Genomic DNA, 55834 nt, shown 5'->3' on the forward strand with positions numbered 1-55834 from the left:
CCGAACAGATCGGGTCGCCGCTCTTTCGTCAGCGTCTCCGACTGCGCGCGGCGCCAGGCGGCGATCTTCTTGTGATTGCCGGAGATCAGCACTTCGGGAATCTCCCGGCCCTCGAATTCCTGCGGTCGCGTATAGTGCGGATGTTCGAGCAGGCCGTTTTCGAAACTCTCTTCTTCCCCGGAGACCGCATTGCCCATCACCCCGGGCAACAGCCGCACAACAGCGTCGAGCAGCACCAGCGCCGCCGGCTCGCCGCCGGACAGGATGAAATCGCCGATCGAGACTTCCTCCAGTCCCCGTGCATCGATCACCCGCTGGTCGACGCCTTCGAAACGGCCGCACAGGATGACCGCGCCCGGCCCGGCGGCGAGTTCGCGCACGCGAGCCTGCGTCAGTGGTTTGCCGCGAGGGCTCATCAGCAGCCTTGGACGCTCATCGCCCGGCGGCGAAGCATGGTCGATTGCCTTCGCCAGGACATCGGCACGCATCACCATGCCGGCGCCGCCGCCGGCCGGCGTGTCGTCGACGGTGCGGTGCTTGTCGGCGGCGAAGTCGCGGATCTGAATCGCCTCCAGCGACCATGTGCCCGCCTCCAGTGCCCGTCCGGCCAGCGACAGGCCAAGCGGGCCCGGAAACATCTCGGGATAGAGTGTCAGCACCGACGCGGCAAAACTCACCGGTTGCCCCCGGCGTCGCGCGGTCCGCGCGGCCGGCCCTTCGGGTCGAAATCCTCCTCGCGCGGCGCGTCCGCGTCCTCGTCCTCGACCAGTCCAGCCGCCACCGGATCGACGCGGACAAAGCCCTCGGCGATCGACACGGCAGGCACGGCGGCCTGCGTGAACGGGATCAGCACACCCTTGCGCCCGGCGAGCGTCACATCGAGGATGTCGCCGCCGCCGAAATTGTGCACCGCGACCACCTTGCCGATGGCGGCGCCGGTATCATCCCGGATCTCCAGCCCGATCAGGTCGGCATGGTAGAATTCGTCCTCCTCGCCATCGTCGGGCAGCATCGAGCGATCGACGAACAGCTCCGTACCGGCGAGCGCCTCGGCCGCATTGCGGTCGCTGACACCCTTGAAGCGCACCACGACAACGGTGTTGGCAGGCCTTATGTCGGTTATCTGAAAGGCTCGTCCATCCCTGGCGTAGAGCGGCCCATAATCCGCCAGCGCCATTGGCTCGCCGGTGAAGGTTTTCACCCTGAGTTCGCCCTTGATGCCGTGCGCGGCGCCGATTACGGCCATCTGGACGGGGTTCTGCGGCTTGCTCATGGGCGAAAATCCTTTGTCCCTGCTCTAGCGCCGCCTCGCCGCCATTTCAACAACGGGCTCTTCACCGCTTCCTAACCCGGCTGCCGGAAAATGACGGCGAACCGGAACAGACCCGATGCAGGAATTCCTCATACCGGCAAAGGCCGATCTCCAGGCCGCGCGCGAAAGCTGGCTGAAGATGCTCGCGCGTGAACGTCGCCTGTCACCCGAGACAGTGGAAGCCTATGAGCGCGATTCACGCCAGTTCCTGCATTTCCTCACCGGCCATATCGGCGGACCACCCGGCATTTCCGATATCGCCGATCTGCGCCCGGCCGACCTGCGCGGCTTCCTCGCCGCCCGCCGCAATGCCGGCGCCGGCGCACGCACGCTTGGCCGTGGCCTGGCCGGCATCCGCTCGCTGCTGCGGTTCCTCGAGCGGCGCGGCCTCGCCAATGCGGCAGGTGCCGCGGCCTTGCGCGCGCCGCGACAACCCAAATCCCTGCCCAAACCTTTGACGGCGAGCGATGCCAAACATGTCGTATCGGTGGAAGGCCAACTGGCGGAAGAACCCTGGATCGCCGCCCGCAACGCCGCCGTGCTGACGCTGCTCTACGGCTCGGGCTTGCGCATTTCGGAAGCGCTTGGCCTCAATGCCGCTGATCTGGCGTCGGAAGCCGACACCGTGCTGCGCGTCATCGGCAAGGGCGGCAAGACACGGCTGGTGCCGGTGTTGCCGGTGGCGCTCAGGGCGATCGCCGAATACCGCCGGCTGTGCCCCTATCATCTCGACCCGAAGGGTCTCCTGTTTCGCGGTGCGCGCGGCGGCCCGCTCAACCCGGCCATCATCCAGCGTGACATGGCGAAGCTGCGTTCGGCGCTCAACCTGCCGGACACGGCGACTCCACATGCCTTGCGCCATTCCTTCGCCACCCATCTGCTCGGCCGAGGCGGCGATCTGCGCACCATCCAGGAACTCCTGGGCCACGCCAGCCTGTCGACGACGCAGATCTACACCGGCGTCGACACCGCAAGGCTGCTGGAAATCTACGAATCGGCCCATCCCAGGGCATGAACGTCGGTAAAGCCATGCAGTATCGGTGGCCCATTATAAACATTCGCGATTGGCCGAAGCCTTCCCAACTTCGTCATCCTAGGGCGAAGCAGGAGCGAAGCTCCGTCGCGGAGACCCTGGGATCCATGCCGTGACATCAGCCGTGGAATGCAGCGGAGCTGAATTCTGCACCGTGGGCGGTGCTCTGAAGTCGCGGCATGGATCCCTTGGGCTGCGGAGCAGCTCCAGGGGTCTGCGCCGCGTCGCTATGCTCCTTGCTCCGCCCGTGGATGACGAAGAATGGGCGGTTAGGACAATTTCATAACCCCGATTAACGGTTTTGCCGCTTTTCAGTCCTAGGAATGGGACCATGAAACGTGTCATTGCCATCGCCGACCGTGCGGCTTCCGTCTCGCTGAAACTGCTTGTCGCGCTCAACGTACTGTTTTTCCTGTCCTTCGTTGCTGTCCTGCTGTTCGCCGCCGGCAAGGCGCACGCGGAAATCCCGACCTGTACCGGCGCCGACATGCTGTCGGCCTTGCAGAAGAACAATCCCGCCACCTACGGCAAAATCGAGGCCGAGGCGGCTGCCACGCTGAACGGCAAGGGACTGCTGTGGAAGCTGGAAAAACCGGGCGAACAGCCATCCTACCTGTTCGGCACCATGCACATGACCGATCCGCGCGTCACCACGCTGCCGGCCTATGCGCAGAAGGCCTTCGATGCTGCCGGCACCCTCATCATCGAGACCACCGACGTGCTCGACAAGCAGAAGATGATGGCGGCGATGCTGAAGGAGCCGGACCTGATGATGTTCACCGACTCCACGACGCTTTCGTCACTGCTGTCGCCGGACGAAGCGGCGGCCATGAACGCCGCGCTCGATGCGCGCGGCATCCCGCCGGCGACGGTCGCAAAAATGAAGCCGTGGATGCTGTCGGCCATGATGGCGCTTCCGGCTTGCGAACTCGCCCGCCAGTCCGGCGGCGCGCCGGTGCTCGACGTCAAGCTGGCCGAGAGCGCCAAGGCGGCCGGCAAGCCGGTGGAAGGATTGGAAACGGCCGAGAGCCAGCTGCGCGCCATGGCCTCGCTGCCGCTCGCGTTTCACATGAAAGGTCTGGTCGACACGCTGAAGCTGGGCGACAAGGTCAACGATATCAACGAAACCATGATCGTGCTTTACCAGCGTGGCGACACCGGGATGTTCTGGCCGCTGTTCCGCGCCGCCATGCCCGAGGAGCAGGACGACCCCGCGGGCTACGCCGCCTTCGAGGAAACCATGATCACCAGCCGCAACAAGGTAATGGTCGATCATGCCGGGCCGATCCTGGCCAAGGGCAACGCCTTCATGGCGGTCGGCGCGCTGCACCTTCCCGGTCCAGAGGGACTGGTCGAGGATTTCCGCAAAGCCGGCTATACTGTCACCGCCGTCAATTGAGTCGGATGGCAGCGGAGGCACGCAAACGCCGCGTTTACGGCGTTTTCCTCCGCTAGCGTGAAACCCATTCAACGGTTGCGCGTTGATGGATGTTGATTGACCTTTTTCATTTTCCCGGAGGACACATTTATGGCGAACACACCAAACCCAAACGACCCGTACAATTCGACCACCAATGCCCCTCGGCCGAGCGGCGGTGGCGGCAGCCCTTGGTTGATTGCACTGGTCGTCGTTATCCTGGCGATTGTCGCGTATTATGTTTTCGGAAGAAGTGGTGGCGAGCACCCGGCACCCGCCGAGCCGCCAGCGGCCAGCACACCGGCTCCGGCGCCCGCACCGGCTGAACCGATGAAGCCCGCCGAACCGGCCAAGCCAGCCGAACCTGCTCCTGCGCCCGCCCCGGCACCAGCGCCAGCGCCGGCTCCCGCACCAGCGCCCGCCCCGGCACCAGCGCCGGCCCAGTAAGGGGCTCGATATCAAAGACCAACGGCCTGCTGAAAGGCGGGCCGTTTTGTTTTGGGTGATGACCGTTGGGGGGCCTTGGCGCCAAGCCACTCCGCCCGTTCGTCATCCTCGGGCTTGACCCGAGGATCCATGCCGCGACCTCGGCCGAGGAATGCAGCGGAGCAGAATTCCGCATCGCAGGAGCGCTCTGAAGTCACGGCAGGGATCCCTTGGGCTGCGGAGCAGCTCCAGGGATCTACGCCGCGTCGCTTCGCTCCTTGCTCCGCCATAGGACGACGAAGCGTTGGGCACCCTTAGATGTGGATCGGCTTGAAGAAGGTGGCCAGCGCCGCTTCCTTCACCGCTTCCGACATCGTCGGATGGGCGTGGCAGGTGCGGGCCAGATCTTCCGACGAGCCGCCGAACTCCATCAGTACCGCCGCCTCATGGATCATCTCGCCGGCGCCGAAGCCGACGATATGGACGCCGAGCACGCGGTCGCTCTGCTTGTCGGCCAGGATCTTCACGAAACCGTCGGTATGCAGCATGGCGCGCGCGCGGCCGTTGGCCGTGAAGGGGAATTTGCCGACCTTGTAGTCGATGCCGGCCTTCTTCAGCTCTTCCTCGGTCCTGCCGACCGAGGCGATCTCCGGACTGGTGTAGACGACGCTCGGAATGACGTCATAGTTCACATGGCCGGCCTGGCCGGCGATGGTCTCGGCCACCGCCACGCCCTCGTCCTCGGCCTTGTGCGCCAGCATCGGACCGGCGATGACGTCGCCGATGGCGTAGATCCCGGGAACATTGGTCCTGAGATGCCCGTCGGTCTTGACCCGGCCGCGCTCGTCGACCTCGACGCCGGCTTCCTTCAGCCCGAGGCTGTCCGAAAAGGCGCGGCGTCCCGTCGAGATCAGCACGGCATCGGCCTCAATGGTTTCGGCAGCACCCCCCTTGACCGGCTCGAAGGTAACGGTCGCGCCCTTCTTGGCCGTGGCGACGCCGGTCACCTTGGCGCCGAGCTTGAATTCGAAGCCCTGCTTGGAGAGCAGCCGCTGGAACTGTTTCGACACCTCGCCGTCCATGCCGCCCAAAATGGTGTCGAGGAACTCGACCACAGTGACCTTGGCGCCAAGCCGTGCCCAGACCGAGCCGAGTTCGAGGCCGATGACACCGCCGCCCACCACCACCAAATGGCCAGGCACCTTCTCCAGCGACAGCGCGCCGGTCGAGGACACGATGATCTTTTCGTCGAAGTCGACCTTGACGCCGGGAATGCCGGCGACGTCGGACCCGGTGGCGATGACGATGTTCTTGGTCTCGATCTCGTCGACCTTGCCATCCTCGCCGGTCACCGAGACCTTGCCTGCGGCAACCACCTTGCCGGTGCCGCGGAAGGCATCGATCTTGTTCTTCTTGAACAGGAAGGCGACGCCATTGACGTTGGACAACACCGTCGCGTCCTTGTGCGCCATCATTTTCTTCAGGTTCAGCCTGGGTGCCGGAATTTCGACGCCGAGCGTGTCGAAGGAATGGCCGGCCTCGGCGAACATTTCCGAGGCATAAAGCAGCGCCTTGGACGGGATGCAGCCGATGTTGAGGCAGGTGCCGCCGAAGGTCGCGTTCTTCTCGACCACCGCGACCTTCAGCCCAAGCTGTGCCGCCTTGATGGCGCAGACATAGCCGCCGGGTCCCGAGCCGATGATAACCACGTCATAAGCCATGTTTGTTTCCCTTTTGCTTGGGGTTCAGCGGCCGCCGCTGACATTCAGGATCGCGCCCGTCGTATAGGACGCGGCATCGGATAAAAGATAGAGGACCGCACCGGCGACTTCATCCGCCGTGCCCGCCCTTTTCATCGGCAGCAGATCGCGGAACCGTTCTATCCGGTCCGGCTGGCCTCCGGAGGCGTGGATGTCGGTGTCGATGATGCCCGGCCGCACCGCATTGACACGGATGCCTTCCAGCGCCACCTCGCGGGCAAGCCCGATGGTGAAGGTGTCGATGGCGCCCTTGGAGGCGGCATAGTCGACATATTCGCCCGGCGAGCCCAGCGTCGCCGCCGCCGACGAGATGTTGACGATCGCACCGCCCGACCCGCCATGCCGCGTCGAGATGCGCTTCACCGCCTCGCGGGCGCACAGGAACGAGCCGACGACATTGATGCGCATCATGCGTTCCAGCCGCGCGACATCCATCTCGTCGACGCGCGCCTTGACGTCGACGATGCCGGCATTGTTGACGAAGGCGTCGAGCCGGCCAAAGGCGCGGTCGACGGCGCCGAACATGGCCACGATATCGGTTTCCTTGCCGACATCGCCCCTGACGGCAACGGCTTCGCCGCCGCCGTCCTTGATTTCGGCGACCAGCGCATCGGCGGCGGCCTTGTTGGAGGCGTAATTGACCGCGACGCGATAGCCCCCCTCCGACCCCAGTCGGCAGATGGCGGCGCCGATGCCGCGGCTGCCGCCGGTGACCAGCAGCACTTTTTGCGTCGCGCTCATTCCTGGCATCCCTTCATAGCGAACACATCGGACGGCACTTTCGAAAATCCGCCGCCGCCACGCGCCCGGGACTGCCTAAGCACCGGCCCGAGATCGGGCAGGATCAGCGTCTTCGGCGCCTCCACTCCCTCGGCCGGCAAAAGCCCGACAGTGCCCTTGTCGTCGGACGTGTAGATGACGCCGTTCCACAGCGTACAGGCGGCAAGCTCCTCGCCGGTCACGTCGCCCTCCGGGCATTTGTACATCAGCGCGCCGTTCGGCCGCGCAACATCCGTGGTCCACATGACGATGCCGTTCAGCACCACATTGTTGTCAAGGATCATGCGGAACGTGTTGGTTACAACAGCCGATGTGCCGGTCGGGGTAAAATCGATCTCGCTGCCGCTCTGGCTATCGCCATAGACGGCGAGTTCGATCGGGCAGGCGGCCTGGGCGGCTGCGGTAGTCATCACGATCCCGGCCATAAGCACAACCGGTTTGGTGGCTCCGAGCAAACGCGCCATCATTGGCCGCTCTTTGCCGCAAGCCGCCATCCGACCGCCTCACAGATCGAGCACCAGCCGCTCCGGATCCTCCAGGCTTTCCTTGACCCGCACCAGGAAGGTCACGGCTTCCTTGCCGTCGACGATGCGGTGATCGTAGCTGAGCGCCAGGTACATCATCGGCCGGATCACGATCTGGCCGCCGACCACAACCGGCCGGTCCTGGATCTTGTGCATGCCCAGAATGCCCGACTGCGGCGCATTGAGGATCGGCGTCGACATCAGCGACCCGTAGACGCCACCATTGGAGATGGTGAAGGTGCCGCCTTGCATGTCGGCGACCGACAGCTTGCCGTCGCGCGCTGCGATGCCCAGCCGGCCGATATCCTTCTCGATCTCGGCGATCGACATCTGGTCGGCATCGCGCACGACCGGAACCACGAGACCCTTTTCGGTGCCGACCGCGACACCGATATGGGCATAGTTCTTGAAGATGATGTCGGTGCCGTCGATCTCGGCATTGACCGAGGGGATTTCCTTCAGCGCGTGGGTGACCGCCTTGGTGAAGAAGCCCATGAAGCCGAGCTTCACGCCGTGCTTCTTCTCGAAAACGTCCTTGTACTTCGTCCTGAGCGCCATCACCGCCGACATGTCGACTTCGTTGAAGGTGGTCAGCATGGCGGCGGTCGACTGCGCCTCCTTCAGGCGGCGCGCGATGGTCTGGCGCAGCTTGGTCATGCGCACGCGCTCCTCGCGCGATGCATCATCACCCGACGACGGCGCCCGAACCGCGATCGGTGCCGGCGCTGCCTTTGGCGTCTCGGCCGGCTGCGACGGCGCACCCTTGGAGATGGCATCCAGCACGTCGCCCTTCAGCACTTGGCCGCGCTTGCCCGAGCCGGAGAGCTGGTCGACCGACAGATTGTTCTCGGCGATCAATTTTGCCGCCGCCGGCGCCGGCGGCATGGTGCGCGGCTCGACCGGTCCGGCATCGCCGGCAACCTTGGCGGTCTCGGCCGCGGCCTGCTTGGTGGTGGATGCCGCGTCGGGGCTGGACGCCTGCGCGACCGCTTGCGGCTTGGTCGCGGGAGCAGCCGCGCCACCGGCCGAAATCGACCCGAGCAGGGCGCCGACGCCGACCGTCTCGCCTTCCCCAACCGTGATTTCACCGAGCGTCCCGGCGGCGGCGGCGGGCACCTCTACCGTCACCTTGTCGGTTTCGAGCTCGACCAGCGGTTCGTCGGCGGCAATGGCATCGCCGACCTTCTTGAACCATTTGCCAACGGTCGCTTCGGTGACGGATTCGCCGAGTGTGGGAACGCGGATTTCGGTAGCCATTGTGCCTGTCCGTTCTTTCGGTTCTGTTCTGCTTATTCGCCGAGCGCGTCTTCGAGCAAGGCGGCGAGCTGGGCGAGGTGCTTCGACATCAGCCCGGTCGCCGGCGAGGCGGCCGCCGGACGGCCGGTGTAGCGCACCCGCTGATGCTTGGCGTCGATATGCGCCAGCACCCATTCCAGATACGGATCGATGAACGACCAGGCACCCATGTTCTTGGGCTCCTCCTGGCACCACACCATCTCGGCGTTGCGGAAGCGTGACAGCTCGGTGATCAGCGCCTTGGCCGGGAACGGATAGAGCTGTTCGACGCGCAGCAAGTAGATGTCGTTGATGCCGCGCTTCTCGCGCTCTTCATAGAGGTCGTAATAGACCTTGCCCGAGCACAGCACGACGCGGCGGATCTTGGAATCCTTGGTCAGCTTGATCGCCTGGTTGGGCAACAGCTGGGCGTCGTCCCACAGCAGCCGGTGGAACGAGCTTTCGCCCGAGATTTCCGGCAGCGTCGACACCGCCCGCTTGTGGCGCAGCAGCGACTTCGGCGTCATCAGGATCAGCGGCTTGCGGAAGTCGCGCTTCAGCTGTCGGCGCAAGATGTGGAAGTAGTTGGCCGGCGTCGTGCAGTTGGCGACTTGCATATTGTCTTCGGCGCAAAGCTGCAGGAAGCGCTCCAGCCGGGCGGAAGAATGTTCCGGGCCCTGGCCTTCATAGCCATGCGGCAGCAGGCAGACGAGGCCAGACATTCTGAGCCACTTGCGTTCGCCCGACGAGATGAACTGGTCGAACACCACCTGGGCGCCGTTGGCGAAGTCGCCGAACTGCGCCTCCCACAGCGTCAGCGCCTTCGGCTCGGCCAGGCTGTAGCCATATTCGAAGCCCAGCACCGCTTCTTCCGACAGCATCGAGTTGATGACTTCGTAGCCGGCCTGCGCCGCCGACAGATTGTTGAGCGGGATGTAGCGGGTCTCGTCGCGCTGGTCGTAGAGCACGGAATGGCGCTGCGAGAAGGTGCCGCGCTCGGAATCCTGTCCGGAAAGCCGGATCGGATTGCCGTCGAGCAGGATCGCGCCGAAGGCCAGCGCCTCGGCCGTCGACCAGTCGATGCCTTCGCCGGACTCGATCGCCTGACGCCGGTTTTCGAGGAAGCGGATGATCGTCTTGTGCGCTTCGAAGCCCTTCGGCACCTCGGTCAGCTTCTTGCCGATTTCCTTCAGCGTCTTGACCGGTACCGCGGTCTTGCCGCGCCTTGTCTCGTCCTGGTTGTCGGCCGTGCGCAGGCCTGACCAGGCGCCGTCGAGCCAGTCGGCCTTGTTGGGCTTGTAGTGCTGGCCGACTTCCCATTCGGCTTCCAGATGCGCGCGCCAATCGGCCTTCATCTGATCGAGCTCGGCCTGGGTGATGTGCCCTTCGGCGATCAGGCGATCGCCATAGATCTGCACCGTCGTCTTGTGGGCGCGGATGTTGCTGTACATGAGCGGCTGCGTGAAGGCCGGTTCGTCGCCCTCATTGTGGCCGAAGCGGCGGTAGCAGAACATGTCCACGACCACCGGCTTATGGAACTTCATGCGGAATTCGATCGCCACCTTGGTGGCGTGCACCACAGCCTCCGGATCGTCGCCATTGACGTGAAAGATCGGTGCCTCGATCATCTTGGCGACATCGGACGGATAGGGCGATGAGCGCGAGAAGCGCGGATTGGTGGTGAAGCCGATCTGGTTGTTGATGATGAAGTGCAGCGTGCCGGCGACGCGGTGGCCACGCAGGCCCGATAGGCCGAGGATCTCGGCGATCACGCCCTGGCCGGCAAAGGCGGCGTCGCCATGCAGCAAGAGCGGCAGCACCTTGGCCCGCTCTTCCAGCGGCACGATCTCCTCGCGGCCGCGGCCGAACAGGGAGTCCTGCTTGGCGCGCGCCTTGCCCATTACCACGGGGTCGACGATCTCCAGATGCGAAGGGTTCGCCGTCAGCGAAAGGTGAACCTTGTTGCCGTCGAACTCGCGGTCCGACGAGGCACCGAGATGGTACTTCACGTCGCCCGAGCCCTCGACCTCGTCGGGGGCCGCCGAGCCGCCCTTGAATTCGTGGAAGATGGCGCGGTGCGGCTTGGCCATCACCTGGGAAAGCACATTGAGGCGGCCGCGATGGGCCATGCCGAGCACGATCTCCTTCATGCCGAGCTGGCCGCCGCGCTTGACGATCTGCTCCAGCGCCGGGATCAGCGATTCACCGCCGTCGAGACCGAAGCGCTTGGTGCCCTTGTACTTGACGTCGATGAACTGCTCGAAGCCTTCCGCCTCGACCAGCTTCTGCAGGATCGCCTTCTTGCCGGTGGCGGTGAACGAGATCTCCTTGTCGGCGCCCTCGATGCGCGCCTGGATCCAGGCCTTTTCCTCGGGATCGGAAATATGCATGAACTCGACGCCGAGCGTCGAACAATAGGTGCGGGTGAGGATCTCCAGCATCTGCCGGATGCTGCCGAATTCGAGCCCCAGCACATTGTCGAGGAAGATCGGCCGGTCGTAGTCGGCTTCGGTGAAGCCGTAATTTTCCGGCGACAGTTCGTTGTAATCCTCGAGCGTGTTGATGCCGAGCGGATCGAGATTGGCGTGCAGATGGCCGCGCATGCGGAAGGCGCGGATCATCATGATGGCGCGCACGGAATCACGTGTCGCCTGGTGCACATCGGCGTCGGACAGCACGACACCGTTGGTGACGGCCTTGTCCTTGACCTTCTTTTCCAGGTGCTTTTCGACGATGCCCCAATTGCCGTCCAGCGCCGACACCAGCTCGCCATTGGCCTGCAGCGGCCAGGAAGGTTTCGCCCATGAAGCGCCCTTGGCGTTCCTGCGCACATCGCCGGCATCGTCCTTCAGCCCGGCGAAGAACTCCTGCCACTCGGGATTGACCGAGGCGGGATCGTCCTCATACGCCGCGTAGAGCGCGTCGATGTAATCGGCATTGCCGCCATAGAGGAAAGAGGTGAGCGAAAATTGGTCGTTGGCCTGATCTTGTCTTGCCATGTCGTTTCAGCGGAGCCTGGCTCCGTCTCCTTTCGAGGGAACAATGAGTAGCCGGTAGTGAGCGGAAAATGGAATTTTCGGCTCAGCTGCTACTCACCCGTTCTTCCCTTCTTCACTACTGACTACCTGCTACTCACTACTGCCTTAACCCTTGATCGCCTCGACCAGCGTCGTGCCCAGCCGTGCCGGCGACGGCGAAACTTTTATCCCGGCCGATTCCATCGCCGCGATCTTGTCTTCCGCGCCGCCCTTGCCGCCGGAGATGACCGCGCCCGCATGGCCCATGGTGCGTCCGGCCGGCGCGGTGCGCCCGGCGATGAAGCCGGCCATCGGCTTCTTGCGACCACGCCTGGCTTCGTCCTTGAGAAACTGCGCGGCGTCTTCCTCGGCCGAACCGCCGATCTCGCCGATCATGATGATCGACTTGGTCTCATCATCGGCCAGGAACATCTCGAGCATGTCGATGAACTCGGTGCCCTTGACGGGGTCGCCGCCGATGCCGACGGCGGTGGTCTGGCCGAGGCCGACATTGGTGGTCTGGAACACAGCCTCGTAGGTAAGTGTTCCCGAGCGCGAAACAACGCCGACCGAGCCCTTGCGGAAGATGTTCCCGGGCATGATGCCGATCTTGCATTCGTCGGGGGTAAGCACGCCCGGGCAGTTCGGTCCGATCAGCCGCGAGGCCGAGCGATCGAGCCGCGCCTTGACCTTGATCATGTCCATCACCGGAATGCCTTCCGTGATGCAGACGATCAGCGGGATCTCCGCCTCGATCGCCTCGATGATGGCTTCCGCGGCGCCCGCCGGCGGCACGTAGATGACGGAGGCGTTGGCGCCTGTCTTTTCCTTGCCTTCGGCGACAGTGGCGAAGATCGGCAGGCTCTCGCCTTTCGAGCCCGTCCAGGTCTCGCCGCCCTTCTTGGGATGGATGCCGCCGACCATCTTTGTCCCGTGGTAGGCCAGCGCCTGCTCGGTATGGAACGTACCGGTCTTGCCGGTCAGGCCCTGCACCAGCACCTTGGTATTCTTGTCGACGAGAATGGACATGGCCGCCCTTTTTAAAAACCGTTGATCGAGGAAGGCGAGACGCGCCGGTAGACGCCGCTCACCATGTCTTGCCAGTCATCGCTGCCGGCAAGTTTGAAATGCAATCGCATGCGGTAGGTGTCGGCATCGTCGAAAACATACGTCACCTTCGCAAAGCCGCGCGGCGACGACCGCTCCAGCACCAGCTCGCGGCCGTTCCATGTGCCCGTGGCGGGCGAGGACGGCACAAAGCCCATCGAATCGAACTGGTGCATGGTGACGACGCTGTTCTGCTGGTCGAAGCCGAATACATTGTGCGCGCCGAAGGAGACCGTGCCATCGCGGCGCTGCTTATAGCGCTGCACCACGAACAGACCGCCGAACTGCGCTTCCGCTGTCACTTCGCTCGTCGCCATGCCGCCATCGGCCCACTGCGTATCCGCCACCTCCTCCTCGCCGCGCCAAGCACCGACCAAAGCCTGCAGGAGCTGGTGATCGGCCGAGAGCGAAGAGAAGGGCGAGGCGTTCATCGGTCAGAGCCGCTTCAGATCGGCGACCGTCAGATCGCTCTTGGCATTGCCGGTGTTGAGTGTCGTCGCCGGTTCGAACATCAGCACCACCGGCTCTGATGTCAGCGAACGCGGCCGATGCTCGACGCCGCGCGGTACGACGATGAAGTCGCCCTCGCCGAGCTCGATCGGCCCGTCGCGAAAATCAATGGCGATCCTGCCGCGCAGCACGAGGAAGGCTTCGTCTTCATTGTCATGCGCATGCCAGTCGAAGACCTCGCCGAACTTGGCGACCTTGGCCTGGCTGTCATTCACGTCGCCGGCGATATGCGGATCGAAGACCTCAGTGATGGTCCGATCCGCCGCCTCGACCAGGTTTATCTTGCGTGGAGGCACCGGCTCAGCCCTTCACCGCCGCCACGATCTTCTTGGCCGCGTCGTCGAGATCGTCGGCCGAGACGACGTTCAGGCCGCTGTCGTTGATGATCTTCTTGCCAAGCTCGGCATTGGTGCCTTCCAGGCGCACGACCAGCGGCACCTTGAGCCCGACTTCCTTGACCGCGGCAATCACACCCTCGGCGATGATGTCGCACTTCATGATGCCGCCGAAGATATTGATCAGGATGCCCTTGACCGCCGGATCCCTGGTGATGATCTTGAACGCGGCCGTCACCTTCTCCTTGGAAGCGCCGCCGCCGACATCGAGGAAGTTGGCGGGTTCGGCGCCGTAGAGCTTGATGATGTCCATCGTCGCCATGGCAAGGCCGGCGCCGTTGACCATGCAGCCGATATTGCCATCGAGCGCGACATAGGCGAGGTCGTATTTCGACGCCTCGATCTCCTTCTCGTCCTCTTCTGACGTGTCGCGCAGTTCGAGCACATCTGGGTGGCGAAACAGCGCGTTGTTGTCGAACGACACCTTCGCGTCGAGCACGCGCAGATGCCCATCCTTCATGACGATCAGCGGGTTGACCTCGAGCAGGCTCATGTCCTTCTCGACGAAGGCCTTGTAGAGGATCGGGAACAGCGTGCCGCCGTCCCTGGCCCCGTCGCCGTCGAGCTTCAGCGCATCGTTGAGCGCCTTGACGTCCTCAGCCGTAACGCCCTTTTCCGGATCGATGGCGACGGTGATGATCTTTTCCGGCGTGTCGTGCGCGACGCCCTCGATGTCCATGCCGCCCTCGGTCGAGACGACAAAGGCGATGCGGCCGACCGAGCGGTCGACCAGGATGGAGAGATAGAGCTCGCGCTCGATGTCGGCGCCGTCCTCGATATAGAGGCGGTTGACCTGCTTGCCGGCCGGGCCGGTCTGCTTGGTCACCAGCGTATGGCCGAGCATCTCGTTGGCGTTGGCGACCACCTCGGCGACGGACTTCGCCAGTCGCACACCGCCCTTGGCGTCGGCGCCGAGTTCCTTGAATTTGCCTTTGCCGCGGCCGCCGGCATGGATCTGGCTCTTCACCACATAGAGTGGGCCGGGCAGCGCCTGTGCAGCGGCTTCCGCCTCGCTTGCCTTGAAAACCGGCACGCCTTCGGCCACCGGCGCGCCAAAGCTCTTCAGCAGCGCCTTGCCTTGATATTCATGGATGTTCATCGGGAACTATCTCCAGGTCGTTTTGCCGGGGTGACGTTTGGGCGGGTTATTTCGAGGCGAGCTGCGGCGCGATCTTGACGCAGGCCTCGGTCAGGCCCTGCACGGTCGCCACCGATGCCTCGAACATCTTCTGCTCGGCCTTGTTAAGGTCGATCTCGATGACGCGCTCGACACCGCCGGCGCCGATCACCACGGGCACGCCGACATAGGTACCCTTGACGCCATACTGGCCGGAGAGGTGTGCCGCGCAAGGCAGCACGCGCTTCTTGTCCTTGAGATAGGATTCGGCCATCTGGATCGCCGAGGCCGCCGGCGCGTAATAGGCCGAGCCGGTCTTCAGGAGGCCGACGATCTCGGCGCCGCCGTCACGGGTGCGCTGCACGATCTGGTCGAGCTTTTCCTTCGAGGTCCAGCCCATCTTGATCAGGTCGGGAAGCGGAATGCCCGACACCGTGGAATAGCGGATCATCGGCACCATGGAATCGCCGTGGCCGCCGAGCACGAAGGCGGTGACGTCCTCGACCGAAACCTTGAATTCCTCCGCCAGGAAGTAGCGGAAGCGCGCGCTGTCGAGCACGCCGGCCATGCCGACGACATGGGTCTTGGGCAAGCCCGAAAACTTCTGCAGCGCCCACACCATGGCGTCGAGCGGATTGGTAATGCAGATGACGAAGGCCTTCGGCGCGTACTTCTTCAGCCCTGCGCCGACCTGCTCCATGACCTTCAGGTTGATGCCCAGCAGGTCGTCGCGGCTCATGCCCGGTTTGCGCGGCACGCCGGCGGTGACGATGCAGACATCGGCGCCCTCGATGCCGGCATAGTCGTTGACGCCGGTCAGCCGGGAATCGAAACCATCGACCGGCGACGACTGCGCGATATCGAGCCCCTTGCCTTGCGGGATACCCTCGGCGATATCGAACAGGACCACGTCGCCGAGATCCTTGAGGCCGATCATGTGGGCGAGCGTGCCGCCGATCATGCCAGAGCCGATAAGCGCTATCTTGTTGCGTGCCATGTGAGGATGATTTCCCTTTGTCTGTGACGCGCCAACACGGCGTCGAGGAAGAGGCCGGACTGCTGCGGGGGAACCGCGAATTTCCCGCACCCAATAGCTCTGGTGCGGAATAAATTCAAACGATTATTTCGACCCCTGCATTTTCAATCGGTTAGTGTGTTTGGGATTTACGTAAACGTCAAAGTTTGTAAGCCGACTTGGGAGAATTTACACAATGGCGATTGAGATCAGAAGGCTTTATCCCGGAGATGACGCCCTTGTGATGCGGATTGCCGACGACGTGTTCGACGAGCCGGTGCGGCCCGATCGCCTGGCAAGCTATCTCGCGCAATCGGGCCATTTCATGATCGTGGCCCTGGCCGAGGACGTTGTCGTCGGCCAATGCGCGGCGGTCATGCACCGCCATCCGGACAAGGCGCCCGAACTCTATGTCGACGAGGTCGGCGTCTCGCCAGCCTTCCAGCGCCAGGGCATCGCGCGCGGAATGCTCGACGCGATGTTCGCGCTCGGCCGCGAGCATGGCTGCGAAGAGGCCTGGGTCGGCACCGAGCCGGACAATCTGACCGCCCGCGCACTTTATGAGGGGCGCAAGGAGGCGCATGGCGAGGCGGAGACCTTTGTGATGTACGTCTATCGGCTGTAGCGATTGGCCGACGCCTCCGGTCCTTCCAGGACGACGACACGATGGCGACCGCTCAATTTGGCGCGAGTCCGCTCAAATTTGGCGCGAGCGGATGAAGGCCGCGAAGGCTGACAGGCCATCGCGAATTGCCCGCACGTTTGCCGGCTCTCGCAGGATACTTTCAACCTCCGCCGGCTTCTTGCCGAGGAGCGAAACCTCGAGCATGGCTTCTTCGCAAAGCGCGAACGACATGGTGCGCATGATCTCCGCCAGCGCCGTGCGGGCGTAGAGCGAGCGTGGCGAGGCGTGCGCCAGCATCGCCGGCTTGCCGACGGCGGCGTCACGCGAGACCAGCCAGTCGAGCGCGTTCTTAAGGCCGCCAGGCACGCCATGGGCATATTCGGGACAGGAGACGACGACACCGTCCGCGCCGGTGACGGCCTCGATCAGATCGGAGGCCTCGCGCGGCGTCCGCTCGCCCTCGTCGTCGGGATTGAAGATCGGCAGCCGGCCAAGCCCGTCATAGACGGTGACGCGACAGCCCGCTGGCGTGTTCAGCGCCAGTGCCGCGACCAGGGCCGAATTGGTGGAGGCCGCCCGCAGGCTGCCGGATATCGCAATGAGGTTGAGCAAGGCGGACCAGTCCAGACGAATCGGGGGCCGACAACCCTACCACATCGTCTGTTTGTACTCGCCGTCGAGCCAGCGGTCGGTCGCCTCGGCCGAATCGGCCAGTGCCAACTGGTCGCGCAGGATCTGGCCGAGCGTCGGCAGCGTGGCGCGATCATGCCAGCTGTCGGGCTTCCACAAATCGGAGCGCATGAAAGCCTTGGCGCAATGCATGTAAGCGGCCTTGACTACGATCACGATAACGCTTTGCGGCTCCTTGCCGTCGACCGCAAGGCGCTCGCGCAAGGTGGCATCGACGGTGATGCGGGCATCGCCATTGACGCGCAGCGTCTCGTTCATGCCTGGTATGAGGAAGAGCAGCCCGACCGAGGGATTGCGGATGATGTTTTCAAGCGTATCCAGCCGGTTGTTGCCGGGCCGGTCGGGGATGGCGATGGTGTTCTCGTCGAGAATGGCGGCGAAGCCCGGCTTGTCGCCTTTCGGGGTGACGTCGGCATTGCCTTCGCCATCGGACGAGCCGATCAGCACGAATGGGCTCTTGCCGATGAAGGAGCGGCAATGGGCGTCCAGCGCCTTCAATTCCTTGCGGATCGAGCCATCGGTCGGGCGCGGCGTCTTGTAGATGGTCCGCAGATCCTCCTGGGTGGTGACGAATTCCATGGCTCTCCCCTTTACAGCCTTATTTGCCGACTTTCTCTTCGCCGCCGGCCTTGTCGTCCAGCGAGTGGCGCAGGATCAGCGGCATCTGGCTGAAGGTGAAAAGAAGCGTGATCGGCATGATGCCCCAGACCTTGAACGTAACCCAGGCGTCGGTGGAAAAATTCCGCCAGACGACTTCGTTGACGAGGGCCAGGAACAGGAAGAACAGGCCCCAGCGGAAGGTGAGCTTGCGCCAGCCTTCGGCATCGAGCTTGAATGCGGACTCGAAGACATAGCCGAGCAGCGAGCGGCCGAAATACAGGCCGCCAAGCAGCACGCCGCCGAACAGCGTGTTGACGATGGTCGGCTTCATCTTGATGAAGATATCGTCCTGCAGATAAAGCGTCAGCGCGCCGAAGATGAAAACGACGACCCCCGACACCATCGGCATGATCGGCAAGGTGCGGGTGAGCAGCCATGAGGCGATCAGCGCGATGGCGGTCGCGGCCATGAACAGGCCTGTGGCGACGAAGATTGGGCCGCCGAATTCAGCCAGCACGGGCAATTTCTGCGTCAGCCACTCGCCGCGCGCATTGGCGAAGAAGAAGACGAGCAGCGGCCCGAGCTCCAGCGCCAGCTTGAGCACGGGATTGATGCCTTCCTTCTTCTCTTTCTGCGGGTCGGACGGATCGCGTTCGAGAATGGGTGGGTTCATGGTTTCCTTCTAACGCACGATCCAATCCGGAAGCCTCACTTCCGGCATCGTGCCTTGTTCAAGCCACTCCAGCGATCGCCCTGGCGAATTCGCTTGCGGAAAACGGTTCGAGGTCGTCGACCTGTTCGCCGACGCCGATGAAATAGACCGGCAATTTATGTTTTGCCGCGATCGCCACCAGAATACCGCCCCGCGCCGTGCCGTCCAGCTTGGTCATCACCAGGCCGTTGACGCCGGCGATATTGCGGAAGATCTCGACCTGGTTGAGCGCGTTCTGGCCGGTCGTGGCGTCGACCGTCTGCAGCACGGTGTGCGGCGCTTCGGGATCGAGCTTACCCAGCACGCGGACGATCTTTTCCAACTCCGCCATCAGTTCGGTCTTGTTCTGCAGCCGGCCGGCGGTGTCGATGATCAGCACGTCGGAGCCGGCTTCCTTTGCCCGCTCGAAGGCATCGTAGGCGAGACCGGCGGCGTCGGCGCCGAGCTTCGAGGCAATGACGGGCGATTTCGTTCGTTCGCCCCAGATCTTCAGCTGTTCGATCGCGGCGGCGCGGAACGTATCGCCGGCGGCCAGCATCACCGACAGGCCGCCATCGGTCAGCTTGGCGGCTAGCTTGCCGATGGTCGTGGTCTTGCCGGTGCCGTTGACGCCGACCACCAGGATGACATGCGGCTTGTGCGAGAGGTCAAGCTCGAGTGGTTTCGCGACCGGCGCGAGCACCTTCTCCACCTCGGCCGCCATGACGGCGCGCACTTCGGTATCGGAAACATCCTTGCCGTAGCGGCTGGAGGCCAGTGAATCGGTGACGCGCAGCGCCGTTTCGACGCCGAGATCGGCGCGGATCAGCACGTCCTCCAGGTCCTGCAGCGTCTCCTCGTCCAGCTTGCGCTTGGTGAAGACGCCGGCAATGTTGCCGGTCAGTTCGCGCGAGGACCGGGCTAGCCCGTCCCGCATGCGCTGGAACCAGGATTGCCTCGGCGCCGGTTCCGGCGCCTTCTGTGGCTCGGCCTTCTGCTCGACCTTTCTGGCGACCGTCACCTTGCCGGGAACGGGTCTTGGCTCCGGGGTGGGCCGCGGGACCGATTGAGGCTCGGGCGCGACCTCGGCAACGACCGGCTGCGTCTCGACCGGTGCAGGTTGGCGAATGGGAGGGGCGATTTCAGCTGGTGGCGCTTCGAGCGCCGCTTCGACGGCAGGTCCGCGCTTTCCTTCATGCTCTCCCCGCAAACCGGGCAAGGACGGTGCTGAAGCCCCTTCCTTCGCCCCGTCCCTATACGGGGAGGTGCCGGCAGGCGGATGAGGGGCAGCGCCGGCCCTTGAAGGCTGCTCGACGGCGGCCGCCGACGGAGGCACTTCAGCCGGCGACGCCGACGGCACCTCGACCGGTGCGGGTATCTCGGCCGGCACTTCGACTGGCGGCGTCGGCACTTCGACGGGCGCGGGTTCCGGTCGCCTCTCCGGACGCGAGGGAACGATCTCCGGCTCCGATGGCGCCGGCGGGATCTCCTGCGGCTGGGGTTCGGGCGTGGGCTCGGGAGCAACCTGCGGCGGCGGGACCTCTTCCGGCGCGGGCGGTTCAGGTGTCTCGGGCGCGGGTGCCGGTTTCTCTTCCGGCGCAGGCTCCGGCTGCCGCTCCGGTTCTGACGGAACCGTCGGCTCCGGCGCGGGCGGAATGGTCGGCGCAGGCCCGGGTGTGGGTTCCTCGGGTGTGGGTTCCTCGGGTGTGGGTTCCTCGGGCTGCGGCCCGGGCGCGGCCTCGACCGGAGCAGGCACGGTCGCCGGCACGGCTTCCGCCACAGGCTCCTCGCGCTTCAAAAACTCCGGCACGGCCTGCTCGGCCGCCGGCTTCAGCGCGTCGAGCTGGTCCCATTTGATCGGCGGCAGCGGGGCGGTCTCGTCGATGCGCTCCTCGACCACCTCCTTCTTGCCGAACGAAAATATCTTCTTGAAAAAACCAGCCATGCTTTTGTGTTCTCAGGCGGCGCGGGCGGCAAGGGGAGTGGCTATCAGCCTGATCCCGTCGTGGCCGGTTATATCAGCCTCGACGATCTCTCCCGGCGCGCCGGTGCCGAGTGCGGCAAGCGTGAACCCTTCGGTGCGGCCAAGGCCGTCGCGCTCGATCAGGACCGACTGACGGCTGCCGGCGAGCGAGGACAGATGGCGCTGGTAGGCCGCTTCGCCGGCGGCGCGCAACCGGGCGGCGCGCTGCTTGACCAGCTCTCGACGCAGCTGCGGCATGCGCGCGGCGGGTGTGCCCTCGCGCGGCGAAAATGGGAAGACGTGGAGATGGGTCAGGCCGCACTCCTCGACGATCTCCAGCGAATTCTCGAACATGGCTTCGGTCTCGGTCGGGAAACCCGCGATAATGTCGGCGCCGAAGACAATGCCGGGCCGCAGCTTGCGCACATCCTCGCAAAAGCGGATCGACTGATCGCGCAGATGGCGGCGCTTCATGCGCTTCAGGATCATGTCGTCGCCCGACTGCAGCGACAGATGCAGATGCGGCATCAGCCTGGGTTCCGTGGCGAGCGCATCGAGCAAGTCGTCGTCAGCCTCGATCGAATCGATGGAGGACAGCCTGAGCCGCTTTACGTCGGACACCTGCCTGAGAATGGTCTTCACCAGCTTGCCGAGCTTCGGCGCGCCTGGCAGGTCGGCGCCGAAAGACGTCATGTCGACGCCGGTCAGCACGATCTCGGCATAGCCGTTGCCCGCCAGCCGCTTGACCTGCTCGACCACGGCGCCCATCGGCACCGAGCGCGAATTGCCGCGGCCGTAGGGGATGATGCAGAAGGTGCAGCGATGGTCGCAGCCATTCTGCACCTGCACGAACGCACGGGCCCGGCCCTCGATGGCATCGACCATGTGGCCGGCGGTCTCACGCACCGAAAAGATGTCGTTGACGCGCGCCTTCTCGGTATCGTTGACGCCAAAATCGGGCAGCGCGCGATAGGAATTGGCCTTCAGCTTCTCTTCATTGCCAAGCACGAGATCGACCTCGTCCATGGCGGCGAATTTTTCGGGCTCGGTCTGCGCGGCGCAGCCGGTGACGATGATGCGCGCGGCCGGGTTGTCGCGGCGCGCCTTGCGGATCGCCTGCCTGGCCTGGCGCACCGCTTCGCCGGTGACGGCGCAGGTGTTGAAGATGACGGCGCCGCCATCCAGCGCGCCGAGGCCGGCATTTTCGGCCTCGCGCCGCATCACTTCGGACTCATAGGTGTTGAGACGGCAGCCGAAAGTCACCACGTCGATGCGGCCGGCCTCCTTCGCCACGTCGACGTCCTTGGCAAGGGGGGACATCACGCCGCGCTTTCGGTGTCGCGGGCCCATTGTCCGGTCGACGGATCGAAGCTGCCGGAAAATTCCCACTCGGCCGCGCCGGTCAGGATGACGTGGTCGTCCTCGCGCCACTCTACATGCAGCGTACCGCCGCCGGGGGTCAAAAGGTTGACGCTGCGGCCCGTGCGCCTGGTGCGCGCGGCGGCAACCACAGCCGCGCACGAGGCGGAGCCGCAGGCCTTGGTCAGGCCGGCGCCACGCTCCCAGGTGCGGATGATCATCGAGTCGGGCGAGGTCACCTGCGCGATGGTTATGTTGGCGCGCTCGGGAAAGATCGGATGGTTTTCGAGCAACGGGCCGAAACGGTCGAGTTCATAGGTCCAGACATCGGCGTCGACCCAGAAGATGGCGTGCGGGTTGCCCATCGAGACGGCCGAAGGCGAATGCAGCACCGGCGCGTCGATCGGGCCCACCTGCAATTCGATCATGCGGGTGTCGCGGAACTCCTCGGCCAGCGGAATGTCGCGCCAGCCGAAACGCGGCGTGCCCATGTCGACCGAGATCGAGCCGTCCGCGTGTTCGCGGGCATTCAAGATGCCGGCCACGGTTTCGAAGGTGAAGGTCTTCTCGCCGGTCTCGGCGGCCAGCGCCTGGACGACACAGCGCATGCCGTTGCCGCAGGCCTGCGCGCCCGACCCGTCGGAATTCAGGATGTCGACGAAATAGGCGGTGCCCGGCGTCCTGGCGTCGTGGATCGCCATGATCTGATCGAACCGCGTCGCTGCGTCGGCGTTGAGCGCGATGGCAGCCGCGGCCGTCACCCGATCCGCACGGCCACGCATGTCGGCAACGATGATCTCGTTGCCGATGCCGTTCATCTTGGCGAAAGGGGCCGTGCCTGCCATTGCTCCGAAATTTCCATGTCCGTTCGGCGCTATATGGCGGAAACGGGCAGGAATTACCAGTGCGCAGCCGCTTTCACGGCGAAGGTGCGGGACTTACGTTACCGCAAAGACCCCAAGCAAGATCAACAGGAAGATGATGAGCACGATGCCGATGAGAATGCGCGCGCCAGTGGCGGCCGCGCCCGCCAGCGCCGGCATGCCGAGCAGGCTCGCCGCGGCGGCGATGATCAGGAGAATGATGATCCATTTGAGCATGGGAACGCCTCGCAAGCCGGACACATTGAAACCGGTTGAAAAACGCGGCTGTCGTGCTTGGGTTCCCGAGGCCGGGAGATAGCGTCGGCGATGTCGAGGCAGCCGAGGTCGTAGAAAGTGCAGTTCTGATTGATGAAGACATTGCGCCCGACGCGGATTTCGTCCCCGCCGGTGCCGTCTCCATCGGACATCGGTGGTTTTCCCGGCATCGCCTCAGCCGGCGATCTCGATATCCGTGCTGAAGGGGGCCGTCTTGCTCGAATTCTCGTCATGCATGACGAAGTTGCACCGGTATTTGCCGGCCGGCAGGCCGTCGAGGGAGAGGTCGAGTTTGAAGAACAGTTCGCGATTGTGCGAGCGAGAGGCGATCTGAACACGGCCGACTTTTTCCATTGTGCCGAGCGTTTCGCCGGCTGCGGACACGACGGTGATGTCGACAGAGAGCGCGATCATGCTGTTGCCGAGGCCGTCCTTGCCGTAGCCATAGCCGACCGGCTCCATGTACAGCACGATTTTCTCGCCGGGCTTGTAGATGTGGTTGGCGCGCTCGCTGTAGATACCGAAGCCGGAGGCCGTGTCGACTTGCTTGACGTTCAGGACGCCAAGCGGCATCGCTTGCCAGAGCGCTTCCTGGGCGCTGCTGAATTTCTCCAGCGCACCGGCGCCATCACCCGACTGGAGCAGCTTCTCGGCCTCGGCCGCCCGATCGCTGATCTCGCCCGCGAAAGCCGCCGGCACAGAGACCGCCAGCGCCAAAAGACCTGCCATGATTGACTTCATCTGATTCCCCTATCCTGTCCGCGGATGACCATCAGCGAAAACCATGGCAGCGTAACGGTCATTCCAGCCATCGAGGCGATCATATCCGGGGCACTTCCCAGATCTCGCCGGGCCGCAAGGCGCGAAAGCGCTCCTGTGGGATGCCTCGGCCGTCCAGCGCCTCGGCCAGCTTCCGCACCGGTTCGTCGAACGGCTCGTCGGTGAGCTGGAACGTGCCCCAATGGCAGCCGGCGGCGAAGGCTGCGTTGCACAACGACATGCCCTGGACCGCTTCCTCGGGGTTCTGGTGCTGCGGCGCCATGAACCAGCGCGGCTCGTAGGCGCCGATCGGCAGGATGGCGAAGCGGAAGCCGCCATGCCTCTCCGCCATCAGCCGGTAGTTGATGCCGCCGTGGAAGCCGGTATCACCGGCGAAATAGATTTTTCCGCCCGGCGTCTCGATGACGAAGCCGGCCCACAGCGCCATGCGCCGGTCGCGCGCCCCGCGCGCCGACCAGTGATGCGCGGGCTCGACGTGGATAGCGGTGCCGTCGGAGACATCGACCCTGTCGCCCCAGTCATGCGCGGAAAGCCGCGTCCCGGGCACCGCGGCGGCGATGATGGCATCGTTGCCGAGCGGCGTCACCACCAGCGGATCGTGCTTCTCCTGCAACTGCCTCAGCGTGGCAAGGTCGAGATGGTCATAGTGGTTGTGGCTGACCAGCACGAGGTCGATCGCCGGCAGATCGCCAAGGGCGATACCCGGCGGATTGACGCGCCTGGGTCCGGCAAAGGAGAACGGCGATGTGCGCTCCGACCAGACCGGATCGGTAAGGATGTTCAGCCCGGCTGTCTGGATCAGCAAGGTCGAATGGCCGACCATGGTCACGACCAGATCGGCGCCTTCGACCGCCGCCGCCGGCTTTGCCTGCGCAAAGGGGCTCGGGCTGGCAGCCGGCCATTTCGAGCGCTGGCCGCTGAACTGCCATTTCAGCAAATCCTTGAAGGGGCCGGGCATCCGGCCGCCGGGATTGAAGAACAGGCTGCCGTCGAAATGGTCGCTGGACGGGCCGCTGTAGTAGCGGTTGGCGGCTTTCTTTCTGGCGGCCAAGGTCTGCGCTCCGGCGGGTTTCGGTGAACTCTTTGTTTTCACGCAATTCCCAGGGGAAAGTGCTGCGCGTTTTCCCGGGGAAAGCGCCACACACCTTTCCTGGAATTGCCATAGACATAAGCCCTGACGCGCCTGGCGCAAGCGTTTGCCGGCCGAAGGCCAAGGGCGGCAAGGCGGTCTCGGCTAGGATCGCAGCATCAGGAGGAAGACGCCATGGCGATGAAGCGGACCAAGACACCCTGGATGAAGGCCGAGGATTTCGGCCGCTCGCTGCCGCGCGGCATCGGCGTCAATCTGCTGGTATCGGACATGGCGGCGATGGAAGCCTTCTGCGGTGACGTGCTTGGCGCCTGCATCGTCTATGCCGACGAGGATTTCGCCGCGCTCGAGCTTCTGGGATCGGTGTTCATGCTGCATGCGGACCATTCTTATCTCGACAATCCCATGACGGGCTCCATCGCGGGTACGGAGACGCGCGGTGCCGGCATCGAACTGCGTCTCTATGGCGCGGAGCCCGACGCGATCGAGGCGGCGGCGCTGGAGCATGGCCACATCGTGCTGGCCGGCGCGATCGATAAGCCGCATGGTCTGCGCGAGTGCTATATCGTCGGACCGGACGGATATGTGTTCGTGCCGAGTGCGCCGCTCGCCGGGTGAGTGCGATAAATTTGCAACAATTCATACCACAAACCCTATTTTAACCATATCGGGTTGAAATTTCGCCACCTTCTCCATCTTGGTGGAGGTGAGATTGCGCGGACGGTTTCCCCCCAGCCGGATCCGACGGAGGTTGTAATGAATTTTTCGAAAGGCGGCCTGGTGGCCGTATCCCTGGCGGCACTCGTTGCGAGCGGCTGCTCAACCTCACGCTTCTCGTCGATGGACGACCAGCAACCGGCGCCGCTGCAGCCAGCCCCCGCCGGCCAGGTGAGTTCCAACCAGCTGCCGCCGCCGGCCTCACCCGGCACCACCGACCCGTCGCGGTTCCCCACCGCGCCGGCCAACACGCAGGTTGCTTCGCTGCCGCCGGACGGCGCGGCGCCCGCGGGTGCCGCCGATCTCAGCGCGGCGGCCGTCGCCGGTGTCTGGAACGTCAGCGTCTCCGGCCAGAGCTGCAAGGTGGCGACGCCGCAGACCAAGTTCGGCGCCGGTTTCCGCGCCGGGCCGCTGCATTGCCCGGCGCCGATCGACGGCATCAAGTCGTGGAACGTCGCCGGCAAGCAGCTGACGCTTTATGACGAGAATGGCGGTTCGCTGGCGCGGCTCTATTCGTCGGGCGGCTCGAAATTCGACGGCCAGACTTCCAACGGGCAACCGATCTCGCTTACGAGGTAGGAGATGCCGATATTCAGGTGATGCCGGCGGCGTGACCTCGATCTCGGCACACCCTTTCTCTGGGCATCCTGCTCTGAACAATGACGTGATCGATGCATCTGCGTGACGGCCTTCAGACCCATCCGACCGTCCGGCAGCGCTACGACCATCTGGTGGTATCAGGCGCGATCGAGCGCGATGCTGCGCAGGAAGCGATCGCCGCCGCGCTCGACCGGCTGACCGTCGAGATCTCGGCCAAGCGGCTGGCGCACAAGTCCAGTGCACTGGGCTGGCTGTTTGCGCGCAAGCGCGAGACGCATGAAGCGGTCAAGGGCCTCTACATCCATGGCGGCGTCGGCCGCGGCAAGACCATGCTGATGGACATGTTCTTCGAGCTCCTGCCAGTCAGGCGCAAGCGCCGTGTGCATTTCAACGACTTCATGGCCGATGTGCAGGACCGTATCCAGAAACACCGGCAGGCGCGCAAGGAAGGCACGGTCAGGGAAGACGATCCGATCCCGCCGGTGGCCAAGGCGCTCGCCGAGCAGGCCTGGGTGCTGTGTTTCGACGAGTTCTCGGTCACCGACATCGCCGACGCCATGATCCTGTCCAGGCTGTTCTCGGCACTGTTTGCCAACGGGGTCGTGCTGGTCGCCACCTCGAACGTGGCGCCGCAAGACCTTTACCGTGACGGGTTGAACCGCCAGCTTTTCCTACCGTTCATCGCCATACTGGAACGCCACGCGCAGGTGCTGTCGCTGGACAGCGACAAGGATTACCGGCTGGAAAAGCTCGCACGCACGCCGGTCTATGTCACACCGGCCGATGCGGCGGCCGACCAGGCGCTCGACGAGGCCTGGCAGTCGATGACGCGCGGTGCGCCGACGGCCGAGACCTCGCTGACGCTGAAGGGACGCAAGGTGGTGGTGCCGGCCGCCGCTGGTGACGCTGCGCGTTTCACCTTCGCCGACCTCTGCGAAAAGCCGCTCGGCGCGCGCGATTACCTGGCGATCGCCGGGCGGTTTTCGACTGTTTTCATCGACCGTGTGCCGGTACTGGGCGAAGGCAAGCGCAACGAGGCCAAACGCTTCATCCTGTTGATCGACACGCTTTACGACCATCATACGCGGCTGGTGGTGAGCGCCGAGGCGCCACCGCACGCGCTTTATGTGGCCAAGCGCGGCGTCGAGGTGTTCGAATTCGAGCGAACCGCATCGCGGCTGATCGAGATGCAAAGCCGCGACTGGCTGGAGAGCTGGGCGAAGCGCCGGCCGGGTGAAGGTACGGTCGGCGGACGCACGGCAGGCGCGGATACGGCCGCCGCACCTTCACCTTCCTGAGCAGAGCCCAGGATTTACGGCGCTCATCGCGCCTTGGGATTATTTCTTGCCTCTCAACGTCTCCACGTCGGTCTTGCCGACATACCAGTCGCGGGCGTTGACTTCCTCGAAGACCACCCAGACATCGTCGTTGCTAAGCCCGGTGGCGTCCATGATGGCCGCCGTGACTTTCCTGGCGATGTCAGCCTTCTTGCCGGCCGGATCGGCGGCGATCACTTCCTTGACGATGCGGATGTTGACGAATGGCATGACGCCCTCCCCTTGAATTGTGTCTGATACCGCCGACAGGCGGCTTCGAACTCCGCTCCGGCGAACCGCAGGATGGTGGCTCCGGAAGCCGCGGCGAAGCGGGCGCTGTGGCTACCCGCAAAACGGCCAATAAGGGACGCCAGAGAAGCGTTTCCAGCAGGCTCAATAGGTCTTGGCCCCATTCACCATCAGCCGCACCGAATAAAGCGAGGTGGTGCCTGCGATGTAGAGACAGTTCAGCTTGGCGCCGCCGAAAACGCAATTGGCGGTCACCTCCGGCACCTTGACCTTGCCGATCAGCGTGCCGTCGGGATCGTAGCAATGGATGCCGTCGGCGGCACTCGTCCAGATGCGCCCATCGGCATCGAGCCGGAAGCCGTCGAACAGTCCGGCCGTGCAGTCGGCGAACACCTTGCCTCCGGAAACCTTCTTGCCGTGCTTGCCGACGTTGAACACCCGCATATGCGCCGGGTTCTCGGCGCCATGCGTGCGGCCGGTGTCGACGACATAGAGCAGGCTTTCGTCGAGCGAGAAGGCAAGGCCGTTCGGCCTGACCATGTCGGTGATGACAGCCTCGATATCGCCCGTGTCGGGATCGACCCGATAGACATGGCAGGCGCCGATTTCACTCTCGGCTTTGTCGCCCTCATAGTCGGTGTCGATGCCGTAGGTCGGATCGGTGAACCAGATCGAGCCGTCGGACTTCACCACCGCGTCGTTGGGCGAGTTCAGCGGCTTGCCCTTCCATTTGGCGGCGATGGTGGTGATCGAGCCGTCATGCTCGGTGCGGCTGACACGCCGGCCCGAATGCTCGCAGGTGACCAGCCGGCCTTGCCGGTCGACGGTGTTGCCGTTGGAATTGCCGGAGGGCTGACGGAAGACACTGACGCTGCCGTCCGTCTCGTCGTAGCGCATCATGCGGTTGTTCGGAATGTCCGACCAGACGACATAGCGGCCGGCGGCGAACCAGGCCGGCCCTTCCGCCCACCGGCAGCCGGTGAACAGCTTCTCCACCTGCGCGTTGCCGTTGAACAGGCGCCCGAAACGCGGATCGAGAACTTCATAATAATCTGCGGCCGCCATGTTTCCTCCAGGCATCAGGTGACATTGGATCAAGCCAGCCCGCAATCGATCTGGCAAGACGGGGTAACGCTAATTTGTAAGACAAAATGGGAGGCGGCTCGCCTGCCGGCCCGGGCCGCGCGTCGTGCGGGAGCTTAGGAAGCCATTAACCGGCTATGCGCTGGCTGCAATGGTGCATTGCAATATCTTCTTTTTGCAACGCACCATTCCTATGTCATGATCCGTACCGATCAAGGGAGGAAGAAACGGCCGCGCCGAATGCGGCACAGAAGGAACCTTGCTATGATCTTCAACGACCTCGTGACCCGCGCTCGCACCAGCATCGCCAAGCGCAAGCACTACAATCGCCTCATCGCCGAAATCGACAGCTTCTCCAGCCGCGATCTGGCCGACATGCGCGCCGACCGTTCGGAAATGCTCTACCAGATCCACAAGCAGATCTACGGCTGAGCAACCCATCACGTTTGTCGTCCTCGGGTCGCCGCGACGGAGCTTCGCTCCTGCTCGCCCGTGGATGACGAAGGTGGTCGGGCCTACTGAAAATTACGCCCTTTGGGCATGACCCTCTCCGCCTCTTCCGACAGCGTTGCGAGATCCCGTTCGTCTTTCAGCATCGCGGGCCGAATTGCGGGTTGGCCGGAGCGGTCCGAAGGATCGGCGGCCGGCAGTGCGGCCGCACCGACCTTCTCCAGCAGCACGGTCAGCCAGGGCGTCAGGTCCTCGATCTTCTCGGCGACGATATGGACGACACCTGATTCCGACTGCAGTTTTCCGGTGACCTTCACAAACCGGGCACCCATGACGATGGGCCGGAAACGGGTGAAGGTCCTTTCCCAGAAGATGACGTTGGCGACGGCCTTGTCGTCTTCCAGCGTGAGAAAGATCGCGTTGCCCTTGCCGGGGCGCTGGCGCACCAGCACCAGCCCGGCAACGGAGACCCGCCTGCCGTCGCGCACGGAAGGCAGGCTGGCATTGGGAGTGATGCCGGCGCGGTCGAGCCGCTCGCGCAGGAAGGCGACCGGATGCGCCTTCAGCGACAGGCCGAGCGAGCGGTAGTCATGGATGACATGCTCGCCGAGCGGCATTTTCGGCAGCTTCGTCTCGGGCTCCAGCTCGCGCAGGCTGAGCGCCGGCTGGTCGAACAGCGGCAGCTTCTCGGCGGCACTCTTGCCGTCGAGCGCGCGGACCTCCCATAGTGCCGCGCGGCGGTCGAGGCCGATGGAACGAAAGGCGTCGGCTTGCGCCAATTTCTCGATCTCGTCGACATTGAGGCCGGAGCGCAGCCAGACATCCCGGACCGTCGAGTAGCCGGCGCCGCGCCGCTCGACGAAAACCTCCATGCGTTCCTTGGAAAGTCCCTTGATCTGCCGGAAGCCGAGCCGCACCGCATGCTGAGTCTCGATGACACCGCGCATTTCGGCATGGCGCGGCAGGATGCGGGCCGGGTCGAAAAGCGCCTTTTCCAAAGTGCAGTCCCAGACGGAGAAATTGACGTCGACCTCGCGGATGTCGACGCCATGGTCGCGGGCATCACGCACCAGCTGCGCCGGCTGATAGAAGCCCATCGGCTGCGAATTCAGGATAGCGGCGCAGAACACGTCCGGGTAGAAGGTCTTGAACCAGCAGGAGGCATAGACGAGCAGGGCGAAGGAGGCGGCGTGGCTTTCGGGAAAGCCATACTCGCCAAAGCCCTCGATCTGCTTGAAACAGCGCTCGGCGAAGTCCTTTTCGTAGCCTCGTCCTGTCATGCCGTCGATCATCTGCTGGCGATAATTGCCGATCGTGCCGGTGCGCTTGAAGGTGGCCATGGCACGGCGCAGTTCATCGGCCTTGCCCGGTTTGAAGCCGCCGGCGACGATGGCGATCTTCATCGCCTGCTCCTGGAACAGCGGCACGCCCAGCGTCTTGCCGAGAATCTCTTTCAGCTCCGCCTTGGGATATTCGGGTTTTTCCTTGCCTTGCCGCCGGCGCAGATAGGGGTGCACCATGTCGCCCTGGATCGGGCCCGGCCGTACGATCGCCACCTCGATGACGAGGTCGTAGAATTCGCGCGGCTTGAGACGCGGTAGCATCGACATCTGAGCACGCGATTCGATCTGGAAGACGCCGAGCGTATCGGCACGGCAGATCATGTCGTAGACACGGGAATCCTCCTTGGCGATCGTATCCAGGGTCAATGGCCTGCCATAATCGTCTCTCACGCCGTAATGGGTCTCGAGCAAAGTGAAAGCGCGCTGCAGGCAGGTCAGCATGCCGAGCGCCAGGATATCCACCTTGAGGATTTTCACCGAATCGAGATCGTCCTTGTCCCATTCGACCATCTTGCGCTCGTCCATCGCCGTCTTGACGATGGGGACGATCTCGTCGAGCCGGTCCTTGGTGATGACGAAGCCGCCGACATGCTGGGAGAGGTGGCGGGGAAAGCCCATGATCTCGTTGGCGCGTTCCATCACATGCCGTGACACCGGATCCCTGCGGTCGAGGCCGCCGGCCCTGGCTTCCTTCTCGCCGAGTTCCGAGGTCGACCAGCCCCAGATCGAGCCGGAGAGAGACGCCCTGACATCCTCCGAAAGGCCCATCGCTTTCGACACTTCGCGCAGCGCCGAACGGCCGCGATAGCTGATGACGGCGGCGGCGAGCGCCGTGCGTTTGGAGCTGTATTTCGTATAGATGTACTGCATCACCTCTTCGCGCCGTTCATGCTCGAAGTCGACGTCGATATCTGGCGGCTCGTTGCGTTCCTCGGAAATGAAACGCTCGAAGAGCGTGTCGATCTTGTCCGGCCCGACCTCGGTAATGCCAATGCAGAAGCAGATAATCGAATTGGCCGCGGAGCCGCGGCCCTGGCAGAGAATGCCTTCGCCTCGGGCGAATTTGATGATGTCATGGACGGTCAGGAAATAACGGGCGTAATTCAGCCGCTCGATCAGGGCGAGCTCTTCCTGGATTCGTTTTATCACGCTGGCGGGGATACCGCCGGGAAAGCGCCGGGCCGCACCTTCCCGAGCCAGTCGCTCCAGCTCCGCCTGCGGCCCGAGACCCGATACCGTCGGCTCGTCGGGATAATTGTACTGAAGATCGCCGAGCGAGAAGGTCAGCTCTCGCGCAAAACGCAGCGTCTCCGCCAGCGCCTGCGGATACCGGCGGAACAGGCGCGCCATTTCCAGCGGCGGCTTCAGATGGCGTTCGGCATTGGCGGTCAGTTCCAGCCCCACCTCGGCGACCGGAACATTGAGGCGGATCGCGGTCAGCACGTCCTGCAGCGGGCGCCGTTCGGCCGTGTGGTAGAGCACATCGTTGGTCGCCATCAGCGGGATGCCGGTGCTCTCGGCGAACGCCGCCGCCTGCTCGATCCGGAAGCGATCATGGCCGGCATAACAGGGTGAGACGCCGAGCCGCAGGGCCCTGCCGAAGCGATCCCTGAGTTCACGGAGCAAAGCCAGACTGTCTTGCGCGCCAGTCGCCAGATCGGGCAGGACCGCCAGCGACATCCGGTCCCCCCATTCGAGCAGGTCGTCGCGCCGGAGCAGGGTGGCGCCCTTTTCGGTCTCGTCACGCAGATTGGCCTGGGTGAGCATGCGGCACAGATGGCCCCAGCCCGTGCGGTCCCTGGGGTAGGCGAGAATGTCCGGCGTGCCGTCGCCAAAAACCAGCCGGCAGCCGGGATGGTAGGCAAGCTTTTCGACCTTGGCCTGCTGCCAGGCGCGCACCACGCCGGCCACGCTGTTGCGGTCGGCGAGCCCGATCGCGGAGAAGCCCATGAGCTTGGCCGCGACCACCAGCTCCTCGGGCTTGGAGGCGCCGCGCAGGAAGGAGAAATTCGACTGGATGCCGAACTCGGCATAAGGAATGACGGTCAGCGCGTTCATGCGAAGACCCCATGCATGAACCAGCGCGGCGGGGTTTGCGAGACGCCGCCGTAAAGGCCTTGCCGGTAGAGCCAGTAGCGGCGGCCACCGGCATCCTCGATGCGGAAATAGTCGCGTGTCGACGCCGCCGCGTCGCCCGGCGCCTCGCGCCACCATTCGGCGGCGATGCGCTCCGGTCCTTCGGCGCGCGTCACGCGGTAAAGCGCGCGGCGCCAACGAAAATGCAGCGGCGGTCCCTCCGGCATTTCGGTGGCCGGCACCTCGATGGGCTCGGGCGAACGGAACAGCCGGATCGGTCGTTCCGGCGGGAAGATGGTCATCGGCGCCTGCATCCTGTCCGGCTTCTTGGGTGGTGTGGTCCGGCGCGGGGCTTCGGTGAAGGGAATGACGGCGACGGCGCGTTCCGGCAGGTGGCTTTCCACGGGAACCGGCTGCAGAACCGCGCCCTCGCCGAGGCGGGCGCGGATACGGTCGGCGAACAGGGCGATGTCGGCGCCGTCATCGGCCGCTTCGCCGGTCAGATCGGCCTGCTGCATGTCGAAAGCGGCGACGGCCAGCACCGAGAGGCGCACCAGGTCGAAGCCAAAGCCGGCATCGATATGCTGCTCGAGTGCCGCCAGCCTTTCATGGAACAATTTCCGGATCAGCAAGGGTTCGCGCATCGGCCGCGAGGTGCCGAGCGCGATGCGGCTGACGGCGCCGTCGACGCGAAAAAGCAGCAGCGCCAGGCTCCTTGCGCCTTCGCCGCGGCGTTCGAGGTCGGTCTTCAAGGTCGTCGCCAGCATGCCCACCAGCCGCTCTATCTCCTCCGTCAGCGTGACGGGCTCGGCGAGATGACGCTCGACCGAAAGCGGCGCGACGGGAAGACGCGGTGAGATCGCCTCGTCGAGACGGCCAAGCGCCTGGTCGAGGCGCTGGAGCAGCAAAGCGCCGAAGCGGCGGGCGAGCGGCGCGCGCGGTGCCGCCATGACGGCGCCCGCCGTGCGCAGCCCCACACTTTCCAGGCCGGTACGGGTTTCCGGCGCTATGCGAAGGGCGGCCAGCGGCAAGGGGGCGAGCAGGGCTTCCTCCTCGCCTGATGGAACGATGCGGTCGCCGCAAAAGCGGGCCGCCGCCCAGGCCGCCCCGGGCGTGCCGGCAAGCCCGGCGCGGACGTCGAAACCCTGCTGGAAGAAGCGCGACAGGATTTCGTCCAGCATGGCGCGTTCGCCGCCGAACAGATGGGTGCAGCCGGTGACGTCGAGGAACAGGCCGTCGATGCCGTCCAGCGCCACCAGCGGCGTGTAGCGGTCGCACCAGTCGGCAAGGCCCTCGAGCAGGCGCCGGTCGGCCTCCGGATCGGCTTCGACGATGTCGATCGACGGATGCATGGCGCGCGCATCGGCAATCCCCATGTCGCGCTTCAGGTGCAGCGCCTCAGCCCGCGCGTCGAGGGCCGAGATGCGCTGCGCGTTGCCCTGGCGATGGCTGATCACGAGCGGTGGATGAGATGGCTGCGGATGATCCGGCGGCCGGGAACGCCAGGATTTCCCCAGACGCTGCCGCAGGATCCTTTCGGTCGCGAGATAGGGAAACCACAGGGACAGGATTCTCTGCCCATTCGTTGCTTGCCCTGCTTCTTTCCTCGCCCCTTCTTTCATCGAATCTGCGTTCATCGGGGTTCCACTCCAGTGTGAATTGTCCAGGCAGGGCCGTGCGGCTCTTGCCGATGCTGATGGTGAAGGCCGGGTGGCCGATCGAGCCGGCGAGCGGCCCGGCGACTGTTTCGCGCGGTACGGCCGGCGCCGACGCGACAATCAGACGAACAGGCGCCGCCGTCGGTTCGGGCTCGGCCGCCTGCCGCAGCAGGAACACCGGCCGGCCGGCACCTTGCGCCCGCGCATGCAGGCGGCGTGTCGCGGTCAGGTCCAGCCGCTGCGGATTGCCGCGGATCTCCAGGATGACGGCGGCAAGCGCGGTCATGCGGGCCGCCTCCTCGGCGATCCACAGCGCATCGACAAGCCTGGGCGCCTCGGAAAACAGCAATTGCCCGGGCTCGATGCCGAACGAGGCATGCAGCCCCCTGGCATAGGGAAAGCCGGCCTCGTGGAAAATTTCCGATGTCCCGATCCACAGGATGGGCAGTCCCTGCGCCTGGTTGAGGATCAGGCTGACGATCGACAGAGCGAAACCGGCGACGGCGCCCGCATCGCGGGTTTCCAGGCCATGGATTTCGGTCAGGGCGGCTTTAGGCAGGCCGCCGCTGAGCGAGGCATCGAGCCGCTCGATGCCGATGGGCAGGAAAGCATCCGGCAAGGCCGCGGCAAGGCCGCGCCGGACGATCGTCAGATCGCTGCCGGCGTCAGCATCAAGGGGCGCGCCAGCCGGCGCCTGCAGGCGCTCGGGCAGTGTTCCCTCGATCTTCGCGATCTGGCGGCGCAGGGTAAAAACAGTCTCCCGCGCCACGGCGGTCATCGCCATGACGGTCAGCTTCCACTCACAATTGTTCCTGTTATGTTCCTATAGATTCCAGAGGGGATCGGAAGAGTCAAGCAGAGTCATCAAGGAATTTATTCCTCTTCCTGCGCGACACCGGCGTGCAGGCGTCATTTGCCTCGACCAGCGCGAACGCCTATATGCCGGGATCAAAGGACAAAGCATGGCCCGCATCTACAAGACCCGCACCTGGCATGGTGAACTTGCGCCCTCGATGGAGGAATTGGAGTTCCTGGCCCTGGAGGCCTACGCCCACCTGCCGGAGGATTTTCGCAAGCTGACCGGCGAGATCGTCATCCAGATCGCCGAGTTCCCGACCGACGAGATCATGGACGACCTGTCGCTGGAAACGCCGTTCGACTTGCTCGGCTTGTTCGAGGGGCGCGGCATCGCCGAACGCTGGAACCCGCAAACAGGCGAAGGCCCGAACCGCATCACGCTCTACCGCCGCGCCATGCTCGACTACTGGGCCGAAAACGAGGAAACGCTGGGCGACATCGTCACCCACGTGCTGATCCACGAGATCGGCCACCATTTCGGCCTGTCGGACGATGATATGGAGAAGATCGAAGAGGCGGCGGAGTAGCCCTCGGCGTTTCCCTACCAGTCGCTGAGCTTCGTATCCGGCCCGTATTCCTGGCCATCGACATCCTTCACCACGGCCTGGCCGCAGCGCATGGTCTTGGTCTTCTTGTCGTAGGCGTAGGTCGGCGAGCCGAACAGGTGCCAGCCCTTGTTCAGCGCCGCCGTCACCTTATGGCAAAAGCTGGCGTCGTCCGGGGCGGTGAGAAAGCGGTAGAGTTTCATCGTCCAATTCCTGTCGTGTATCCCAAATCGGCGAATATCATGCGCCGATGGCGGCCGCTTTCGCCAGAAGTTTTTCGGCCTGCGCCAAGTGCAACCGCTCGACCATCCTGCCATTCAGCGCGATGACGCCCTTGCCACTGTTTTGCGCAAGCGCGAAGGCATCCTTCACCGCGCGCGCCTCGGCCAGCGCCTGCGCCGACGGGGCGAAGGCACGGTTGGCCGCCTCGACCTGCGATGGATGGATCAGCGTCTTGCCGTCGAAGCCCATGGCGGCGGCCTGCGTGCACTCACGCGCGAACGCGTCCGGGTCGCGGAAATCGTTGAACACCCCATCGAGCATGTCGATCCCGCCGGCGCGTGCCGCCAGCAGCATCTGCATCAGCCATGGCAGCAGATAGGCGCGATCCGGCGTCGCCAGCACGCCGGTATCCTTGATCAGGTCATTCGTTCCGGCGATGAAACAATCCAGGCGCGAGGCGGGGTCGCGGCCGAGTTCGGCGATGGCGCCGATGTTGAGCATGGCCTTGGGCGTCTCGATCATCGCCCATAGTTTCACGCTGTCTGGGGCAAAATTATCGTCCAACACATCGCCGACTTCGAGCACGTCACGCGGCGTGTCGACCTTCGGCAGCAGGATGCCGTCCGGCTCCGCCTTGGCCACGGCCGCAAGATCGTCAGTGCCCCATTCGCTGGACAGCGCATTGACGCGTACCACCATCTCGCGGCGCCGGCCATTGGCATCAGGGCGGTTGGCGAAAATGCCGGCCAGTTTTTCGCGCGCGGCGATCTTGTCGGCGGGGGCGACGGCGTCCTCGAGGTCGATGATGACGGCGTCGCAGGCAAGCTGCGCGATCTTGGCCAGCGCCTTGTTGTTGGAGGCCGGAACATAGAGCACGGAGCGGCGCGGGCGGTAGATTTCGGTCATTCCAGATCTATGCCGTGTGTGATTGGTCGAGGCAAGCCGCCAGCCCTGCACGAAAACTGCACGCGCCTGCCGAAAACCTCCTCCAATCCGCCGCATCGCTTTCCTGCAGGCCTGCGACACAGGCGGCATGCACAAGCGAGCAAAACCCCGTCTACCTTACCGACTGCGCAGCGAAGGCTGGTGGCTGGTCGACCCGCAACGCGCCAACCCCGCTGCAATTCCCATCCCATTTGTCCGCAAGAGCCCGCCGCCATGGCGAAGGAACGCCATCAGGAAGATCAGGCCGTGACCTCTTTCTTCCGCGCCGCGCCAAGCTATTGCAGCCGCTTCGGCGTCGCCGTGCTGCTGGTCGCGCTCGCCGATTTCCTGTTCTACGGCCAGCCCGCCGGGATCACGGTTTTGCTGTTCGCCACGCTGATTGCCGCCACGGTGATTGCCGTGCATCCCGCCGCCTTCAGCGACGGCAAGGTGTGGCTCAAGTCGGCCGCCTTGCTTGTCGCGCTGTTGCCGCTCGCCGAGACTGTCAGTCCCTTGTCCGTCTCGATCGCCCTTGCCGCGCTGGTGGCGTTCGCGCTTTCGCTGAGCGGCCGCCCGTGGCACGGCATGGCGCGAATTGCCGGCCAGATCGTGCTGTTCGGACTGGCGGCGCCGTTCCGGTTCCTCAGCGATTTTCTCCAGTGGCGAAGAGCGGCGCGGCGGTTCGGCGGACATCGCATAAGGCTGGCGGCAATCGCGGTCTGGGTAATGCCGCTGACGCTGGGCGCCGTCTTCGTCGTCCTTTTCGGTGCCGCCAATCCGGTCATCGAAGACTGGCTGTCGCTGATCGACGTCTTCAAGCTGCTCGACCTGATCCAGCTGACGCGGATTGCCTTCTGGCTATTCGTGCTTGCCGGCGTCTGGGCCTTTCTGCGGCCACGCCTGCCGCGCTTTCAGCGCCGCATCGCCAGGCCAAACCACCCTCCTGCCGATGCCCAGCCAGCGGCCGACAGGCACGCCGTCGAGGATATCGTCTTCGGCAAGGCCGCCATCCTGCGCGCGTTGATCGTCTTCAACATTCTGTTTGCGCTGCAGAGCGGACTCGACGCCACCTATCTGTGGGGCGGGGTCGCGCTTCCCGATGGTTTGAGCTACGCCGCCTACGCGCATCGCGGCGCCTATCCCTTGATCGTCACCGCGCTGCTGGCCGCCGGCTTTGTCCTTGCGGCGCTGAGGCCCGGCAGCGAAACATCGGCCGACCCGCTCATCCGCCGGCTGGTCTATGCCTGGGTGGCACAGAACATCATGCTGGTCGTCTCGTCGATCCTGCGGCTCGACCTCTATGTCGGCATCTATGCGCTGACCTACTGGCGCGTCGCCGCTTTCGTCTGGATGGGACTGGTGGCGGCCGGCCTTGCGCTGATCGTCGCCCGTATCGCGCTCGGAAAATCCAGTGAATGGCTGCTCTCCGTCAATCTTCTGACGTTATCCCTGACGCTTTATGCCTGCTGTTTCATCAACTTCGCAGCCATGATCGCCACCTACAATGTCGACCATTCCCTCGAAATGAGCGGCCAGGGCATCCCGCTCGACGCCTGGTATCTCCGCTCGCTCGGGCCGGACGCGTTTCCGGCGCTCGATCGCTTCTTCGATCGTCAGCGCGGGACAGCCAATGCCGGTGCCGTCGGCGAACTGGCAAGGTTGCGCGGTGTCGATGAAGGCTGGTATCGCAGCCTGCAGGAAAACTGGCGAAGCTGGAGCTTCCGCGACTGGCGCCTGCTTCGCTATCTCGACAACAGGCGGCCTATTGTTCCCAGCGTCGCAGAACCCGTGCCGGATCGCTAATCCATGCCGCATCACATCCTCGTCGCCGACGACGACCCGCATATCCGCGAAGTGATCTGCTTCGCGCTGGAAAAGGCCGGCATGAAAACGGCTGCCGTCTCCGATGGCGCCGCCGCCCTGCAGGCAATCGAACGAAGCACACCCGACCTTGTCGTGCTCGACATCGGCATGCCGGAGATGGACGGGCTGGAGGTCTGCCGGCGGCTGCGTCACACATCAGACGTGCCGGTGTTGTTCCTGTCCGCGCGCGACGAGGAGATCGACCGCATCCTCGGGCTCGAAATGGGTGGCGACGACTATGTCACCAAACCGTTCAGCCCGCGCGAACTCGTCGCCCGTGTCAACGTCATCCTGCGCCGCGCCCGTCCGGCGGCGCCGGAACTGGCCGACGACAGGCAGTTCGCGCAGGGAAAGCTCACCCTGGCGCCGGCCAGCCACGCGGCCGCCTTCGACGGCAAGCCGCTCGCCCTGACGGCGATCGAGTTCTCGATCCTGAAAGGGTTTCTGGCGCGGCCCACCCATGTGCTCGACCGCGACGCGGTGATGGCCAACGCCTATGCCGGCAAGATCCATGTCGCCGACCGCACCGTCGACAGCCATATCCGCAACATCCGGGCCAAGCTGGCGGCCGTGGGGTGCCCGGAGGTCATCGAGACCGTGCATGGCGTCGGCTTCCGGCTCGGCCGATGCGGCTGACGACATCAAGCAAATCGATTGGCAGCAAGTGGATCGGCCGCAAATGGCGGCCGCGCCTCGCCACGGTCGTCGTCGCCATCCTGATCTTGGTAATGTCCCTGCCGCTGGTCGGCCTGTTCTTCTTCCGCCTCTATGAGAACCAGCTGATCCGCCAGACCGAGGCGGAACTGATCGCACAGGGCGCGGCCGTCGCCGCCATCTATGCGCAGGAGGTCCGCGACGCCGGCATTTCACCGGAAAAGCTTGGCGTGGCGATGCCGCCGGCCAATGGCTATGCGAGCCGAGGCGCCAATCTCGATTCGCCCTATCGGCCGATCGAGCCGCGGCTCGATCTCGCCTCGGACTACGTGCTTGCGACCCGGCCGGCGGGGATTCCCGCAACGATCGATCCCGCTTTCGCCGCGATCGGCGCGCGGCTGGCGGGCATTCTCGACGCGACGCAGAAGACCACGCTGGCCGGCTTCCGGCTGCTCGATCCCCAGGGTGTGGTGATTGCCGGGCGCGACGAGACCGGGCAGTCGCTCGCTGGGGTCGAGGAGGTGCGCGCAGCACTTGCCGGACGCTATGCCAGCGCGCTCCGGCTGCGCATCCCCAACCAGCCGGCGCCGCCGCTCTATTCGGTCAGCCGCGGCACCAAGGTGCGCGTCTTCGTCGCTTTGCCGGTGGCCGTCGACGGCAAGGTCGCCGGCGTGGTCTATGTCTCGCGGACGCCCAACAACATCATAAAACATCTCTATGGCGAACGCGGCAAGGTGACGGCGGCGGCGATCGCCATTCTCGGCGGCACGCTGCTCATCGGCCTCGTCTTCCTGCGCACCGTCAGCCGGCCGATCTACGCGCTGATCGACCGCACCCAGCGCATCGCCGCCGGCGAACGCGACGCGATCCGGCCTCTCGACCACCATGGCACGCGAGAAATGGCGGAGCTTTCCGCCGCCTTTCTCGACATGGCCGAAAAACTGCAGGCGCGCTCGGACGCCATCCAGACCTTCGCCACCCATGTCTCGCATGAACTCAAATCGCCGCTGACGGCGATCCAGGGCGCGGCCGAACTGCTGCGCGATTCAGGCAGCGCGATGGACGATGACGAGCGGCGGCGCTTCTCCGACAATATCGTCACCGATGCATGGCGGCTCAACCTTTTGGTCCGGCGGCTGCTCGACCTGGCGCGGGCCGAAAACCTCGCACCCAGCGGCGAGAGCACCTCGGTCGGCGCGGCGCTGGCCCTGCTTCCCGTCGACACCAGGCTGGCGGTTGAAGTCAAGGCCGGTGGCGACCTGGCCTTGCGCATCTCGGCCGAGAACGCGGCGATCGTGCTTGCCAATCTCATCGACAATTCCGCCAGACACGGCGCGACGCTGGTTTCGATCACCGCCGCAAGTGCCGGCGGCAAGGCGACCGTGCTGGTCGGCGACGACGGCGCCGGCATCTCGCCAAGCAACCAAGCGCGCATCTTCGAGCCGTTCTTCACCACGCGACGCGATACGGGCGGCACCGGCATGGGGCTTGGCATCGTGCTGGCCCTCCTGAAAGCGCATGATGGTACGATCCGGCTGGTTGACTCCGAGCGCGGCACGCGCTTCGAGATCACTTTGCCGGTCGCGTAGATTGCGAACGGCGGATCGGAGAAAAAAGTGCGCTACGACATCGTCATCATCGGCGGGGCCATCGTCGGGTCCTCGATCGCCTACTATCTGCGCGAGGAAGGGTTTTCCGGCTCGATCGCGCTGATCGAGCGCGACCCGCAATTCGCCCATGCGGCGACGACGCTGTCCATGGCCTCGATCCGCCAGCAATTCTCCATTCCGCAAAACATCCGCCTGTCGCAGTTCACGCTGAAACTGTTTCGGCGGCTGAAGGAAGAATTCGGCACCGACGCCGATATCGGTTTTCGCGAGGGCGGCTACCTCATCCTTGCCGGCGAGGCCGGGCTGCCGATCCTGAAAGCCAACCACGAAGCGCAGGTCGCCGAGGGCGCCGACATCCTGCTCGAGGACGCCGACCAGCTGACGCGCCGCTTCCCCTGGCTGTCGGCCGAAGGCATCACCGCCGGCGCCTATGGCCGGACCGGCGAGGGCTGGTTCGACGCGCATGCCATGCTGATGCTGTTTCGCAAGGCGCTGCGGCAGAAGAAGATCGACTTCATCAGCGCGTCGGTCACCGGCGTCGAGCGGCAGGGTGACCGCGTCACCGGCGTCAGCCTCGACAATGGCGATCGGCTCGAGGCCGGCACCGTCATCAATGCCGCCGGGCCGAATGCTGGCAAGGTCGCCGCCCTTGCCCAGCTTTCGCTGCCGGTCGAGCCGCGCAAGCGCAACGTCTTCGTGTTCGACGCGCGGGACAAATTCACTGACATGCCATTACTGGTCGATCCCTCCGGCATCTATGTCAGGCCGGAAGGCTCGGTCTACCTCACCGGCGGCGCCGAGCCGGAAGAGGGCGACGGCCCGGCCGACCCCGGGGATTTCGACGTCGACTGGCCGCTGTTTGAAGAGGTGATCTGGCCGGTGCTGGCAACCCGCATCCCGGCCTTCGAGGCGATCAAGGCTACGCGCGCCTGGGCCGGGCACTACGACTACAACACGCTGGACCAGAACGCCGTGATCGGCCCGCACCCGCAAGTGACGAATTTCCTGTTCGCCAACGGATTCTCGGGCCATGGCCTGCAACAGGCGCCGGCGGTCGGCAAGGCGCTGGCCGAACTGATCGTGCATGGCGGCTACCGGACGATCGACTGCTCGGCATTTGGCTACGCGCGCGTCGCCGAAGGGCGGGCCTTCCGGGAATTGAATGTGATTTGAGGTCAGGGGCTGCCTCGCGGGTTTGCCAGGCGCTCAGTTTCTTCGTCATTCCAGGGCAGGAGCGAAGCGACGTCGCGGAGACCCTGGAATCCATGCCGTTGTCGTAGTGTTCTAACGGCGCGGAACGAAGGGGGTGCCGATTGGCGCGTATTGTCGCGACAAGTCGACGTCGCGGCATGGATTCTAGGGTCTGCGCCGCGTCGCTGCGCTCCTTGCTTCGCCCTAGAATGACGAAGTCTGGGCGTCAACCTTGAGCGCGTTGCCCAGCGCATTGCCTCCGGCCGTGTTGTCGAAGATTCCCCAGACCTCGGCACCCGAAGCGGCGGCGGCCTCGACTTGCCGGCTGAACCGGTCGAGGCTGTCGGCATCGTAGTCGGAATAGTAGGCGCGCGGCGCGCCGTGCCAGCGGAAATAGGCGAGGCCGGGCCAGCCGCCCGGCATCGCGGCAGATGGCACTGAAGCGGGGTCGGCGGCAACGCGTCCGATCCGGCGAACGGCCAGAAGCGCTTCAGCCTCTGCTTCAAACCAGCTGGGATGGCGCGGCTCGCAGACCAGCCTGGTTTCGGTTCGGGTGTCCACCATGTCGAAGAAATCGCTCGCGACATCGGGCTCGAAGGGCAGGCTCGGCGGCAGCTGCACCAGAAGCACGCTCAGCTTTCCCTCGAGACCTTCAACCTCCTGGAGAAAGCTTTGCAAAGGGTCGTTGCAGTCCACGAGACGGCGCTCATGGGTGATCGCCTTCGGCATCTTGACGGCGAAGCGGAAATCCTGCGGCACGGCGCGTGCCCAGCGCTCATAGGTCTCGCGGCGGTGCGGCTTGTAGAAGGACGTGTCGATCTCGACGACTGGAAAGTGCCGGGCGTAGCGTTCGAGATGCGATCCCGGTTGCGGGAAATAATTCTTGTATCGTGTCGGAATGCCCCAGCCAGCCGTGCCTATGAAACATGCCTGTTTTCCCATGCAAGGGATGTGGACCAGAAGAGGCATGGGTCAAGGCGTGCGGAGGGTGCGTGACGACGCTCGCCGATCAGGCCGCGGCCAGCCTACCAGCCTCGACATGCGCCTGCAGCCAGGCCAGCACCCGGGCCCAGTCCTCGGCATGTTCAGCCGCCGCCTCTTGCCGCCCGCCAAAGCCGCCATGGCAGATGGTGACGCGCGTGCCGTCGGCGATAGGCTCCAGCAGCCAGGCGACCCTGGTTTGTCGCCGGCCAAGCGTGGGATGGTCCCAGCCATGGGCCCACGTCTGCACGATCCGGCGCGGTGTTTCGATTTCGAGGAATTCGCCGCCGGCCGGCAGGTCCCTACCGCCGGCAGTGCGCACGACAACGGTCCAGCGGCCGCCGACGCGAAGGTCGGCCGACCAGTCGGCCATCCGGTAGGTATCGGCTGACCCCCACCATTGCTCGGCTTCCTTGCCGACCAGCGCCCCGAAGACGCGTTCGGGAGGCGCGCCGATCTCGGCCGATGCCATGATCGTCTCGCCATTGGTCATGCTCCGCACCCTGAGAGCGTGCATCATCGATGCCTCCACGTGAAATTTGTTCCGCCAGCGAAACGAGTTCAAGCTTTCGATGGCGGACGCTCGAATCCCTTGCCGGTCTCGAGCAGACTCTTCAGGCTGGCCAGCACCAGCGGCCAGCCCTTGGCGACATTGCCGATCAGCCTGTGCGGGCCGTCCGCCTCATGGGTGACGGCAAGTTTCATCAGCTCGCCGTCGGGCTCGATGGTGAAGGTGCAGCGCGTGTAGCCGTCTTGCCTGATCTCGGGCATCCATTCATTGCGCCATTTGATGACCAGGCGTCGTGGCGGGTCGATCTCGAGAATCTCGCCACTGTCGGCGACACGGCCGTCCGGGAAGATCAGCTTCCAGCTGGAGCCCACTTTCCAATCGCTCTCCTGATAGGAGCAGAGGAAAAACTGCCGGTTGAACTCCGGGTCGGTCAACGCGTCCCAGAGTTTCTTCGGCGTGGTGCGGATATAGGTCACGTAAACGAAGCTGTTGCTCATCAGTCTTCCCTTTCGAGGCGTTTCTTCAGATCACTCAATGCATCAAGCCGGTGGCGCTCGAATTTGCCGATCCAGCGTTCGGCAATCTCATTGATCGGAACCGGGTTGAGGTAGTGCTCCTTCTCTCGGCCCCGGCGGATGGTGGTGACGAGGTTCGCCTCTTCCAGGATCGCCAGGTGCTTGGTCACCGCCTGGCGGGTCATGGCCATCTCCGCGCACAGCGCATTGAGCGTCTGTCCGTTCCTGGCATGGAGGCTGTCCAGCAATTGCCGGCGTGTCGGGTCGGCCAGGGCGCGAAAGACGGCATCCATGCTCATGGCTTTAATATGCAACCATTTGGTTGCATGTCAAGCGACAAGGTCGCTCACCGTTGACGATGGATGGATCACAGAGGAAAAGTCAGCGCTGGCGGGAGATCCAGAAGGCGTCGGGCACGCGCTTCATGCCGATGCGTTCATAGAATCCGACAGCGTCCGGCATGGAAATCAGGCTGATGGCGACCGACGGTCCGAGCTGCCGGGCCACCTCGTCCATCAGTCCCTTGCCGATGCCCAGGCCTTGCGCCTTGGCCGAGACGGCAAGATCGCTGATGTAGCAGACCCAGGAAAAGTCGGTCAGGCAGCGGGCAACGCCAATCAGCGGCCTGCCTCCCATGTCGAGACCGGCCATGTCGAGACCGGCCCTGTCGAGACGGGCCATGTCGAGACGGGCGGTCACAATCAGGCTGGCGCCCTCCAGCATCGCCTTCAGCCTTGCCTCGTCGTCGACGGGCCGGACTTCGCCGAGACCGGATTCCACCAGCACGCGGCGGAATTCGGGAATGCCGAGCGCCGGTTCGCGCGCATAGAGAACGTGGGAGTTTTCCACCATTGGACCAGACTGCACCATCGAGCGGTGAATTCGAAGCTGTTTTGCACAGCGCCCTCGTGCCGGCACGCACGAACAGTTGCCTTTTATTTGCCCGCGGCTTTGTGTAAACCGGGCCTCAGCAAATCCCCCCGCAACGAAAACACGGGCCAAAGCCATGGAAAAATTCACCAAGCTCACCGGCGTCGCCGCTCCCATGCCGATCGTCAATGTCGACACCGACATGATCATCCCGAAGGATTATCTCAAGACGATCAAGCGCACCGGGCTTGGCACCGGCCTGTTCGCCGAGATGCGCTACAAGGACGACGGTTCGGAAAATCCGGATTTCGTGCTCAACAAGCCGGCCTACCGCAAGGCGCAGATCCTGGTTGCCGGCGACAATTTCGGCTGCGGCTCGAGCAGGGAACACGCGCCATGGGCGCTGCTCGATTTCGGCATACGCTGCGTCATCTCGACCTCGTTCGCCGACATTTTCTACAACAACTGCTTCAAGAACGGCGTGCTGCCGATCACCGTCAGCCCCGAGGACCTGGAGAAGCTGATGGACGACGCATCGCGCGGCTCCAACGCCACCCTGTCGGTCGATCTCGAAGCCAAGGAAATCCGTGGCCCGGACGGCGGCGTGGTCACCTTCGACCTCGACGACTTCAAGCGGCACTGCCTGCTCAATGGGCTGGACGATATCGGCCTGACCATGGAAAAGGCAGGCGCCATCGCCTCGTTCGAGAAGAAGAACGCCGAACTGCGCCCCTGGGCCTGAGCGGCCGCCAGGACCGGCCCTTTCCGGGCCGGGTCGAGGGAGGGACAGTCATGAGACATCAGCTTCTTGCCGGCGTTTGCGGGCTGGCCTTGTTGCTGGCGCCCGCCGCGAGCGGGCTCGCGCAGACCCAGACGCCCGCCGCGCAACAGGCGCCGGCGGTGGAAAAGCCGGCCACCGATCAGGATGCGGGAGCCAACGCCGCCGACGCCGCCGATGACGACAAACAGGCGCCGGTGCCGTTCGAAGGCGGCCACCTCACCATCACGCAGCCGGAGCAGGACGGCGAGAAGGTGCTTGCTTATGACGGTAAGCAGCTGGCCAGCAATTACGATCTCTTCTTCGACAAGATTGTGGAGGTTGGCGGCATCAAGGTGGCCCTGTTCGATGTTGGCGATGGCGGCAATCAATGCGGCCCGGCGACGGTGATCGTCTGGAAGCCGGAAGGCGGCGCCATCCAGAGCACCAAGGTCGAGCAGGACGAGTGCGGAGCGCCGCCCGCGGGAGTGTCCGACAACGCCATCTATTTCGTGCCCTATCTCCTGCCGGGGGACCAGAAGCCGGCCCTGCAGTGGTCGCCGACGGATGGGCTGACGATTTCGGGCAATCTCACCTACATGCCCGAACCCGGCACCGACTGGAAAGACATCGATCCGGAAAAGTACCAGAACATCATCGACGCCTTCCACAATGAGGCTGTCTACAAGGAAGCCGAAAAGCTGCTCGGCAAGGACATGCCCGATATGGCGACCAGCCTGCTGGTCGGCGGCGGCACGGAAAAGACCGCGTCCGGCGCCTTCTTCGCCAGCGGCTGCGTGCCGCATGATTGTGGCGGCAATGACGGCTTCATGGCCGTCGACCCGGCCAAGCACCAGCTCTATTTCGCCCGCCGCGGCGACAATGGCCAACCGAACGCCTGGCCGGCGCTGTCGACATGGCCGGCCGATGTGAAGGAAGCGCTGGACAAGGCGCTGGGGTCGGCGAACTAGCCAGCCTTTCCGGCGAAGGGCGCCTCCAGGGCTCTGCCCCCCTTGTTTCGGGCAGGACCGCGTCAACGGCGATATTCGCTGGGACAAATGGAACCAGATCGGCCGCGCGGCGTCATAGAAGCAGTTTCGCGCGGCAGTGCCTGGAGTAACATCGATGGTCAGGCTCGTTCTTCTGGCGCTTGTTCTGTTCGCCCTCGCGGCTGGCGCCACAGAGGCGGCAAAGCTGGACGCAGCCGCCGTCAACAACGCCCAATTCACCGACGCCGCAACGAAGGGCGTCGACGCGAGCGTGTTGAAGGCACAGGTCCTTCTGGATCGCGCGCGCTTCTCGCCTGGCCTGATTGACGGCCGCCAGGCGGAGAACTTCACCAAGGCGGTCCGGGCATTTCAGGCGGCCAACGCCCTGCCCGCCGATGGCAAGCTCAACCGGGAGACCTGGGACAAGCTGGTCGCAACCTCAACGGGCGCGGTTCTTGTGAACTACGAGCTGACGCGCAAGGACGTGCGTGGACCGTTCACCAAGCGCATTCCGGCCAGTATGGAAAGAATGGCTAGCCTGCGCAGACTCGGCTACCGCAGCTCGCTGGAACGGATCGCGGAGCACTTCCACATCAGCGAACAATTGCTGCGCAGGCTCAACCCGGGCATCAGCTTCAGGAAGGCGGGCGCAAAGGTGCTGGTGCCGGCTATCGACCGAGGCGATCCGCCCTCAGCCGTTGTCAGCGTCGAGGTCGACAAGGCCGCGCGCCAGGTTCGCGTTCTCGACAATTCCGGCAAAGTGGTTTCGGTCTACCCCGCCTCGATTGGAAGCGAAGAGAAGCCGGCGCCGAGCGGCGAGGCACAAGTCATACGCGTGGTCCACAATCCCACCTATCACTACGATCCCCGCTTCGCCTTCAAGGGCGTGAAGACCAAACGACCCTTCACCATCGCTGCCGGACCAAACAATCCTGTCGGATCGGTCTGGATCGATCTGTCCATTGAAAGTTACGGCATTCACGGCACGCCCGAACCAGGCAAGATCGGGAAGACCTTTTCGCATGGCTGCATCAGACTGACCAATTGGGATGCCGAAGACCTCGCCCTTGAGGTGCACAAAGGCACAAAGGTTGTCTTCACTGGAGAAACGGCTGAATCGGCCGAAGGCCAACCCGGCTGACGCATCGCGGGAAAGAGAGCTGGCCCGTCGGGGCCACAGTTTCTGCACCGCCGATCCATCCGCATTGGCCCATGGCAGGATCGGGTTTTCGCTCCAGAGTAGCTGCAACAATGCGAGGCTCCCCCATGCGCAAGCTCATCTCAACCGGCTCGCCGTTCGAAAAGACCGCCGGCTATTCACGCGCCGTGGTGCAGGGCGACTGGTGCTTCGTGTCCGGGACGACCGGCTACGACTACGCCACCATGACGATGCCGGACAGTGTCGAGGCGCAGACGCGCAATTGCCTGGCGACGATCGGCAAGGCGTTGCAGGACGGCGGCTTCGAGATATCCGACGTGGTGCGCGCGCACTACTACATCACCGACCAGGCCTTCGTGGATGTCGTCTTCCCGATCCTTGGCGAGACATTCGGCGACATCAGGCCGGCGGCGACGATGATCGTCTGCCAGCTCAACAAGCCGGAAATGAAGATCGAGATCGAGGTGACGGCGCTGCGGCGTACCATGTGAGGAGACTTCCGCCATGAAGGTCCGGCGTATCGTGGCCAATATCGAAACGCCGGACGTGGCCGCGGCGAACCGTTTCTACCACGACGTGCTTGGCCTCGACATCCTGATGGATCAGGGCTGGATCGTAACCTACGGTTCCGAGGACATGATGCAGCTGCAGGTCAGCTTCATGACGCAAGGCGGGTCCGGTACGCCGGTGCCGGATCTGTCGATCGAGGTCGACGATGTCGATGCGGCATTCGAAGCCATGAAGGGCGCCGGCTTCGCCGTCGAATACGGGCCCGCCGATGAACCCTGGGGCGTGCGGCGCTTCTATGTGCGCGATCCGCTGGGCCGGCTGGTCAACATTCTCTCGCACCGGTGAGCCCATCTTCCGTGGCCACTAACTTGGACATGCCGGCGGGACAGCGGCGACAGGTCCTTCGTCCTCCCCTTGCGCTGCAACCGCTTGGCGTTTAGCAAGGCCGCGTCGCACAGCGCCGCGCGCCTCTTTGGCGCGCGAAGGACGCCGTGCAAACCGAAACGCATTCTTTCTAGGACGGCTCACCATGGCAACGAAGCATCTTTTCCTGCTCCCCGGCGACGGCATCGGCCCCGAGGCGATGGCCGAGGTCAAGAAGCTGATCTCGGCCATGAACGCAAAGCTCGGCAGTGGCTTCGTCACCGACGAGGGCCTGGTCGGCGGCTGCGCTCACGATGCGCACGGCGCGGCGATTTCCGACGCCGACATGGAAAAGGCGATGGCTGCGGACGCGGTGCTGTTCGGCGCCGTCGGCGGCCCGAAATGGGATGCCGTGCCTTACGAGGTGCGCCCCGAAGCCGGCCTGCTGCGCCTGCGCAAGGACATGGAGCTGTTCGCCAATCTCAGGCCCGCCATCTGCTATCCAGCGCTGGCCGCGTCGTCCTCGCTGAAGCAGGAAGTCGTCGAAGGCCTCGACATCCTCATCGTGCGTGAGCTGACCGGAGGCGTCTATTTCGGCGAGCCCAAGCAGATCATCGATCTCGGCAACGGCCAGAAGCGCGGCATCGACACGCAGGTCTACGACACGTTCGAGATCGAGCGCATTTCGGGCGTCGCTTTCGAGCTCGCGCGGACCCGCAAGAACCATGTCACCTCGATGGAAAAGCGCAACGTCATGAAGTCGGGCGTGCTGTGGAACGAGGTCGTCACCCAGACCCACAAGGCACGCTATTCCGACGTCAAGCTCGACCACATGCTGGCCGATGCCGGCGGCATGCAGCTGGTGCGCTGGCCAAAGCAGTTCGACGTCATCGTCACCGACAATCTGTTCGGCGACATGCTGTCCGACATCGCCGCCATGCTGACCGGCTCGATCGGCATGCTGCCGTCGGCCTCGCTCGGCGCGCCTGACGCCAAGACCAAGAAGCGCAAGGCGCTGTACGAGCCGGTGCACGGTTCGGCACCCGACATTGCCGGCAAGGGCATCGCCAACCCGATCGCCATGATCGCCTCCTTCGCCATGTGCCTGCGCTATTCCTTCGGCATGGTCGACGAAGCCGACAAGCTTGAAGGCGCTATCGCCGCCGTGCTCGACCAGGGCCTGCGCACCAAGGATATTTTCTCCCCCGGCATGACCGAGGTCGGCACGGTCGAAATGGGCGACGCGATCATCGCCAAGTTCCTGGGATAATCAGCGGATCTCGCCGGCAAGCTGCCGCAGCAGACCGACGAGCCGCGCCTCGTCCACCGGCTCGAAAAACGCTGAGTCGGCGGCCTCGACGGCGACGATCGCTTGCTGGGCGGCCGCCGCCCCGGCGGCGGTGACGCGGATCACCTTGGCCCGGGAGTCCCGGGAATCGGCTTCGCGTGCGATCAAACCCTTGGCCTCCAGCCGGGCGACGACGTCAGAGGTCATCTTCACCTCCGTGCCGGCCTGGGCGGCGAGCTGCACCTGGTTGGGCGGTTCGCCATTGCGGCCAAGCCACATCGCCGAGGCGAGCAGCACGAACTGGACATGCGTCAGGTCGAGCGGCGCCAGCGCCGCCGTCATGAGGCGCTGCCAGCGCATGGTGGTTCGCCAGAGCAGCAAGCCGGGGCTCTCCGACGGCCCGCCCTTGAAGCGCGTGTCGAGTTCAGCCATGGTTCGCCAACGCCTCCGCCTGCTCGAACAACTTGGCCATCGACACGTCGAAATCGCCACTGATCTGGGGCCCGAGTTCCGGGCCGACCTCGGCGGCCGAAGGACCTGAGATATCGAGCCGGTGCGTCACCTGCGTGCCGCCTTCGACAGGCACCAGAGTGTGCCGGAACAGCAGCTTGGTGTCGCCGAACGAAGTTTCATCGGCATAGGTCACGTTTTCGACGAGATCGACGATGGTCGATTCGAACGTGTCCTGACCGACCGGCGTAACCGAGACGCGGGTGCCCTTGGCGAATGGCCCATGCAGCACGAAGGTATCGGAGCCTTCATAAGTCAGGCGGCCTTCATGCAAGGCCTTGAGCGCATTCCAGATGGCTTGCGCAGGAAGGGGGGAAGTCGCGGTGTATTCATTGGTCCACATCGTCTTGCTCCATTCACCTATTTAATCTGCACATAGACTATCTGTGCACGGATTAAATAGCAAGCGGAATCTTCGTCTGTGACGAAGATCGGCTGAACCGTCGTTTTTGGAGTGACTTTTCGAGGGATCTGGCTCCTAAACCCTGACTCCCGCCGGTATCGGTCCCCACTGGTTTTCACGCGCCTGGGTCGGGATCAGCGCGAAGACCAGGATGATCAGGCTGCCGATGCTGGGGATCAGGATCACCAGATAGAGCCAGCCCGACAGGCCGATATCGTGCAGCCGGCGCACGGTCATGCCGAGGCCGGGCAGGAGCGTCGCCAGGAGGAAGGTGCCGCAGAGGCCGACCGTCACCACCGCCGAGACATCTGTGTCGAAATTGCCCATTTCGATATCGGTGAAGATGCCGATGCCGCCGACGATCAGCAGGCAGACCACCCAAAACAGGCAATAGCCCCAATATTCCTTGCGGCGGGCGCGGCCGGCGAAGTTGAAGTAGTTCTGCGTCAGTCCACGCCAGAAATAGCCCCAGAGATCACTGGGTTCGGCGGTTGCGCTCTCGCTGGATCGGCCGAAATGCTGCGCCTGCCCGCCCGCTGTGGATGCGGTGCCGGCTTGGGCCGGTGCCGCATCTATTGCTGCGCCAACCGTCGAGTTCACGGCCGGGCTTGCGGTGGTTTGGCCAGCGATCGAAAAGACGTCGCGCGCCTGGCCGCCGCCCGGCTGGAACTCGACCGCCGTCCCGTTGGGCATGGCGGTTTGCCGACGCAGGTTCTCGCGGGTGAAAGTGTAGCTGCTGCCGTCGGCTCCGGTGATGAAGCCGAAGCCCTGGTCCTGGTCATAGTGAAGCACTTCGCCGCGCATCCGCCCGCCCCCTTATAGCCTGCTCCCTGCCAAAGATGTGGCACAGGCCCAAGCCCATGGGCAAGCCGCCCATAGCTATGACAGCCAAGCGTTCCGATGCCTGCCGCGCGTCCCTGGCCGGGCACATCGCCAGACAGCTCCGGCCGACACTGGCGTCGGCAAGCTGGGCGGCCATCAGGGCCGGCCTGAAGCAGAGCGCGGCCAGTCTGGATTCTTACGAAGGCCGCTTCTTCGCCTTCTTGTTTTTTGGCGGACCGGCATTGTCGAATTTCGGCTTGCCCGGCTTCTTCGCCCACGGCTTTGCCTCATGCGTGGTGGCCGGACGCTGGTCGACTGAAGCCGGTGCACGCTTCTCGAATTTGCGCTTCGGCGCGTTCGGGTCGAACGGCGCCTTGCCGCGATGCGGCTTCTTGTCCGGGCTCGGCGGCTGATAGCCGGCCCGCGACAGGTCCGGCGTGCCGTCCAGCCGCCTGACCACGATGTTGCCCTGCAATTTGCGGTCGGGACCGATCGCGGCGAGAAAGCGCTCCGCCCAGTCGGCGGCGATCTGCACGAACGTCTCTTCCGGCTGCATCTTGATGGCGCCGATCTCGCGCTTGGAAATGCTGCCGGCACGACACAGCATCGGGATCAGCCAGCGCGGCTCGGCATTCTGCCGGCGCCCCACCGACAGCGAGAACCAGACGCTGTCGCCGAAATCGTCGCGGCGGCTGGGCGCCTCGTCGCGATGAGCGAACTTTTCGCCCGCCGCTCTTTCACGCGATGGCGTGAAAGGCGCGACGTCCATGAGATCCTCGGGCGCCGAGCGGCTGGCGCGGCATTGGCGCACGAAGGCGGCCGCCACCTGTTCGGCGCCGTGCCGGCTAAGAAGCGCATCGATGAACTCGCGCTCGTCATCCTTGACCGGTTCGTCGAAAGCCGGGTCGGCAAGAATGCGCTCGTCGTCGCGCCGCATCACGTCGTCGGCCGAGGGCGGGCTCGCCCAGGTCGCCGTCAGCTTGGCGCTTTGCAGCAGCCGCTCGGTGCGCCTGCGGGCGCTGTTAGGCACGATCAGCGCGCTGACGCCCTTGCGCCCGGCACGTCCCGTGCGGCCGCTTCGGTGCAGCAGCGTTTCGGGATTGGTCGGCAGGTCGGCGTGGATCACCAGCTCGAGATTGGGCAGGTCGATGCCGCGCGCCGCGACGTCGGTGGCGATGCAGACTTTCGCGCGGCCGTCGCGCATCGCCTGCAGCGCGTGGCTGCGTTCGTTCTGGCTGAGTTCACCCGAGAGCGCCACGACGGAAAAATTGCGGTTGTTGAAGCGTGCGGTCAGATGGTTGACGGCGGCGCGCGTGTTGCAGAACACCAGCGCGTTCTTGGCCTCATAGAAGCGCAGCACGTTGATGATGGCGTTCTCGCGGTCGGCCTGGGCTACATTCAGCGCCCGATACTCGATGTCGAGATGCTGCTTTTCCTCGCCGGCGGCCGAGATGCGCACGGCATCGCGCTGATAGCCCTGTGCGAGCGTGGCGATGGAGCGCGGCACGGTGGCCGAGAACATCAGCGTCCGGCGCTCGGCCGGTGCGGCATCGAGGATGAATTCGAGGTCCTCGCGAAAGCCGAGGTCGAGCATCTCGTCGGCCTCGTCGAGAACCACGGCCTTCAGCGTCGACATGTCGAGCGAATGCCGCGTGATGTGGTCGCGCAGCCGGCCGGGCGTGCCGACGACGATGTGGGCGCCGCGCTCCAGCGCGCGCCGTTCGGTGCGCATGTCCATGCCGCCGACGCAGGACGCCACCGTGGCGCCGGTTGGCTCATAGAGCCATTCGAGCTCGCGCGTCACCTGCAGCGCCAGTTCGCGTGTCGGCGCCACCGCCAATGCCAGCGGCGCCGCTGCCGGGCCGAAACGTTCCGCGCCGTCGAGCAGCGTCGGCGCCATGGCAAGGCCGAAGGCGACGGTCTTGCCCGAGCCGGTCTGCGCCGACACCAGCGCGTCGGCCTGGCCGAGCTCCAGCACCGCCTTCTGCACCGGTGTCAGGTCGGAATAACCGCGTTTTTCCAGCGCTTGTGCCAGCGCGGGAACAATACCATCGAAATTGGACATCTCGTTCTTTCGGAATTCAGGGTTCTGCGCTCATCATGGAGCACATGCCGGGGGCTGGCGGCGCCAGCCAAACAATCTTGGCCGTTCGTACTTCCTGCCGCCCTTCTTGTACAGGGTGCCATGAAGGCTATGCGGCGTGCCGCCAATTGACTCCTGCCGCAAACCGCGTAAAAGCCCGCTTCGAACGGGATCGTTTTTCGATGCGCGGCCTTTTGATGGCTCTTCTTGCATTCGATGCCCCCAGCCTCAATGCGAATCATTGGGCCGGGCGCGTCGCTGCGTCGCCTCGTTCCGGCAAAACCCTATTCTTGGCCAGGAAAACCACCAAAAGCACCACCAAAACGGTGTGATTCCCTTGGCCTAACCACCCTCTCCCGGGTCCGGCCCGGGGGACGGAACCCGCACTTGGCCGGCGGGTTTTCTCCAAAAACCAAGCGGAGAGGGACAGGAGATTTTTATGAGTTTCAAGGTTGCGATAGTCGGCGCCACGGGCAATGTGGGCCGGGAAATGCTCAACATCCTGGAAGAGCGCGGCTTTCCAGTGAGCGAAGTCGTGGCGCTCGCCTCGCGGCGCAGCATGGGCACGGAAGTGTCGTTCGGCGACCGCACGCTGAAGGTCAGGCCGCTCGACCAGTATGATTTTTCCGACACTGACATCTGCATCATGTCGGCCGGCGGCAATGTCTCCAAGGAATGGTCGCCGAAGATCGGCAAGCAGGGCTGCGTCGTCATCGATAATTCGTCGGCCTTCCGTTACGACCAGGACGTGCCGCTGATCGTGCCCGAGGTTAACCCGGACGCGATCTCGCTGTTCACACGCAAGAACATCATCGCCAACCCGAATTGCTCGACGGCGCAGCTCGTCGTGGCGCTGAAGCCGCTGCATGATTTCGCCACCATCAAGCGCGTCGTCGTCGCCACCTACCAGTCGGTATCCGGCGCCGGCAAGGAAGGCATGGACGAGCTGTTCACGCAGACGCGTGCGGTGTTCGTCGCCGACAGCGTCGACGTCAAGAAGTTCACCAAGCGCATCGCCTTCAACGTCATCCCGCATATCGATGTCTTCCTCGATGACGGTTTTACCAAGGAAGAATGGAAGATGGTCGCCGAGACCAAGAAGATGCTCGACCCCAAGATCAAGCTGACGGCGACCTGCGTGCGCGTGCCGGTGTTCATCGGCCATTCGGAAGCGGTCAACATCGAGTTCGAGAAGCCGATCACCGCCGATGAGGCGCGCGACATCCTGCGTGATGCGCCGGGCTGCCAGGTCTTGGACAAGCGCGAGGATGGCGGCTACATCACGCCGCTGGAATCGGCCGGCGAGGACGCCACCTTCATCTCGCGCATCCGCGAGGATTCGACCATCGACAACGGCCTGTCGATGTGGATCGTCTCCGACAATCTGCGCAAGGGCGCGGCGCTGAACGCCGTGCAGATCGCCGAGCTCCTGGTCGAGCGCGGCCTTATCCAGCCGAAGAAGAAGGCGGCATAATCCCGCTCACGGGCCGCACCGCCGCTGCCGCGGCTGGCCCTCCGCGAGGGCGCCGGACGACCGGCGGCCCGCTGTCGCGGGCCCGGCCCCCGGCCGTTAGCCCTCTTCTCCCCGTCACTATACGGGGAGAAGGTCCCGGCAGGGGCATGAGGGGCGGCGCTGGCCTGTCCATTTTGGCGCTGCGACTCATGAGATTAGCCGCTTTGCGCCGATTTCAACTCGCACTATCCACACTCAGTTCGCGCAGCATCGCCATCGCCTCCTCCGCCCGCCCAGCCGGCACGAACAGATGGTCGTGGTAAAAACCCGAGACCGGATTGACGCCCATGCCGGCGGCGGCTAGGCGCGCGGTGATGGCGGCAAGGAAGCCGACGGCTTCCAGCGATGAGTGGACGTTCAGCGTGATCATCCGGCAGCGGAACGAGGCGGTCAGCTCAGTGCTCCGGGCGGCTTCCTCCGTCACGATCAGCGTCGTGCCTTCGCGCTCCCGAAACGCCATGACCGGTTCGAGGCCTTCGGGCTGTGGAACGCCAGGCGCCAGCGTGGCGAAGACATAGATGCCATCGCGCAGTTCCGGCATCATCGACGCCAACAGAGTGCTCAGATCGGTCTCGC

General features: G+C 64.4%; 57 protein-coding genes (2 of these 57 only partly in view). 19 read left to right on the forward strand and 38 right to left on the reverse strand.

Annotated elements, in window-relative coordinates; translation table 11 throughout:
* Together trmD and rimM are read right to left on the reverse strand one after the other, a co-directional pair.
* Window positions 1–677 carry the 5' portion of a tRNA (guanosine(37)-N1)-methyltransferase TrmD gene (gene trmD, locus LB571_RS02260; RefSeq protein ID WP_224591972.1) on the reverse strand. It extends 22 nt beyond the left edge of the window, so the window shows 677 of its 699 coding nt (coding positions 1–677); the start codon lies at window positions 675–677; its stop codon lies off the left edge, out of view.
* Entirely contained in the window at window positions 674–1273 is a 600-nt protein-coding gene (gene rimM / locus LB571_RS02265; protein ID WP_015315021.1) for a ribosome maturation factor RimM, read from the reverse strand. Before rimM ends, trmD begins: the two co-directional genes overlap by 4 nt.
* Window positions 1274–1388: 115 nt before the next feature.
* Here rimM and LB571_RS02270 point away from each other — a divergent pair, with 115 nt between their 5' ends.
* Window positions 1389–2327 (forward strand): tyrosine recombinase XerC, encoded by a 939-nt coding sequence (locus LB571_RS02270; protein ID WP_140712269.1) that lies wholly within the window; start codon window positions 1389–1391, stop codon window positions 2325–2327.
* Window positions 2328–2676: 349 nt separating this feature from the next.
* Window positions 2677–3744: a TraB/GumN family protein gene (locus LB571_RS02275; protein ID WP_224591975.1), complete on the forward strand. Its 1068-nt coding sequence runs from the start codon at window positions 2677–2679 to the stop codon at window positions 3742–3744.
* 758 nt (window positions 3745–4502) lie between these two features.
* Here LB571_RS02275 and lpdA read toward each other — a convergent pair.
* The 10 genes from lpdA to mdh form a co-directional block, all read right to left on the reverse strand.
* Window positions 4503–5909, reverse strand: a complete 1407-nt coding sequence (gene lpdA / locus LB571_RS02280) for a dihydrolipoyl dehydrogenase (protein ID WP_224591977.1) — start codon at window positions 5907–5909, stop codon at window positions 4503–4505.
* Between the two features lie 24 nt (window positions 5910–5933).
* Window positions 5934–6689, reverse strand: coding sequence for an SDR family oxidoreductase (locus tag LB571_RS02285; RefSeq protein ID WP_224591981.1), 756 nt, complete (start codon window positions 6687–6689; stop codon window positions 5934–5936).
* The gene (locus tag LB571_RS02290) at window positions 6686–7153 is read right to left on the reverse strand and encodes a hypothetical protein (protein ID WP_411969675.1); all 468 of its coding nucleotides are present in this window, start codon (window positions 7151–7153) and stop codon (window positions 6686–6688) included. Before LB571_RS02290 ends, LB571_RS02285 begins: the two co-directional genes overlap by 4 nt.
* Before the next feature lie 78 nt (window positions 7154–7231).
* The gene (odhB, locus tag LB571_RS02295; RefSeq protein WP_140660449.1) at window positions 7232–8509 is read right to left on the reverse strand and encodes a 2-oxoglutarate dehydrogenase complex dihydrolipoyllysine-residue succinyltransferase; all 1278 of its coding nucleotides are present in this window, start codon (window positions 8507–8509) and stop codon (window positions 7232–7234) included.
* Between the two features lie 32 nt (window positions 8510–8541).
* Window positions 8542–11526, reverse strand: a complete 2985-nt coding sequence (locus tag LB571_RS02300) for a 2-oxoglutarate dehydrogenase E1 component (protein ID WP_140618313.1) — start codon at window positions 11524–11526, stop codon at window positions 8542–8544.
* Between the two features lie 144 nt (window positions 11527–11670).
* Window positions 11671–12573 carry a succinate--CoA ligase subunit alpha gene (gene sucD / locus LB571_RS02305; protein WP_140791679.1) on the reverse strand — a complete coding sequence of 301 codons (903 nt, stop codon included), beginning with the start codon at window positions 12571–12573 and terminating at the stop codon, window positions 11671–11673.
* An 11-nt stretch (window positions 12574–12584) separates the two neighbouring features.
* Window positions 12585–13082 carry a DUF1579 family protein gene (locus tag LB571_RS02310; protein WP_224591984.1) on the reverse strand — a complete coding sequence of 166 codons (498 nt, stop codon included), beginning with the start codon at window positions 13080–13082 and terminating at the stop codon, window positions 12585–12587.
* 3 nt (window positions 13083–13085) lie between these two features.
* On the reverse strand, window positions 13086–13457 hold the full coding sequence (locus tag LB571_RS02315) for a cupin domain-containing protein (RefSeq protein WP_015315011.1): 372 nt from the start codon (window positions 13455–13457) through the stop codon (window positions 13086–13088).
* A gap of 4 nt (window positions 13458–13461) precedes the next feature.
* Window positions 13462–14655 (reverse strand): ADP-forming succinate--CoA ligase subunit beta, encoded by a 1194-nt coding sequence (sucC, locus tag LB571_RS02320; protein WP_224591986.1) that lies wholly within the window; start codon window positions 14653–14655, stop codon window positions 13462–13464.
* A 46-nt stretch (window positions 14656–14701) separates the two neighbouring features.
* The gene (gene mdh, locus LB571_RS02325; RefSeq protein WP_015315009.1) at window positions 14702–15670 is read right to left on the reverse strand and encodes a malate dehydrogenase; all 969 of its coding nucleotides are present in this window, start codon (window positions 15668–15670) and stop codon (window positions 14702–14704) included.
* 214 nt (window positions 15671–15884) lie between these two features.
* Here mdh and LB571_RS02330 point away from each other — a divergent pair, with 214 nt between their 5' ends.
* Window positions 15885–16313 carry a GNAT family N-acetyltransferase gene (locus LB571_RS02330; RefSeq protein WP_224591988.1) on the forward strand — a complete coding sequence of 143 codons (429 nt, stop codon included), beginning with the start codon at window positions 15885–15887 and terminating at the stop codon, window positions 16311–16313.
* Between the two features lie 72 nt (window positions 16314–16385).
* On the opposite strand, the gene LB571_RS02335 is transcribed toward LB571_RS02330, so the two are convergent.
* The 9 genes from LB571_RS02335 to LB571_RS02375 all read right to left on the reverse strand — a co-directional run bounded on the left by LB571_RS02335 (window position 16386) and on the right by LB571_RS02375 (window position 24586).
* Window positions 16386–16925 (reverse strand): NADPH-dependent FMN reductase, encoded by a 540-nt coding sequence (locus LB571_RS02335; protein ID WP_141906781.1) that lies wholly within the window; start codon window positions 16923–16925, stop codon window positions 16386–16388.
* A 36-nt stretch (window positions 16926–16961) separates the two neighbouring features.
* Window positions 16962–17582, reverse strand: coding sequence for a pyridoxamine 5'-phosphate oxidase family protein (locus LB571_RS02340; protein WP_140791675.1), 621 nt, complete (start codon window positions 17580–17582; stop codon window positions 16962–16964).
* A 19-nt stretch (window positions 17583–17601) separates the two neighbouring features.
* On the reverse strand, window positions 17602–18276 hold the full coding sequence (locus LB571_RS02345; protein ID WP_015315005.1) for a septation protein A: 675 nt from the start codon (window positions 18274–18276) through the stop codon (window positions 17602–17604).
* 58 nt (window positions 18277–18334) lie between these two features.
* On the reverse strand, window positions 18335–19753 hold the full coding sequence (gene ftsY / locus LB571_RS02350; RefSeq protein ID WP_411961371.1) for a signal recognition particle-docking protein FtsY: 1419 nt from the start codon (window positions 19751–19753) through the stop codon (window positions 18335–18337).
* A gap of 498 nt (window positions 19754–20251) precedes the next feature.
* Window positions 20252–21577, reverse strand: coding sequence for a tRNA (N(6)-L-threonylcarbamoyladenosine(37)-C(2))-methylthiotransferase MtaB (mtaB, locus tag LB571_RS02355; RefSeq protein ID WP_224592239.1), 1326 nt, complete (start codon window positions 21575–21577; stop codon window positions 20252–20254).
* Window positions 21577–22461 carry a diaminopimelate epimerase gene (gene dapF / locus LB571_RS02360; RefSeq protein ID WP_015315002.1) on the reverse strand — a complete coding sequence of 295 codons (885 nt, stop codon included), beginning with the start codon at window positions 22459–22461 and terminating at the stop codon, window positions 21577–21579. Before dapF ends, mtaB begins: the two co-directional genes overlap by 1 nt.
* Window positions 22462–22554: 93 nt before the next feature.
* On the reverse strand, window positions 22555–22716 hold the full coding sequence (locus LB571_RS02365) for a DUF1328 family protein (RefSeq protein ID WP_015315001.1): 162 nt from the start codon (window positions 22714–22716) through the stop codon (window positions 22555–22557).
* 213 nt (window positions 22717–22929) lie between these two features.
* Entirely contained in the window at window positions 22930–23496 is a 567-nt protein-coding gene (locus LB571_RS02370) for a hypothetical protein (protein WP_140618299.1), read from the reverse strand.
* Window positions 23497–23575: 79 nt separating this feature from the next.
* Window positions 23576–24586 (reverse strand): MBL fold metallo-hydrolase, encoded by a 1011-nt coding sequence (locus tag LB571_RS02375; RefSeq protein ID WP_140719716.1) that lies wholly within the window; start codon window positions 24584–24586, stop codon window positions 23576–23578.
* 213 nt (window positions 24587–24799) lie between these two features.
* Between LB571_RS02375 and LB571_RS02380 the strand changes: the two genes are divergently transcribed.
* The 3 genes from LB571_RS02380 to zapE all read left to right on the forward strand — a co-directional run bounded on the left by LB571_RS02380 (window position 24800) and on the right by zapE (window position 27240).
* Window positions 24800–25243 carry a hypothetical protein gene (locus tag LB571_RS02380; RefSeq protein WP_224529680.1) on the forward strand — a complete coding sequence of 148 codons (444 nt, stop codon included), beginning with the start codon at window positions 24800–24802 and terminating at the stop codon, window positions 25241–25243.
* A 138-nt stretch (window positions 25244–25381) separates the two neighbouring features.
* Window positions 25382–25921, forward strand: coding sequence for a protease inhibitor Inh/omp19 family protein (locus tag LB571_RS02385; protein ID WP_015314997.1), 540 nt, complete (start codon window positions 25382–25384; stop codon window positions 25919–25921).
* Window positions 25922–26013: 92 nt separating this feature from the next.
* Window positions 26014–27240, forward strand: a complete 1227-nt coding sequence (gene zapE / locus LB571_RS02390; protein ID WP_015314996.1) for a cell division protein ZapE — start codon at window positions 26014–26016, stop codon at window positions 27238–27240.
* 39 nt (window positions 27241–27279) lie between these two features.
* Here zapE and LB571_RS02395 read toward each other — a convergent pair whose 3' ends face one another.
* Complete coding sequence (locus LB571_RS02395) at window positions 27280–27489, reverse strand: tautomerase family protein (RefSeq protein WP_015314995.1); 210 nt, start codon at window positions 27487–27489, stop codon at window positions 27280–27282.
* Between the two features lie 162 nt (window positions 27490–27651).
* Window positions 27652–28572, reverse strand: a complete 921-nt coding sequence (locus LB571_RS02400) for an SMP-30/gluconolactonase/LRE family protein (protein ID WP_015314994.1) — start codon at window positions 28570–28572, stop codon at window positions 27652–27654.
* Window positions 28573–28854: 282 nt separating this feature from the next.
* On the opposite strand from LB571_RS02400, the gene LB571_RS02405 reads away from it, so the two are divergent.
* Complete coding sequence (locus tag LB571_RS02405; protein WP_015314993.1) at window positions 28855–29022, forward strand: hypothetical protein; 168 nt, start codon at window positions 28855–28857, stop codon at window positions 29020–29022.
* Window positions 29023–29105: 83 nt separating this feature from the next.
* Here the strand turns inward: LB571_RS02405 and LB571_RS02410 are convergent, their stop codons facing one another.
* Genes LB571_RS02410 through LB571_RS02420 form a run of 3 tightly spaced genes read right to left on the reverse strand, consistent with a single transcriptional unit; the run spans window position 29106 to window position 34901 of the window.
* The gene (locus LB571_RS02410; RefSeq protein ID WP_224591993.1) at window positions 29106–32441 is read right to left on the reverse strand and encodes an error-prone DNA polymerase; all 3336 of its coding nucleotides are present in this window, start codon (window positions 32439–32441) and stop codon (window positions 29106–29108) included.
* Complete coding sequence (locus LB571_RS02415) at window positions 32438–33916, reverse strand: DUF6504 family protein (protein ID WP_224591995.1); 1479 nt, start codon at window positions 33914–33916, stop codon at window positions 32438–32440. Before LB571_RS02415 ends, LB571_RS02410 begins: the two co-directional genes overlap by 4 nt.
* On the reverse strand, window positions 33858–34901 hold the full coding sequence (locus LB571_RS02420; RefSeq protein ID WP_224591997.1) for an ImuA family protein: 1044 nt from the start codon (window positions 34899–34901) through the stop codon (window positions 33858–33860). Before LB571_RS02420 ends, LB571_RS02415 begins: the two co-directional genes overlap by 59 nt.
* Window positions 34902–35079: 178 nt before the next feature.
* Between LB571_RS02420 and LB571_RS02425 the strand changes: the two genes are divergently transcribed.
* Window positions 35080–35502 carry a metallopeptidase family protein gene (locus tag LB571_RS02425; protein WP_023774502.1) on the forward strand — a complete coding sequence of 141 codons (423 nt, stop codon included), beginning with the start codon at window positions 35080–35082 and terminating at the stop codon, window positions 35500–35502.
* 14 nt (window positions 35503–35516) lie between these two features.
* Here LB571_RS02425 and LB571_RS02430 read toward each other — a convergent pair whose 3' ends face one another.
* Window positions 35517–35723, reverse strand: a complete 207-nt coding sequence (locus LB571_RS02430; RefSeq protein ID WP_015314987.1) for a DUF1737 domain-containing protein — start codon at window positions 35721–35723, stop codon at window positions 35517–35519.
* 37 nt (window positions 35724–35760) lie between these two features.
* A complete protein-coding gene (locus tag LB571_RS02435; RefSeq protein ID WP_224591999.1) occupies window positions 35761–36648 on the reverse strand; it encodes an HpcH/HpaI aldolase/citrate lyase family protein in 888 nt (295 codons plus the stop codon).
* A 285-nt stretch (window positions 36649–36933) separates the two neighbouring features.
* Here LB571_RS02435 and LB571_RS02440 point away from each other — a divergent pair, with 285 nt between their 5' ends.
* Genes LB571_RS02440 through LB571_RS02455 form a run of 4 tightly spaced genes read left to right on the forward strand, consistent with a single transcriptional unit; the run spans window position 36934 to window position 41966 of the window.
* Window positions 36934–38469 (forward strand): DUF4173 domain-containing protein, encoded by a 1536-nt coding sequence (locus LB571_RS02440; RefSeq protein ID WP_224592242.1) that lies wholly within the window; start codon window positions 36934–36936, stop codon window positions 38467–38469.
* A 3-nt stretch (window positions 38470–38472) separates the two neighbouring features.
* Window positions 38473–39165 (forward strand): response regulator transcription factor, encoded by a 693-nt coding sequence (locus tag LB571_RS02445; protein WP_015314984.1) that lies wholly within the window; start codon window positions 38473–38475, stop codon window positions 39163–39165.
* Complete coding sequence (locus LB571_RS02450; RefSeq protein ID WP_224592002.1) at window positions 39156–40772, forward strand: ATP-binding protein; 1617 nt, start codon at window positions 39156–39158, stop codon at window positions 40770–40772. Before LB571_RS02445 ends, LB571_RS02450 begins: the two co-directional genes overlap by 10 nt.
* 27 nt (window positions 40773–40799) lie before the next feature.
* Window positions 40800–41966, forward strand: a complete 1167-nt coding sequence (locus LB571_RS02455) for an NAD(P)/FAD-dependent oxidoreductase (RefSeq protein ID WP_015314982.1) — start codon at window positions 40800–40802, stop codon at window positions 41964–41966.
* A 222-nt stretch (window positions 41967–42188) separates the two neighbouring features.
* Here the strand turns inward: LB571_RS02455 and LB571_RS02460 are convergent, their stop codons facing one another.
* The 5 genes from LB571_RS02460 to LB571_RS02480 all read right to left on the reverse strand — a co-directional run bounded on the left by LB571_RS02460 (window position 42189) and on the right by LB571_RS02480 (window position 44843).
* Complete coding sequence (locus tag LB571_RS02460; protein WP_224592006.1) at window positions 42189–42926, reverse strand: DUF72 domain-containing protein; 738 nt, start codon at window positions 42924–42926, stop codon at window positions 42189–42191.
* A gap of 67 nt (window positions 42927–42993) precedes the next feature.
* Complete coding sequence (locus tag LB571_RS02465; RefSeq protein ID WP_224592008.1) at window positions 42994–43485, reverse strand: SRPBCC domain-containing protein; 492 nt, start codon at window positions 43483–43485, stop codon at window positions 42994–42996.
* 41 nt (window positions 43486–43526) lie between these two features.
* Window positions 43527–43973 (reverse strand): SRPBCC family protein, encoded by a 447-nt coding sequence (locus LB571_RS02470; protein ID WP_224592011.1) that lies wholly within the window; start codon window positions 43971–43973, stop codon window positions 43527–43529.
* Complete coding sequence (locus tag LB571_RS02475) at window positions 43973–44290, reverse strand: ArsR/SmtB family transcription factor (protein WP_015314978.1); 318 nt, start codon at window positions 44288–44290, stop codon at window positions 43973–43975. The genes LB571_RS02470 and LB571_RS02475 overlap by 1 nt, the downstream gene beginning before the upstream one ends.
* An 82-nt stretch (window positions 44291–44372) precedes the next feature.
* A complete protein-coding gene (locus tag LB571_RS02480) occupies window positions 44373–44843 on the reverse strand; it encodes a GNAT family N-acetyltransferase (protein WP_224592013.1) in 471 nt (156 codons plus the stop codon).
* Between the two features lie 154 nt (window positions 44844–44997).
* Here LB571_RS02480 and leuD point away from each other — a divergent pair, with 154 nt between their 5' ends.
* From leuD to leuB, 6 genes are all read left to right on the forward strand, one after another.
* Window positions 44998–45603 (forward strand): 3-isopropylmalate dehydratase small subunit, encoded by a 606-nt coding sequence (leuD, locus tag LB571_RS02485; protein ID WP_015314976.1) that lies wholly within the window; start codon window positions 44998–45000, stop codon window positions 45601–45603.
* A gap of 50 nt (window positions 45604–45653) precedes the next feature.
* Entirely contained in the window at window positions 45654–46589 is a 936-nt protein-coding gene (locus tag LB571_RS02490) for a hypothetical protein (RefSeq protein WP_224592016.1), read from the forward strand.
* Between the two features lie 154 nt (window positions 46590–46743).
* Window positions 46744–47748 carry a L,D-transpeptidase gene (locus LB571_RS02495; RefSeq protein WP_224592019.1) on the forward strand — a complete coding sequence of 335 codons (1005 nt, stop codon included), beginning with the start codon at window positions 46744–46746 and terminating at the stop codon, window positions 47746–47748.
* A 125-nt stretch (window positions 47749–47873) separates the two neighbouring features.
* On the forward strand, window positions 47874–48257 hold the full coding sequence (locus LB571_RS02500) for a RidA family protein (protein WP_140618274.1): 384 nt from the start codon (window positions 47874–47876) through the stop codon (window positions 48255–48257).
* 13 nt (window positions 48258–48270) lie between these two features.
* On the forward strand, window positions 48271–48621 hold the full coding sequence (locus LB571_RS02505) for a VOC family protein (RefSeq protein ID WP_140874527.1): 351 nt from the start codon (window positions 48271–48273) through the stop codon (window positions 48619–48621).
* Window positions 48622–48805: 184 nt separating this feature from the next.
* The gene (leuB, locus tag LB571_RS02510) at window positions 48806–49909 is read left to right on the forward strand and encodes a 3-isopropylmalate dehydrogenase (RefSeq protein WP_140660421.1); all 1104 of its coding nucleotides are present in this window, start codon (window positions 48806–48808) and stop codon (window positions 49907–49909) included.
* Here the strand turns inward: leuB and LB571_RS02515 are convergent, their stop codons facing one another.
* The 4 genes from LB571_RS02515 to LB571_RS02530 form a co-directional block, all read right to left on the reverse strand.
* Window positions 49910–50359, reverse strand: a complete 450-nt coding sequence (locus tag LB571_RS02515) for a MarR family winged helix-turn-helix transcriptional regulator (protein ID WP_140660420.1) — start codon at window positions 50357–50359, stop codon at window positions 49910–49912.
* A complete protein-coding gene (locus tag LB571_RS02520; RefSeq protein WP_015314969.1) occupies window positions 50352–50780 on the reverse strand; it encodes a polyketide cyclase in 429 nt (142 codons plus the stop codon). Before LB571_RS02520 ends, LB571_RS02515 begins: the two co-directional genes overlap by 8 nt.
* A gap of 135 nt (window positions 50781–50915) precedes the next feature.
* Window positions 50916–51644 (reverse strand): DUF805 domain-containing protein, encoded by a 729-nt coding sequence (locus LB571_RS02525; RefSeq protein WP_224592022.1) that lies wholly within the window; start codon window positions 51642–51644, stop codon window positions 50916–50918.
* 214 nt (window positions 51645–51858) lie between these two features.
* The gene (locus LB571_RS02530) at window positions 51859–53727 is read right to left on the reverse strand and encodes a DEAD/DEAH box helicase (protein ID WP_224592025.1); all 1869 of its coding nucleotides are present in this window, start codon (window positions 53725–53727) and stop codon (window positions 51859–51861) included.
* Window positions 53728–54184: 457 nt separating this feature from the next.
* Here LB571_RS02530 and LB571_RS02535 point away from each other — a divergent pair, with 457 nt between their 5' ends.
* Complete coding sequence (locus tag LB571_RS02535) at window positions 54185–55219, forward strand: aspartate-semialdehyde dehydrogenase (RefSeq protein WP_023774477.1); 1035 nt, start codon at window positions 54185–54187, stop codon at window positions 55217–55219.
* Between the two features lie 214 nt (window positions 55220–55433).
* On the opposite strand, the gene LB571_RS02540 is transcribed toward LB571_RS02535, so the two are convergent.
* Window positions 55434–55834, reverse strand: the 3' portion of a protein-coding gene (locus LB571_RS02540; protein WP_140712215.1) for an ACT domain-containing protein. 7 nt of this gene lie beyond the right edge of the window; only the last 401 of its 408 coding nucleotides appear in the window; the start codon falls outside the window, past its right edge; it ends in the stop codon at window positions 55434–55436.

This window comes from Mesorhizobium sp. BR1-1-4 (assembly GCF_020165375.1).
Taxonomy (GTDB): domain Bacteria; phylum Pseudomonadota; class Alphaproteobacteria; order Rhizobiales; family Rhizobiaceae; genus Mesorhizobium; species Mesorhizobium australicum.

Coding starts and splice junctions, on each gene's coding strand:
- LB571_RS02500 (WP_140618274.1), top strand. CDS start 47,874: ATGCGCAAGCTCATCTCAACCGGCTCGCCGTTCGAAAAGACCGCCGGC.
- LB571_RS02460 (WP_224592006.1), bottom strand. CDS start 42,926: ATGGGAAAACAGGCATGTTTCATAGGCACGGCTGGCTGGGGCATTCCG.
- LB571_RS02290 (WP_411969675.1), bottom strand. CDS start 7,153: ATGGCCGGGATCGTGATGACTACCGCAGCCGCCCAGGCCGCCTGCCCG.
- leuB (WP_140660421.1), top strand. CDS start 48,806: ATGGCAACGAAGCATCTTTTCCTGCTCCCCGGCGACGGCATCGGCCCC.
- LB571_RS02365 (WP_015315001.1), bottom strand. CDS start 22,716: ATGCTCAAATGGATCATCATTCTCCTGATCATCGCCGCCGCGGCGAGC.
- LB571_RS02410 (WP_224591993.1), bottom strand. CDS start 32,441: ATGAACGCGCTGACCGTCATTCCTTATGCCGAGTTCGGCATCCAGTCG.
- LB571_RS02435 (WP_224591999.1), bottom strand. CDS start 36,648: ATGACCGAAATCTACCGCCCGCGCCGCTCCGTGCTCTATGTTCCGGCC.
- LB571_RS02525 (WP_224592022.1), bottom strand. CDS start 51,644: ATGCGCGGCGAAGTGCTTCACTATGACCAGGACCAGGGCTTCGGCTTC.
- LB571_RS02285 (WP_224591981.1), bottom strand. CDS start 6,689: ATGAGCGCGACGCAAAAAGTGCTGCTGGTCACCGGCGGCAGCCGCGGC.
- LB571_RS02495 (WP_224592019.1), top strand. CDS start 46,744: ATGGTCAGGCTCGTTCTTCTGGCGCTTGTTCTGTTCGCCCTCGCGGCT.
- LB571_RS02405 (WP_015314993.1), top strand. CDS start 28,855: ATGATCTTCAACGACCTCGTGACCCGCGCTCGCACCAGCATCGCCAAG.
- LB571_RS02450 (WP_224592002.1), top strand. CDS start 39,156: ATGCGGCTGACGACATCAAGCAAATCGATTGGCAGCAAGTGGATCGGC.
- rimM (WP_015315021.1), bottom strand. CDS start 1,273: ATGAGCAAGCCGCAGAACCCCGTCCAGATGGCCGTAATCGGCGCCGCG.
- LB571_RS02530 (WP_224592025.1), bottom strand. CDS start 53,727: ATGTCCAATTTCGATGGTATTGTTCCCGCGCTGGCACAAGCGCTGGAA.
- LB571_RS02475 (WP_015314978.1), bottom strand. CDS start 44,290: ATGAGCATGGATGCCGTCTTTCGCGCCCTGGCCGACCCGACACGCCGG.
- LB571_RS02515 (WP_140660420.1), bottom strand. CDS start 50,359: ATGGCTGAACTCGACACGCGCTTCAAGGGCGGGCCGTCGGAGAGCCCC.
- LB571_RS02345 (WP_015315005.1), bottom strand. CDS start 18,276: ATGAACCCACCCATTCTCGAACGCGATCCGTCCGACCCGCAGAAAGAG.
- LB571_RS02400 (WP_015314994.1), bottom strand. CDS start 28,572: ATGGCGGCCGCAGATTATTATGAAGTTCTCGATCCGCGTTTCGGGCGC.
- LB571_RS02445 (WP_015314984.1), top strand. CDS start 38,473: ATGCCGCATCACATCCTCGTCGCCGACGACGACCCGCATATCCGCGAA.
- LB571_RS02465 (WP_224592008.1), bottom strand. CDS start 43,485: ATGATGCACGCTCTCAGGGTGCGGAGCATGACCAATGGCGAGACGATC.
- sucC (WP_224591986.1), bottom strand. CDS start 14,655: ATGAACATCCATGAATATCAAGGCAAGGCGCTGCTGAAGAGCTTTGGC.
- LB571_RS02340 (WP_140791675.1), bottom strand. CDS start 17,582: ATGGAATTCGTCACCACCCAGGAGGATCTGCGGACCATCTACAAGACG.
- LB571_RS02505 (WP_140874527.1), top strand. CDS start 48,271: ATGAAGGTCCGGCGTATCGTGGCCAATATCGAAACGCCGGACGTGGCC.
- LB571_RS02330 (WP_224591988.1), top strand. CDS start 15,885: ATGGCGATTGAGATCAGAAGGCTTTATCCCGGAGATGACGCCCTTGTG.
- odhB (WP_140660449.1), bottom strand. CDS start 8,509: ATGGCTACCGAAATCCGCGTTCCCACACTCGGCGAATCCGTCACCGAA.
- LB571_RS02425 (WP_023774502.1), top strand. CDS start 35,080: ATGGCCCGCATCTACAAGACCCGCACCTGGCATGGTGAACTTGCGCCC.
- LB571_RS02395 (WP_015314995.1), bottom strand. CDS start 27,489: ATGCCATTCGTCAACATCCGCATCGTCAAGGAAGTGATCGCCGCCGAT.
- dapF (WP_015315002.1), bottom strand. CDS start 22,461: ATGGCAGGCACGGCCCCTTTCGCCAAGATGAACGGCATCGGCAACGAG.
- sucD (WP_140791679.1), bottom strand. CDS start 12,573: ATGTCCATTCTCGTCGACAAGAATACCAAGGTGCTGGTGCAGGGCCTG.
- LB571_RS02420 (WP_224591997.1), bottom strand. CDS start 34,901: ATGGCGATGACCGCCGTGGCGCGGGAGACTGTTTTTACCCTGCGCCGC.
- LB571_RS02535 (WP_023774477.1), top strand. CDS start 54,185: ATGAGTTTCAAGGTTGCGATAGTCGGCGCCACGGGCAATGTGGGCCGG.
- LB571_RS02270 (WP_140712269.1), top strand. CDS start 1,389: ATGCAGGAATTCCTCATACCGGCAAAGGCCGATCTCCAGGCCGCGCGC.
- mdh (WP_015315009.1), bottom strand. CDS start 15,670: ATGGCACGCAACAAGATAGCGCTTATCGGCTCTGGCATGATCGGCGGC.
- LB571_RS02480 (WP_224592013.1), bottom strand. CDS start 44,843: ATGGTGGAAAACTCCCACGTTCTCTATGCGCGCGAACCGGCGCTCGGC.
- LB571_RS02490 (WP_224592016.1), top strand. CDS start 45,654: ATGAGACATCAGCTTCTTGCCGGCGTTTGCGGGCTGGCCTTGTTGCTG.
- LB571_RS02520 (WP_015314969.1), bottom strand. CDS start 50,780: ATGTGGACCAATGAATACACCGCGACTTCCCCCCTTCCTGCGCAAGCC.
- zapE (WP_015314996.1), top strand. CDS start 26,014: ATGCATCTGCGTGACGGCCTTCAGACCCATCCGACCGTCCGGCAGCGC.
- LB571_RS02430 (WP_015314987.1), bottom strand. CDS start 35,723: ATGAAACTCTACCGCTTTCTCACCGCCCCGGACGACGCCAGCTTTTGC.
- LB571_RS02380 (WP_224529680.1), top strand. CDS start 24,800: ATGGCGATGAAGCGGACCAAGACACCCTGGATGAAGGCCGAGGATTTC.
- LB571_RS02370 (WP_140618299.1), bottom strand. CDS start 23,496: ATGAAGTCAATCATGGCAGGTCTTTTGGCGCTGGCGGTCTCTGTGCCG.
- LB571_RS02275 (WP_224591975.1), top strand. CDS start 2,677: ATGAAACGTGTCATTGCCATCGCCGACCGTGCGGCTTCCGTCTCGCTG.
- LB571_RS02470 (WP_224592011.1), bottom strand. CDS start 43,973: ATGAGCAACAGCTTCGTTTACGTGACCTATATCCGCACCACGCCGAAG.
- mtaB (WP_224592239.1), bottom strand. CDS start 21,577: ATGTCCCCCCTTGCCAAGGACGTCGACGTGGCGAAGGAGGCCGGCCGC.
- lpdA (WP_224591977.1), bottom strand. CDS start 5,909: ATGGCTTATGACGTGGTTATCATCGGCTCGGGACCCGGCGGCTATGTC.
- leuD (WP_015314976.1), top strand. CDS start 44,998: ATGGAAAAATTCACCAAGCTCACCGGCGTCGCCGCTCCCATGCCGATC.
- LB571_RS02310 (WP_224591984.1), bottom strand. CDS start 13,082: ATGAACGCCTCGCCCTTCTCTTCGCTCTCGGCCGATCACCAGCTCCTG.
- LB571_RS02300 (WP_140618313.1), bottom strand. CDS start 11,526: ATGGCAAGACAAGATCAGGCCAACGACCAATTTTCGCTCACCTCTTTC.
- LB571_RS02385 (WP_015314997.1), top strand. CDS start 25,382: ATGAATTTTTCGAAAGGCGGCCTGGTGGCCGTATCCCTGGCGGCACTC.